Origin of the sequence: Mycobacterium uberis (assembly GCF_003408705.1) — a bacterium.
In the GTDB taxonomy this organism is placed as follows: Bacteria; Actinomycetota; Actinomycetes; order Mycobacteriales; family Mycobacteriaceae; genus Mycobacterium; species Mycobacterium uberis.
Genome location: NZ_QAYL01000025.1, coordinates 1 through 57,671 on the forward strand (window position 1 = coordinate 1; position 57,671 = coordinate 57,671).

Sequence of the window (57,671 nt, forward strand, 5' to 3'; positions counted from 1 at the left end):
GGCTTGACATCGTCATTGAGAATCCCTCCGTCCCCCAATGGTTGGAGAGTCAGAACACCTCCGATCACTCAAAAATGCAGCAACTCTAAATGTCGGTGTCTTCCGATAGTTTGGTGTTGTGAGTTGAGTTCATTGTGGTGTCGTGGATAGGAAGGTGATCACGGCTGCGTTGGATACGTTGGATACCACGGTACGGGGTAGCGTGGCGGCAGGTTCTTGCATGCGATTGCCGAGTGGACGCGGATCAGCCGTACCGAAGTCTCCCCAACGCATCCGTGATGCCACCGATCTTGGTGAACGGCACGTGATTCACCAGCAAACCATTACCGCCACAGTTAGCGGCCACCACAGCAGCCCAGCGTGCCGAACGACTCGGTGCCGACCAGATCTCGCGGTGATCCACCGGTTCTGCCACCAACTACCCGGCTGGATCGATGCGGCCATCCGTGAACGCGCCAAGGCTGATCCGGCCAAGCAAGACACCCAATACCGGTCCGAACACCTGGCCGGGTTAGCCGATCGTCTCGCCGACTGCCTCAACCCCGACAGGCATCTACACCGACCATGAATCGGGCCCGCCGACGCAGACTAGCCCTAAGCAAAAAGCCGACGGCATGTCGGCGCTACACACCTAGCTGACCCCTGAGGCCCGCACCATACTGAAGGACATGTTAGCCAAACTGGCCGCTCCCGGGATATGTAACCCCACCGATAACACCGCCAAACAAATACCCCCACCACAACCACACAAACACAGACAAAGGCACCCTAAAAACTTCTACACGACAAAAACCACGGTGCAATCCACTACTTTGATATTGTGCATGCTATATCAAGTTGAAAGATGGCCTCATAGTTGTCCTGACGTTAGCTACCAGGCGCGGGACATGTCTGCGTGCTGCCTGATCCAGGCATGCATTGCGATCCCAGCGGCAACACCAGCATTGATGCTGCGGGTCGAACCGAACTGAGCTATCGACACGGTCATCGCCGCGCCAGCCCGGGCGTCGTCGGTAATGCCGGGACCTTCCTGACCGAACACAAATAGACACTGCCGCGGCAACGTGGCCTGTTCCAGGCGCTCCGCCCCCGTAACGTTGTCTACCGCTACCACGGCCAAGCTGGCGTCCACCGCGAAGTCCAGCAACTCAGCTGTGCTGTCGTGATGACACAACCGCTGATAGCGGTCCGTCACCATGGCGCCTCGCCGGTTCCAGCGCCGACGCCCAACAATGTGCACGGTGTCAACGGCGAACGCGTTGGCAGTACGCACCACGGAGCCGATATTAGCATCATGACCGAAATTCTCGATCGCCACATGCAAAGGGTGACGGCGCCGATTGATATCGATAAGAATCGCTTCCCGGGTCCAGTAACGGTAAGCGTCGACAACATTGCGAGTATCACCGTCCCGCAACAAGGCCCGGTCATACCGCAGGTCATCCGGGAGGTCACCGATCCAAGGGCCAACGCCGCCGGTAGATGTCCCCCATTCAGTAGGCCCTAGCTCACTCACCGGACAATCCACACCCCGGCGTGCGTCCCAGCAAGCGCCACCGTCGCGTACAGCAACGCCTGGTTAATCTCGCCCTGAGTGCACAGTGACGCGTTGACGTGCACCGCATCCAACGAGGTGTCGGGCAAGATCAGAACCGATGAGCCGTACGTCGCGCAAGCCGGATGCAGTCCCCGGCCGGGTAGCGTCGGCGAAGCGAGCAGCATCATCGGGCCGCCACGGGAGACGGAATCGTCGCAATACCGGGCCGCAACAGCGTCGGCCGCAAGCCCCAGTAGCATATAGCCGTCGCCGGTGAATGCCCCTGGGTCGCCGAGTTGTGCCGTCGTAATCGGGGCGCCGTCAGCACGCCAGGCCGACAGGCTGGCAGTCTTGACGACCAGGCCGGTGTCGTTCGGGTTTGTCGGCAACAACCCCACCGGAAATGCCGCCGGATAAGCCGCCACAGTATTGGGAATCCGGTCACGCGGCGAGTAACTGTACACTCCGCGAACCGCATTGTGATCCTGCAGCGGGCCCAGACAGACCGTGCCGGTGAGCCGGTTGGCAGGCGCCGCCAACGGCGAGGCAACATCAGGCACGCCAGCCATCCTGCTCTCGCAGCTGCCCAATCCGGCGGACTCCATCGGGTGAGCAAGCGCACCATATAGGCCGAACCGGATGTCCTCGGGTCTGGCGTGCGGAGCATGTGGATCTGTCGAGGTCGCATCGACGTCGATCAGCATATAGTCGCCGCCCCACCGCAGATTCGACACCGCCACGTTCCAGCCCAACAATCCCAGCGATTCGCCGATACGCGCGACCTGAGCACCATACGGACAACCGACATGATTCGGGCTCGAGCAGCCTGCCAGACAGCCGATCATGACAATTATCGCAAGGAAAGCACGCACCGTTATCCCGCTAGGACTATTCCAACCCCAGATCAGCAAGGCCTAGTACGCTGCGGTATAGTAATCCTTGCGCTTTGATGGCCTCAGCGGCGCCGGCAGCGCGGTCTACCACGGCGGCCACGCCGACTACGTCGCCACCCGCGTCGCGCACTGCGCGAACCGCTGTCAGCGCCGAGGTACCGGTCGTACTCGTGTCCTCCACCACCAACACGCGCCGCCCAGATACCTCAGATCCCTCGATGAGACATTGGACGCCATGGGTTTTCGCGGATTTTCGAACCACGAACGCGTCGACCGAACGCCCGGGTGAGTGCATCACGGCGGTTGCGACCGGATCGGCCCCCAGGGTCAGGCCGCCAACCACCGTGTAGTCCCAATCTTCGGTAAGTTCACGCATCAACCGGCCGATCAGCGCAGAGGTCCGGTGGTGCAAAGTGGCGCGGCGCAAGTCAACGTAGTAGTCGGCCTGTTTGCCCGACGACAGCGTGACGCGCCCGTGCACGACCGACAGTCGACGGACCAGATCAGCCAACTCTTTTCGGTCAAGTTCGGCCACGGCCGCCTCCCACTCGTTCGCTTACGACACGCAGCAAACTCCGCGGAATCATTCGCTCCACGGTGACAAGCGCCTTGTATTGTACAGCCTGGAATGCTGATCACCTTGCCGCTCGCGATATCGGCCAGACTCTGGCTAACCACGTTGTCGACCTCGAGCCACATGAACGACGGCAGCTTGGCCATGTCGATCCCAGCCCGGGCGTGGAATTCAGTGTGTACAAACCCTGGGCAGACGGCACGTACACCCCACCGGTACCCTTCAACCCGCCGGCCAGGACTTCGTTGAAGGCGATCACCCAGGCCTTAGACGCCGAATAGGTCGACCCCCGTCCGGTCAACAGCCCGGCAACGCTGGCGATCTTGACAACGGTGCCGCTGCTAGCGTGGAGCATAGCTGGCAGAGCCGCACGAGTCAGCTGCATCACCGCGGTCACATTGACGTCGAGCTGGGCCTGCAGCAAGAACAGATCCGCCGTCCAAGAACAGATCCGCCGTCCAAAATTCGCCGGACGTGCCAAAGTCGGCGTTGTTCACCAAGACCCGAACACCTGCGCGGAGCCGGTCGGCGACTTTGTCGCAGTCGGCAAGATCGGAGAGATCCGCGGGCAAAATCTCGGTACAGCCCGCTTCGTTCTGTAGCTCGTCCGCCAATTGCGTCAACCGGTCGACATCGCGCGCAACCAGAATCACATCGTAACCATCCCGCGCGTAGCCGACACCAATCCCAGACGTTGATCCAGTGATTAAAGCGGCGGGACGGAGCATGAGCGACAGTGTACTAAGCGGGGCCTAATCTTTTTCGTGCCATACTCGTCTTTTTCGTGCCATACTCGGCGAGCTAATCGCTAATCAGCATTGGTAGTTCGTGGCCTGATGGCCGTTACGCCCCACTGGCGGTGGGCGTCGGACAGCTCCCCAGCTACCCTCATCGCGGCGCATAGGCTCCGTGGGGCGACCGGCCTGAACATCCGAGCCCAGGAACCCGGCAACATCCGTTTCGACGCCCCTATCCAAGGGCAACTCTGCCCGGCCAGCCGGCGCCAACGGACGACCCGGTTCTACGTTGCGGGACGACGTTCCCGCGTCCTGAGGGGTCTCTGCAGGCAGCGGCGGCAATACTCGCAGCAGGTCGTTGAATTGGCGCACGGTGCGCAGACCCTCGTCCCACTGGGCGCGAGTGCTGCCAATCGGCATACTGACCAGCGTCCAGTTTTGCTCGTTCCACATCACCTCGGCGCAGTCAGGTGCGGTGTGCGCGAAGGTGACCATGCGCCGGTCACAAGCCCGCCGAGCCGCATCCAGATTGGTGGAGTACACCATCCGCGGCCCGATCGCACCCAGCAACCAGATGTCGCTCTCTCGCGGCTCCTTGAGCCCCTTGAGCCGCAGGTCGACCACGACATTAGTGCCCACCTTGCGGTGCAGTGCGATCACCGTCGCGACTTCCTCGAGATCGAAGATATACACTGCCTCACCGCGGATCTGACCCAACACGACATTGTACGCAGGTACATCGCCCACTGTCGACATCACGCCGCGCTTCCACCGCTGCAGGATCTCGGTAGATTCGCGTTCGTAGTCGAATCCGTGCGATCGAGCCCACGATTTCCGGCGTCTGCTGCGTCCACGGCGTCGATCAATATCGACATAAAGCAACACAATCGCGCCAACGAAGCATAGCGCGGAGAGCGTGAACCAAAGCGGGACCATCCCAGATAGCGTATCTGCTATAAGCCCAGAACCAAGAATGCGACCAGATCACAACCCTATTACAGGGCTAGCCCAGGACAAGCGAGTCACCGCCCGGACTCACATTGACCGGAACCACATCTCCGTTATGCACCTCGCCGGCCAGAAGCATTTTGGCCAACTGATCGCCGATCGCCTGCTGCACCAATCGGCGCAATGGCCGAGCTCCGTATGATAGGTTGAATCCGCGTTGTGCCAACCAGCGCTTAGCCGGCAATGAAACTTCTAATTGTAGCCGTCGCTGCGCGAGCCGCTCGCCGAGCTGCTCAAGCTGAATGTTGACGATCCGAACCAGTTCTTCGGGGTTGAGCCCGTCGAAAATCAATACGTCGTCGAGGCGGTTGATGAACTCCGGCTTGAATGCCGAGCGCACCGCCGCCATCACCTGCTCCCTGGTGCCACCCGATCCGAGGTTGGAGGTCAGGATGAGGATGGTGTTGCGGAAATCGACCGTACGACCCTGTCCGTCAGTCAAACGACCCTCGTCAAGCACTTGCAGCAGCACGTCGAAGACATCCGGGTGCGCCTTTTCGACCTCGTCGAACAGTACCACCGTGTAGGGTCGCCGGCGCACCGCCTCGGTCAGCTGACCGCCCTGGTCGTAGCCGATATAGCCGGGAGGCGCACCCACCAGACGGGCCACCGAGTGCTTCTCACCGTACTCGCTCATGTCAATGCGGACCATCGCGCGCTCGTCGTCGAACAGGAAGTCAGCCAGCGCTTTGGCCAGCTCGGTCTTGCCGACGCCGGTGGGACCGAGGAACAAGAATGATCCAGTCGGCCGGTTAGGGTCGGCTACCCCGGCCCGAGAGCGCCGCACCGCATCGGACACAGCCTGCACAGGCTTTTTCTGTCCAACCACACGGCGGCTTAGCTCGTCCTCCATCCGCAGCAGCTTGGCGGTCTCGCCCTCTAACAGCCGGCCGGCCGGGATGCCGGTCCACGCTGACACCACGTCAGCGATATCGTCGGGACCGACTTCTTCCTTGAGCATCACGCCTTCACGGGTCTGGGCCGTCGGCACCGCCGCATCCAACTTCTTTTCCACTACGGGGATGCGCCCGTACCGCAGCTCAGCGGCCTTGGCCAAGTCACCGTCACGCTCGGCGCGCTCGGACTCCCCACGCAACGTCTCTAACTGTTCCTTGAGTTCGCGGACGATGTCGATCGCGTTCTTCTCGTTCTGCCACTTCGCGGTTAGCTCGGTGAGCCGTTCTTTCTGGTCGGCCAATTCCGCGCGCAACTTCTCCAAGCGTTCCTTGGATGCCTCGTCTTCTTCATTCGCAAGCGCCATCTCTTCGATCTCGAGGCGGCGCACCAACCGCTCGACCTCGTCGATCTCGACGGGCCGCGAGTCGATCTCCATGCGTAACCGGCTAGCCGCCTCGTCGACCAGGTCGATGGCCTTGTCCGGCAGGAACCTAGCGGTAATGTAGCGGTTGGAGAGCGTAGCCGCAGCCACCAGCGCAGAGTCGGTGATGCGCACACCGTGGTGTACCTCATAGCGGTCCTTGAGACCACGCAGGATGCCGACAGTGTCTTCCACCGACGGTTCACCAACGAAGACCTGCTGAAAGCGCCGCTCTAGTGCGGCATCCTTCTCGATGTATTTGCGGTATTCATCGAGCGTGGTGGCACCGACCAAGCGTAGTTCGCCGCGGGCCAGCATCGGCTTGATCATGTTGCCAGCATCCATCGCAGACTCACCGGTCGCACCGGCCCCGACGATGGTGTGCAATTCGTCGATAAACGTAATGATCTGGCCGGCGGAGTTTTTGATGTCATCAAGCACGGCCTTGAGTCGTTCCTCGAACTCGCCGCGATACTTGGCACCGGCCACCATCGATCCGAGATCGAGCGCCACCACAGTCTTGTCACGCAAGCTCTCTGGCACATCGCCGGCAACAATGCGTTGAGCCAGACCCTCCACGATCGCGGTCTTGCCGACACCGGGCTCACCGATGAGAACCGGATTGTTCTTGGTGCGACGGGACAGCACCTGCACGACACGACGAATTTCGTTGTCGCGACCGATAACTGGGTCAAGTTTGCCATCGCTGGCCCGGGCGGTCAGGTCGGTGGAGTACTTCTCCAGCGCTTGATAGAAATGCTCGGGATCGGGGCTAGTGACTCGGGCACTGCCACGTACCTTGACAAACGCCTCCCGCAGCGCCTGCGACGAAGCGCCGTGCCCAGTCAACAGCTTTGCTACGTCGGAGTCACCGGTGGCTAGCCCTACCATCAAGTGCTCAGTAGACACATACTCGTCATCCATCTCGGTAGCGAGCTGCTGAGCAGTGATAATAGCAGCTAACGACTCGCGCGACAACTGCGGCTGCGAACTGGAACCACTGGCCTGGGGTAACCAGTCCAACAGCCGCTGCACCTCATTGCGAATGGTGGCGGGCTCCACACCAACGGCCTCCAACAGAGGTGCGGCGATTCCGTCGCTCTGCGTGAGCAGCGTCAACAGCAAATGCGCGGGCCTGATCTCGGGATTACCTGCAGACGACGCTATCTGCAGTGCCGAAGTCAAAGCCTCCTGCGTCTTGGTGGTCGGGTTGAAAGAGTCCACGACGATCTCCATTCGGGGTACGTCTAAAAATAAAAATGCTTGTCGAGTTGTTTAACGCCGCTAACATTGAGTCTATTCCACTCAATTTTATCTTGACAGTGAGGCATCCAGACAATCGCAACCGGTCCAACTCCACACTGTGACACCAACAACCGACATCGCGACTAAATCCAGCCCAGTACCAAGCGCGCGTGCTTAGATCTCGTTAGCGCCCCTGATATCGAAGAGCCGCCCACTATTACCGCCGGGCGGGATACGGTTACCACCGTTACCAATCAACTCAGCGTTGCCGACCAGCATTCCAGTCTTGCCAACGGCACCTCCGATATCGTCGATCCCGCTGTCGCCACCACTGCCGAAAAGATGCGCATTGCCGCCTACCGCGCCCGGTGTTGCTGGTATCGCCATTGTCGATCAAAACTCCACCATCACCGCCGTTGGCGCCGGTCACGTCACCCCGTTGACACCGTCGCCGATCAGCGATTGCCCCAACAGCGTCTGGGTCGGCGGTTAATCAAACCTAACATGTCCCGCTCCAACGTCTGCAACGGCAATGCATTGGCCACCTCGGCGCAAGCATAGATATTTGCACGCGGAGGGGAATGCTTGCACGAACTGCTGATGAAACGCTGCCGCTTGCACACTCAACTCTTGATAACCCTGAGCATACGTGCCGAACAACGCCGCAATCGCTGACGACACCTCGTCAGCACCTACAGCCAGCATCCCTGTGGTCGGAACCACTGCGGCCAGGTTGGTTGCACTGATGGTTGGATCAAGTACTTGTTAAGTCCGCCGCAGCCACAGCGACCATTTCCGGCGTAACAATCACAAACGACATAGTCCTACCCCTCAAGTTGATGATTAATTTGGCGTCTTACAACACAGTAGGACCACCCGACAGTTGCGGATATGTATCGCGCAATACTCTTGTATGCCAAGGTTTTCACGACCTTAGTGCCGGATTACCCGCTTCACCGTCAACTACCGCCTTGGCGTGTCAATGCACTGACGTTCGGAAACGGTCTGATCTCCCTGACCGGTTGATTGCTGAGGCAAAAGCACGGTCACCTCGGCCTGCACAGCAGCGACGCCCACCGTGGTGAATTCCAAGGCGCTATCTCAAGATACAGCAAAACCCGCTGAATCGGATTTGCCACCGTGGACCAAATGTCGGAGTGAGCATATTGGGTCGCGACACGGTCACGGATACATACCCATCAGAACATCATTGATCACAATCGCCACACAGGACACTATCGTCACATGACGCCGATCATGGGCGTCAGTAGGGCGTCCCCCTAGGAAAGGTGCACTATAGTGGGGTTTTCTCGGGTCATTACAATAAGCTTTGTATTGACGGCTGCTGCCGGACTCATAACTGCGTTGAGTTTCCCGCCACCAGCTAACGCCATGCCTTGTAGCGCGCCAGAAGCCAACGTGCCGCCACCGGCGACACCCCCAGCGATGTCCACACCGGCGCTGGTCATCCAACCACCGACTGGACGCCGGCCATCTAACACCAACGACCATGCGCCGCTACCCAAATTGGGGCCACTTATTGCATCTTTGCTAAAGCCGGCTACGCCAAATACTCGTTACGGCGAACTGCAACACCCTCAAGCAGAGGTAATGCCCCCCGAACCCAACCCTGTTCTCCCTGGACAACCCCAGAACGCTAGTCAGCTTGTTCCTAACGCACCCTCAGTCCAGCCGTCGGCACCGCCGCCCAAGTCGGGACCACCACCTCCTGTTTCCATCTCGAAGGCATCGACGTCGCTCGTCGAATGGGTGACCGGACCCAACAGTCCAAACAAAACACTTCAACGCTTCGGTATCTCCGGAACCGACCTCGGGATCCCTTGGGAAAATGGTGATCCAGTCCGACCTCAGGTCCTCATGGCATTTGGCGACAGCTTTGGCTATTGCACCGTCAAAGGACAACAACGGCGGTACAACATTTTGTTCCGCAGTTCAGACCATGATCTATCGCACGGAATCCGTGTTGCCGACGGCGTGCCTAACGACAAGTACTCGGGCTCACCGGTGTGGACAACTGGCCTCGCTAAGCAGGTCGTAAACACCATCCACCGGGCGCCGCACGAGGCGGGAATCATCCCAACAGCCGCCATCTCCATCGGAAAAACTCAATACATGAACTATATGTCCATCAAGAACTGGGGACGCGACGGCGAATGGACGACTAATTACTCAGCTATCGCTCGGTCAATCGACAACGGACAAAACTGGGGGATCTACCCCGAAACCATCCGCTCGTCATCACCGGACGCCATCCCCGGGACTAACTTCGTTCCGGGTAACCAAAACTTCCAGATGGGGGCATTCATGCGGGGTAACGACGGTTACCTCTACTCGTTCGGCACCCCGTCCGGACGCGGCGGTGCAGCGTATCTATCCCGAGTCCAACCGAACTTTGTGCCGGACCTCGCCAAGTACGAGTACTGGAACGGCGACGGGGGCGGGCACTGGGTCCCCAACGACCCAGCGGCCGCTACGCCGGTGCTCCCCGGTCCGGTAGGCGAAATGTCAGCCCAATACAACAACTACCTCAAGCAATATCTCGTGCTTTACAGCAACGGTAGCAGCAATGACGTTGTGGCGCGAACAGCGCCAGCTCCGCAAGGACCATGGAGTCCAGAGCAGCCACTGGTGTCGTCGTTCCAGATACCTGGTGGCATCTATGCGCCGATGATCCATCCCTGGTCGTCGGGTCGAGACCTGTACTTCAATCTATCGCTGTGGTCAGCTTACGACGTCGTGTTGATGCACACCGTGCTACCCTAGCTAGTGCGCAAATCCGCTGTAGATCATCCTGTGGAGCTACCATCCTTGTGCTGATCAAACTAGTGTTGCTGGACAAAAGGATTCGTGCCCTGTAGCTCACCTTCCTGTGGCGGGCTTAGAATCGAGTTTCGTGAGCTTAGACAACCGGGATGCGTTGCGCGTGTTGCGCGATATCCTCGCGCGGGAGAACCAGGACCCGACAAACGAAGCTAACGTAATCGTGCGGCAGTTCTATGCTTACTGGTTCGCCCTCGACAACTCGGTACGCGACCTATTCCCACCGGAAATGGACTGCCAGCGAGCGTCTTTCACCCATGCACTGCACTGGGTGTACAGCGAGCTGGTCGCTCAGCACGCGGAAGAGCCCGTGGCCTTTCTTGCCCAGCTTGGTCGCGATCACCGCAAGTACGGTGTACTAACAAGCCATTATGAGACATTGCGTCGAGCTCTGCATACCACATTGCGCACTCATCTGGGTGAGGCATGGACTGATGCCGTCTGCGACGCGGTCAGTCAGTCACTCAACCTAATCACCGGGGTAATGAGCGGAGCGGCTGAAGCCGACGAAGGACCAGCCTGGTGGGATGCAACGGTCATTGAACACATTCGAGTGTCACGGGATCTCGCAGTCGTTCAGCTGCAATTAGACCAGCCAATGCACTATTACACCGGCCAGTATGTCAACGTCCAAATTCCGCAATGCCCACACCGTTGGCGATACCTCAGCCCCGCCATTCCTGCTACCTTAGACGGCGCGATCGAATTCCATGTCCGTGCGGTCCCCGGCGGCTTGGTCAGCACCGCCATCGTCAGCGAAACTACGCCTGGAGACCGGTGGCGGTTGTCCAGTCCGCACGGTGCAATGCAGATCAATCGCGACGACGGGGACGTGCTGATGGTGGCCGGTAGTACCGGTATAGCACCGCTACGGGCACTGATCGTGGATATCAGCCGCTTAGCGATGAACCCACGGGTCCACCTGTTCGTCGGCGCACGCTACCGCTGCGAGCTTTACGACCTGCGCACGCTATGGCAGATCGCAGCACACTGTCCTTGGCTAGCAGTCTCACCAGTATCGGAGTACAGCCAAGACCCATACTGGGCCGCAGACTACCCCGACGTCTCAACGCCGCGTGGCCTACATGTACACCAAACCGGCCGGCTTCCTGACGTGGTCACCCAGTACGGAAGCTGGAGCGACCGGCAGATCCTGATCTGCGGTGGACCGGCCATGGTGCGCGCAACCAAGGCTGCTCTTATCGCTAAAGGCACTCCGCCGGAACGTATTCAACACGATCCTTTGTCGCGCTAGCTGGATCGACCATCTAAGCCTTGCACCTACCAGATGCGGCCCGCGGCGAGTAAATCATCGAGACACGACTACTTCGACATCTGACCCTCGATCAGTCAGGCCTGCCCACCTAACCTAGCGCGACTTTCGCGGCTGCCAGAGGACCAGCGCCGTGCTCTTGGGCACCACCGCGAGATCGCCGCGCTGGTTGGCGCGCAATACCATCAACTCATCGGTCAATTCCTGCAGCTTCAACTGCAGTGCCTCAATCTGATTGGTCAGCTCGATAATGCGCTTGATGCCGGCGAGGTTAACTCCCTCGTCCTGCGAGAGTCGCTGCACCTGGCGCAGCAGGTCAACATCATGCTGTGAATAACGGCGCCCACCACCGGAAGTCCGGCTCGGGCTGACCAGCCCGAGTCGATCATAGGTGCGTAAAGTCTGTGCATGCATGCCGGCCAGCTCAGCGGCCACCGAGATCAAGAACGTCCGGGACTCTTGTTTCCTATGGGCTCTAGGGTTTCTAGCCATCACCGATTACCGGTCCATCCCGCCCGTGGGTTGAAACCACTTGACCGTTCGGCAGCCGCATAAGTCTCCAGCGCCTGTTGTGCGGTACCTTCCAAGTTCGGTGGAACTGCCACCTTGACGGTGACAAGCAAGTCTCCATAGCCGCCACTACGTTTGGGCACACCGCGCCCTCGCACTCGCAGGATGCGGCCATCCGCAGTGCCTTTTGGCACCCGGACGCTGACAGTCCCGTCCAGCGTAGGCACTGAGAGTGTTGAGCCCAAAGCTAATTCGGTGAAGCTAACCGGAATGGTCACGATGAGATCATCGCCGTCTCGATCAAAGGTCTTGTCTGGACGCACATGCACCGTCACATACAGATCACCTGACGGGGCACCGCGCAACCCAGCCTCACCCTGCCCTGCCAATCGAATCCGTTGTCCGTCTTCGACACCGGGCGGTATCCGCATATTAATGGTGCGAGTGCGGGTAGTGACACCGGTGCCTTTACACTCATCGCAAGGGTGCTCGATGATCGACCCGCTGCCCCGACATTCAGTGCAAGGCTCAGAGAAACCGAAGGCGCCCTGATTGCGGTTGATCACGCCGGAGCCGGTGCAACTAGAGCACACTTTCGGAGTGGTTCCCGGCCGCGCCCCGCTTCCATGGCAGTTAGTGCACGGCGCTGGACTGGTCAGCCGCAGCGGCATAGCTAAACCTTTGGCTGCCTCAACAAAATCCAAGTCCGTCTCGGTCTCCAGGTCGTTGCCGCGTCGCGGCCGACTAGGACGGGTGCTAGCGCCACGTCCGAATAATCCGCCGAACAGGTCACCGATGTTGGTGCCACCGGTTCGACTGGCAGCATCGAATAAATCGTTGAGATTGAACTCAGCTCCATCTCCACCCATTCCAAAGCTGCCGAAGCTACCGTCGAACCGACGGCCACCTAACCCACCGTTGGCAAACAATCGACGAGTTTCATCGTACTCTTTGCGCTTGCCCGGATCCGACAACACATTGTGCGCCTCAGACACCGCCTTAAACCGTTCACCAGCGGCGGGGTTGTCGGGATTCGCGTCCGGATGCAAGTCACGTGCCAACTTCCGATAGGCGCGTTTGATCTCTTCAGAACTGGCGTCAGAGGAGACGCCTAGTTCCTTATAGAAATCTTTTTCAACCCATTCACGCTGGGCCATATTGCGTCACCCCCCTCTCACCGTCCTCTGTGTGTTGTACAGATTCTTCTGCTAGTTGCCTTGATTCTGGGCCTTATTCACCTGTGGTATCGCGTTACCGTCCGGGTCGACTTGCCCGGCGTCATCCGTAACGACCGTCTCGGAACCGTCACTTGCGACTGTGTCAACCACCCCGACCAGGGCGTGCCGCAGCACTTGCTCGCCCAGTTTGTAGCCGTTCCGCAGGACGTCACCGATCACTGGCTTAGAACCTTCTCCACCATCGCCCTCGTGCTGCACGGCTTCGTGTAGCCCCGGATCGAAATCTTCGCCCTCGGCACCAAAAGCCACCAAACCGAGCCCGGTCAACGCGCTCATCAGCTTGTCGGCGACTGACTTCAGCGGACCCGAATCCAGGTCGCCGTGCTTGCGTGCCCAATCGAGATCGTCGAGCACTCCCAGCAATTGGCTAATAACAGTGGCTTTAGCCCTATCCGCAGCCGCCTGCTGGTCGCGCAACGCTCGTTTACGGTAGTTGGCAAAGTCGGCCTGCACCCGCTGTAGATCGCTCGTCAGCTCAGCAACTTTGTCGACAGTTGTGTCAGTAGTGTCGACGCTCTGGTCCGTCAGACCAGCTGGCTCACTTCCTCCCGGCATGTCGCCGAGAGGGATGTCCCGTACTTCGCCGGTCTCGGGGTCGATCCGCCGTTTATCGGTGACCGTCACCTGTTCGTGTGGATTGCTTTCGGTCATTTGGACTCCCGTTCGTCGTCGACCACCTCCGCGTCCACCACATCGTCAGCAGAGTTCGACCCACCGGGTGCGGAAGCCTTACCGCCAGTCGCCGACGCAGCCTGAGTAGCCTCATAGATCGCCTGCCCCAGCGCCTGGGACTCCTGTCCCAGTTTCTCCATCGCCGACTTGATCGCGGAGACATCGGTACTGCCGAGCGCGGTCTTGGCTTTTATCACAGCGGCATCCACTTTGTTGAGAGTGTCTTCAGGCACCTTCGAACCACCTTCGGCTTCTCGCTGTTCTTTGACGAATTTCTCCGTCTGGTACACCAACGTCTCGGCCTGGTTGCGGACGTCGGCTTCCTCACGACGCTTGCGGTCCTCCTCGGCGTGTGCCTCAGCATCCTTGACCATCCGGTCGATCTCCTCCTTGGACAGACCGGAGCCTTCCTGAATTTTGATCGTGTTCTCCTTGCCTGTGCCCTTATCCTTGGCTGTGACGTGCACGATGCCATTGGCGTCGATGTCGAAAGTAACCTCAATCTGTGGGATACCGCGCGGAGCTGGTGGAATACCAGTCAGCTCAAAGGAGCCGAGCAGCTTGTTGTGCGAGGCTATTTCGCGCTCACCCTGGTAAACCTGAATTTGCACCGACGGCTGGTTGTCGTCGGCGGTGGTGAAGGTCTCTGAGCGCTTGGTGGGGATCGTGGTGTTGCGCTCGATAAGCTTGGTCATCACACCGCCTTTAGTCTCTATACCCAAGCTCAACGGTGTAACATCAAGCAGAAGAACATCTTTCACTTCACCCTTGAGGACGCCGGCCTGCAATGCAGCGCCGACGGCGACGACCTCGTCGGGGTTGACGCCCTTATTGGGCTCCTTGCCACCGGTAAGTTCCTTGACCAGATCAGTTACTGCGGGCATCCGGGTCGAGCCGCCCACCAGCACGACGTGATCGATCTCGGAGACCGAAATACCGGCGTCCTTGATTACCGATTGAAACGGCTGCCGGGTACGGTCCAGCAGATCCTGTGTGATGCGCTGAAATTCGGCACGATTCAGCTGTTCATCGAGGAACAGCGGGTTCTTGTCCGCATCGACGGTGATGTAGGGCAGATTAACCAAGGTGCTCTGGCTCGAACTGAGCTCGATCTTGGCCTTCTCGGCAGCCTCACGCAGCCGCTGCATGGCCATCTTGTCCTTGGTCAGATCAATACCGCTGGTACCTTTGAACTTATCGACGAGCCAGTTGACGATGCGGTCGTCCCAGTCGTCGCCACCGAGGTGGTTGTCACCGCTAGTAGCACGCACTTCGACCACACCTTCGCCAATTTCGAGCAACGAGACGTCGAAGGTACCGCCCCCCAGGTCGAACACCAGGATAGTTTGTTCCTTCTCTCCCTTGTCCAACCCGTAGGCCAGCGCTGCGGCGGTCGGTTCGTTGACGATCCGCAGGACGTTTAAGCCGGCAATCTGGCCGGCTTCTTTGGTAGCCTGGCGCTGGGCGTCGTTGAAGTAGGCGGGTGTGGTGATGACCGCATCTGTGATGTCCTCACCGAGGTAAGCTTCGGCGTCACGTTTCAGCTTCATCAGAACACGGGCACTGATCTCCTGGGCGGTGTATTTCTTGCCGTCGATCTCGATGGACCAGTCACTGCCCATATACCGCTTGACCGAACGGATGGTGCGGTCGACGTTGGTAACCGCCTGGTTTTTGGCGGGCTGGCCGACGAGCACCTCACCGTTACGCGCGAACGCGACAATTGACGGAGTGGTCCGCGACCCCTCGGAGTTGGCAACGACGACGGGGTCGCCACCCTCCAGAACGGAGACAACGGAGTTAGTGGTCCCGAGGTCGATGCCGACTGCACGAGCCATGGTGATTCCTCCTGAGTAGTAGAGCTTTTATCATGCACTATGCTGAGTGAATCATGCTCAAGTTTGTTCCTGCAACCGCGATGCTGTCAACTCAGAGTTGAGTCTGGCTCACTTAGATTGTTACCCGAGAGTCAACGCCCCTGATTCGCGATCTTGCTCCTAGCCGGTTGAGATGAGATTCGCACAAGTACCTTCGAGCTGTCGAAAGCTTTCGTCCCCTAGCTACCCAGTGCCCGATGGTGGATTCGCAACATCATCCGTGTTCGACCTCATGGGCGAATTTTCGGTAAGACTTCGCCGGCAGTACGACCGTACTATGCACGGCCTCTTCATATGGCGAAGTCATACCGTCGTTCGATGACGTGCTTGGACATGTTCGGTCACACTCCGGCCACCTACCTTCAACCGTTGTGGCGAGGGCTCTGACTTCATCCCACTAGCAGGTCTCGCAGTTAGGCTCAGCCCTCCGTCGTGACGTTCTTCGCGACGTCAGCGATCGCATCTGGCAGTTATGTTGCCATATCGCGATCTCGGGCAACAGGTCGCCCGGGATCGACTCCATGTGTTCTTCATGAACTGTTCGACATGTTTCTAGAGTGACGTCGCCGAATCTGTTGTGATCAGCAATGGACATCGCGACACAATTAAAGACTGGATACGATTTCGCACGGGCACGGCAACATGTTTGCAACGTCCTAGATTAACGTGAAGTTACGTTCTCACCATCGAAGAGGACAAAGTAGTTCTTTGCGTGCCAGTCCGGGATGTCCAGAAGGTACTGGACCATTAATGCATTTCGTGAACCGGCTGATGTCGTGTCGGGAATCGATTCAAGACAACAGTCGGCTGACGTCGACAGCCGAAGGTCCTCCGCTGGAGGTGGACTTACTTCTGCGGCCACACTGACAACACTTAGCATATGTCTTCCTGATGAATTCGAACAAACGATCGATGTAACTCTGTTAGAAAAATTTAATTCTGTTCTCGTGGTGATGATTTCAACCTGCTCGAAGGAATAGAAGCAGAATTTCCCGTTGAGAGCCTAAGCCGAATATCGTCCAATGTCCGGCTTGACCTGGTCACTCTCGTCAAACGTCCTATCGGCAAACTTGGCAGAATCGACGCAACACACGATTTTGTGCGGCACGCCCACCTAAAATTATTTAACAGCGCTGCCAGTCATTCTCCGTGATGGCACCGTGATGTCCAAGCCGTCATGAGCTGGTGAGAAGTACTACGATGTCGTTTGTGGTCGCAAGTCCGGAGATGATGGCAACAACAGCTGTGAATCTAGCGAATATTAGTTATAGACAACCAACGCGACTAACGCCACCGCGGCACTGTTCAATGAGCACGCCTAAGTATAGCAGAAGCTCGGTGTCCAGGCGACAACAATTCATAACTAGTTTTGTGCAGGCGTTGAACGCTGGTGCGCACACGCATGTGAGCGCAAAAGCCGCCAACGTGTACCCTTTGCAGACCATCAAACAGGATCTGCTTGGCGTGATCAATACATCCACCAAGCTGCTGCTGAATCACTCACTGATTAGCTCTGGCGCCTGCGGCGGAACCGTCAACATCATTGGAACCCAATGGACATCACGCTGATTTGTTCTGCGTCCAGTCTATGTAGCGTCCGCTGGCAAGGTCGTCACAGTTGATCATCTCGACGTCAAGCCAGCCGCTCAGATGCGCTGCTGCACCCTGATCACCGGATGCCCGTGCCAGCACCTGGGGCCAGTGACGACACGCCATGACAACAGAATGTACCGGTCGATCACGAAAGTACGCTCGTAACATGCAACACCGCGTAGTCAGTCTGCACTCAATCGTCCTGTTGCAGAGCCATACACACCAAGAAGATCAGCCTCTCATGCCACTGGGGTAGACGAATGGCAGTGACACCCAGTGAGGCAAGAACATCGGCAGCCCCTAAAACGACACGACGTCGGCACAGCCACTACGGCATCCAACCGACTGTCGACTAGCACTTTGGGCTTACTATACCAAGGTTCTGCACTCAAGAAGAGTAGAATGCCAAAGCTGCGTAGCGGTAAAGCTATCGACGTTGACAACAGCACTCTGCCGGTAATGACCTTGGGCTTTTAACTGTGTGACAACGGGATAGAACGTGATGACTCACGCTGTATAGCGTATCCGATATACCGGCAACCGCATTCAGCGAGTGGAAGACACCAGGCTGCTGACCGGCCATAGTAGCTTCGTCAACGACGTCAAGCGGCCGGTTATGTTGCATGCCTGCTTTGTGCGTAATCCCTTCGCTCCTAATCCGAATCAACAGCATCGACGCGTCGGCGACGCTAGCACTACCCGGTGTACATACATTCTTCACTGCTACCGATTTTAGCCAATACGTCAAATGCTTTGGCGAGCAAGGATGTCTTCGACATCTAGCGGCAATTATTGACCAAGGTCGAAGTGAATTTCGTCGGTGAACCGGTTGCGCTGATTGTCACTAAAAGCTGTTATCTCGCCGAAGACGCGCTAGAACTGGTAGACGTTGACTACGAGACACTGCCGGCAGTAATCGACTTCACCCGCATACAGTTCTGCGGTGTGCTGGCTCATGACAACTATCCCAACAAATGTGACGAACGGGATGATTGGAGCACCACTAGACGAGTATATTTTTTCGACGTCGGCATACCTTGTCATTGCAAACATCTACTAGCAGATCTATGCGACTGTTCCGATCGAGACCCGCGGCCTGGTGGTCAAGTGGCCAGCAGCTAGCGAAAAAAATCACCCTCTGAGCGTACGCACAGACGACGCATGACTTTCTGACGTTCTTCGCACGGATTTTATACATTGCAGCACAAAAAGTTCAGGTCATCATTCGCGACACCGGAGGTAGCTTTAACCAAAAGATCATCTCCATACGCGAAGACATGTGCATTATGCTAGCCGCACGCAAGGTGCCGGTGGCGTTAAAGTGGATTGAGATCCGTCGCAAGAACCGCATATAGGCCAGGCAGACCCACCACGTCAATGACACGGCCAGGATGGAGTTCAATGATACCTACAACATTCGGGCGGATGATATTGACTTCGTTCAAGACATCGGGACGTATCCGACGTCTTACCCGGTGTTGACCTGCGAGACTATCGGCATATTGTTCTCGGTACCCTGTCGCGTCCCCAGGCCAGCTTCGGCTACCAGACGGTCCTTTCCAACACCAGCGGACTAGCCTCCTACCGCGGTCTACGGAGACACGAAAAGCTATTGTGCGAAATACTTATTCAGATCTCTACGTTCAAGATGAACATCAAACCGATCCAGTTACGACGGAGCAACTTGCTGCGCTGCGACGAAATACCTTACACTAATGACAATGTCATGTCTTATGATCATGTGGCTCCGATGTGGTTCCGATTGATAATTTCGAGCAAGCTGTGGAAACCCTTTACCAAGAAAAACTTCGCAAACAGCAACGCGATGCTTTCGAACATGACTGATACCTAAGACTAGGGTTCTCGACGTACACCGAGTCGACCGGGGCTGCGATCGGTTATCTGGCCACAGAAAACGCAACTATCCTGGTGAAGTTGACGGGGAAGATTAACATCTACGTCAACATCAGTTGAACATAAAAAATTGTAAATCAAGGTTGTTTAGCCAAAATCCAATGAGCTGGACACCAGTATCAGTGACACTACTACCCTTCAGAGCGACACCGTGGCCACACCTTATGGCATCGAGACACAGGACAGCCACAGCGGTCCGATGATTGTCGGAACCGTTAAGAACAGCAGATACCATCTGCGGGAAAAGATCCTGAGACTGGCCGTACACCACCTCAAGATAGTTGAATCCGAAGTAGAACTTTATTATTCGAGCACATCCGTGCGGAGTCACCTATCAAAGGCAGTAACCTTCAGCTTACTAGCCTATCAAGTGACCTAACCAGTACAGGCAGCTGACACTGGTAATATCCCCTGCACTGTCGGTAGCCACCCGTTACACCGCAAAAACTCTCACTCTTTGGGCCAATGCCACACACGTTTGCCACCTGAGAAATCGATTTAACAGCAGAAAAAGTTATACTGCTCAGCTGCACTATCAGTGAATACGTGGTTCCTATGACCAACCCTACTGTCGCGGAGTGCTAGATTGCCTGTAGGACAGTGCAAGACATCGGTGACACGTTTCTGGAAAACCTCGCCTACGACGATTGTAACTCGCTGGCAACCATGTTCGCCTACTATCTGCTGCAGAAGGCAACCTAGGCTCAGCCCGTAAAATTCAGCCATGTCGAGATACCCAGCGCTGACCCAGGCGGATACAAGGGCTGCAGAGAAGGTAAAACCATCGGCTCGGTGCCGACAATGGTCAACGCGATCAACTACGCACTGACGACGATGGGTGTGACAATATATCCGGTAGTCGGATAACCCGGTGGCCATCACCTCATTGCCGAGTGAGCAGTATCGGTGAAAACCGCGTCACCGGTCAGGCACCATCTAGCAGATAGTTGACCTGATACATGAACTTGCTTGGGATAATAACACTTTGGCTGACGGACAGAGCTTGGTGCCAATACGGTTAGCGTATTTCGACCATATCATCGACATTTCCCGACTCAGCTAGCTATAGGGTATTGAGCGCCACGGTGACCCATTATGGATCGACGCCGGAGCTATCGAGGCCAAAGTGAGCGCTTCTCCGTAAGTCCGCCAGGGATTTACGTTTCTTACCCAAACTAAGCTGTACACCCGGCACGTTCAGATCCTCAGCAGAGGCACCCTGAGCGGCTAGGTCGTACACACCGAAGTTGCCGACGAATGCCTGGCCGTCGTGTTAACACTGGACACGGTGATCGAAGTGCTGTCTCTATAAAGATGATGCGAGATCCCTGCCTCAGGCTTCTTCATCGGCGTGCGAGAAACAGCTATCACACTAAAAAAAATCGTAATCGGAGTACTTTTGTATATACACAACAATATATCAACATACATAATATATAAATTGTATTGCTGTATATATAAATTGTATTGCTGTCAAATTTATTTAACTATCACCGGGTCGATCATACTCGTTGAGCTCAATCGCAATGACCTCGTCTCCCACGGCGCGAATAGGGTCACTTGGGCTAGGCGCCACACCTCAGCGTGCGAAGACCGTCGAAGCGGCAATCATCAGAAAGCCAGTCCGCGAGCCAGAGCCCGAGGAGACCGGCCAGGAAGCAATGACGGAACTTGACGACGTTCCAGCCGATCTGCACACAGATAGTGCATGTTACCACACCCAGGTGGGAGCTCCAGGGTAGCCCGTGCCTAGGCCGACATGGCTGAAGATTCAAGCACGAGGCAACCACTGCATGAACAACCGGTCCGGCTATCAGTCAACGGAACCCCTGTCTCTGCCACCGTCGAACCGCTCCTGACGTTGGCGAACTTCCTGCGAGAGAAGGTTAGCCTAACCGCTACCCATCTAAACTGCAAGCACGAGGCATGCGGCGCCTGCACGGTGTTGCTGGACAGCAATCCTAAACAATCATACCTGCTGTTCACGGTGCAAGTAAGCGACATGGATATTACAGAATCTTGTCTCCCGACAGAATCTTGTCAGCGGTGCAGTCAGCGTTACGGGAATGTCACAGGCTGCAGTACGACTTCTGCACGCCAGGTTGCATAATTTCACTGACCGCACTGCTGCGTGACGATCCTGCCCTCACCGATGAGTAAATACGCGCTATGCTATCCTAGAGTTTCTGCCGCTTGCACCGGTTACCAAGGTATCGCCGCTACAGCTTACCGCGCCGCAAAGATGGTAGCTAGGTCCGTACTGCAGTTATAACGCTTTGTAATCGGCGCCATTCCAAAAAGGCTTCACTGCAGTAACTTGCATCACCTCATGCGTAGCCTGACTTGCGGTGTCTCAAAATTTTGGGGAGTGGTGCGTGCGGTTTTCGCAAAAGACATGGCGGAGTCTGGCCAGTGGCTCGCTGCTGCTCATCCCCTTGCTGACCAACCCTATGCTGATCGACGGCTGCAGCACCATCATCGAGGGCAAGCCGGTCGCCACAACGGGAGCGGGACCAACTGCACCATCCTTACCCGCCATGAGGTTGACGCCACCGGCCACCAAAAACCCTAACGCGACCCCACCCAGCGCACCGACAGACCCGACCACGCCGGCCAACGTGATCCCTCTCTCGCCCGACCAGAATGGTTACGTCTTTATCGAAACCAGGTCCGGAGTGACGCGCTGCCAGATAAGCACCACCAGTGTAGGGTGCGAAGCACCCTTCACCCATTCCCCTATGCAGGATGGCGAGCACGCCAACGGCGTCAACGTCACCGCGAACGGCTCCGTGCAGTGGGTGCTGGGCAACCTCGGGGCCATCCCAACTGTCACCATCGACTACAAGACCTACAACGCGCAGGGCTGGACGATCAACGGTACCGTGGATGGCACCCGGTTCACGAACAACCGCACTGGCCATGGCATGTTCGTCAGTATTGACAAGGTCGACATATTCTAGGCACTCAGGTCACTTCGCCGGTTGGGGCCACAGTAGGATCACAGCGGCGAACTTGACCTCTGCTTTTAGACTACGGAAACGTAGCGCAGATCGTCATCAAATACTTCCGTACACGCATCTCACGGATGCTCCTCTTTGCACTCCTGAGCATCCGCTTAAAAGCCGTCACATCCACCCCATCGGCACCGACGATTCAACGGTGAACATAGCAGGAAATGGCGCCGTGCAGCGCCATTTCCTACACGTACCAGGCAGTCCGCACACCAGTCAAGCACCAGTTTTCGACTTTTAGTTTTTTTCGTTTTAGCCTAAAGCATGTCTGTCATGCTTACCGTTGAAAAACGGACCGTTCTACAATCCCATGCGTCTCAAGACTTCGCGCCGCTATTTGAGGCATTCGCATCTCAACAGGTTCCCGTATGCGGCGTCAACAACTATTCCTATTATCCTGCTGGATCCGGTGCGTAAGGCACTGTTCATGTAGTGAATGCGATGGCACACGCCAAAGTACATCGCTCTCATGCTATGATAGCAGAAGCTGGCCACCCAAGAGGCGGTCAGCCTGTTTAACATCGCCTGGCCAACGCTGATCAAACTCCTTGAAGAGGGAAACAGTCTGTTTGATAAGCTGGATCGGCATAACTAAGGTCTACCTCGATGCCCCATTGCAGTGCCAAGAGGATAAAGACACGAACCAACCGACACGTGGGCCTGGACGCGTTAACCCGGGACTCGATAGATGAAATTACCGCAATCCTCAAAGGTATTAGGAGCTAGGCAGTACGGCGTTTCAGTGGTATTGAACGCTAGTGTGCTCGCTTCTTATTCGCTCCTCGCTGTGCTGCTGCGGTTGGCCGGTGGAAGTATCTATTGACACCTCTGTTCTCATGACATCATGATTGAGACACATCTTATTATACTTGAAAAGCCCAGCTTTACAGCGGAAATCGAGGATAAACGACTTAATACGATGCAGCAAAATGCCATTGATGCTGAGGTCACCGAGTACTAGGAGTTCATCGACGCAATACTAAAACAATGAAAAGAGCCGTCATACGCTCACTACAGCAGTCAAGGAATGTGCAGAAGTCATCGTCACCGCCGGCAGTACGGACTTTCCAGCAGAAGCCGTCGAGCCGTACAACATCGAGGTGACCTCACCCGGATAACTTTCTGTCCAACCAGATTGACCTCTATGCAGATGCCGCCCATGCAGTCCGGATTCCGGCTGGTGGCAGCTTGGACTAACCCACCCTCGGCTTCTTAGATGCGTTGGCCACTACGGTTCCGAAATTCGCAGCTGAAACGCTTCGGCTGTTCCGCCCAACTGGCTGTCCGCGCAGGCATACTCAGACACGGCTCTGGTGGACCTCTTGAGATCGCAACAGTTTTGGCCGCTATCCCGGCAAACGGTCGCACAACGGCAGTTGACAGGTAGTGTCAGTACTATCGATGCCATAGCACGCTACGACCCATCAAACGATTTGAACAATCAGCCGACGCAGTACGCAAACCTCGGCCGGGGCGAATACTCACCATCCGGATCACCGCCTCTGCCTCCAATGCTGTCGCTTTCGACACCCATTCCGCCTGACCAATTCGAACCTTCCGGGCTTTGGGACCAGGAAACCGAGCCCATCCCGCCATACCGCAAGCCGGCGGTGCTCGTCGACTGAACCCTGCTGGTGCTGACCCTGATCGCGCTGATTTTTATACGGCATCATCAAGCTGATCGACGCAAGTCAAGACACCAGCAACACTCCGTCGACCATCACAACCCCGAGGTCAATGCCGCCACCACAGCAACTATCTCGGCGACCGCATCTGGCCGCCACTACCATTGGTCATCACTATCCCCGAAATGCCGGCAGTGATTACCCTTCCGCCTGGCATCACCGACATGAGCTAGTCGCACGTGTCGCAGCCAGATCAAGGTTCAGCTTCCGACTTGCAGCTGACGCTGGCCGATACAATCAACAGCCATAATACACTCACGCCGACCACCAGTAGGACAACCAACACAGGGGTACCGGATGTGAGCGAGTCGCTCGGGTTGTCGATCGGAGCGGCAAACCTGATCACGACCCGACAAGCCACAGACCCATTGTGACACTGTTCGACTACCGACCCGCTGAAATCGCTCTGCTAGAGGAAAATCCTAACCTGACCGAGCCCGGCCTTACGTTGCAGGGATTTGTCGAACGAAGTCGAGGACCGGGTTCCGTTGGTGGCGGCCGACGGGACGAAGCACCTCGGCGAGACGGCAACGGTCGCCGCGCTCGACACGATAGCGTGCACAGCCGGCAGTGGGACACCGGTCACCTCGCCTATTGGTCTGACAGTCAGTTCGCGGCATTGTGTGAGGCGTGGGTCACCTAGCAGGCCCTGGTGTCCGACGGCGCGCCTACCCTGATGGTTTCTAACGATAAGGTTGCGCCCACAACACTGTAAACTAAACTAGAATTTCTGCCGGACGATGTTGTCGTTTTGTGCGACATTGGCGCTAGCGACGCTACCGTCACTTTGGTCAACGTAAGGTCGAATGTCGTGTCTCACTGGTCACAGATCAGCCATAAGGTTTCGCAACACCGAGTTCTCCGGTGAAGCAATCGATCAACTCATCCTGACTTGGTTACGGACGAGCGGCCCTTGCGCCTACACCACCAAGCTCGTCAACATCGCACATAGAGTCGCTGACTAGTCCGCTTATCGAATACCTGCGCGCCAAATGAAGAGTTTTCTGCGGCCGCAGCGACTACCATTCGTGCCAGGTCATTGGGACCCAACACCGATACACGGTTGTCCCGCACAGAGTTTGAGAAACTTGTCGCTGAGCCACTTGGTCGCTTAATCAGCACCGTCGAAGAGACGTTGCTGCGCAACGATATTCCGCGAGGCTACCTCACTATCACCGCGACCGCCGGCGGTGGCGCAAGCATCACGCTGCTCATCGCACGATTGTCGGAACGCTTGCAGGCTCCTATCTTGACCACGCCACAGCCCGCACTCACCGCCGCCGTTAGTGCGGCGGTACTCGGTCAGCAACAATCGCCATCGGACATGCCGACCACCATAAGCGTCAGCGTCAACGCTACCACCGACTTAGTAACCCCTCCAACCGAGATAAATCCATCGACATGGACCACTCAGACCGCTGACAACGACACATCAGCTACTTACCGAGCCTTGGCCTGGTCCCAGGAAGCTGCAGATATAGCCGAGCCGACACCCTATGCAGGCCTCGACGCAGTCAGCGAATACAGCCGGGAAATAACGGGATTCGACTATCCATACGACCAACGCTATGCGACCGAAATCGCACCGCTGCCGTGGTATATGCGGTGGTATAAATGTACGGCCCTGGTATTCAGTGTGGGAGCCGCGGGCGCAGTCGTGCTGGCAGCCGCATTGCTGACGGTGAACTTGGGCCACAGCAAAAACAAGCCGCCCGACACTATGACCGCTGAACCAGTACCACCGCCGACGTCGCAGACCGTGACCACGACCGGGCCGAACAACAGACCTACCGTAACGGTGACCCCGCCGCCGTCCACCACCACGAACGCACCAACTACCACAACCACCAGCCAGCCCGCTACACCTACGATAACCACACCGGCCACGGCCATAACCACGACCACCAGCCAGCTGGCAACGACCACCCCGACCACGTTGTCACCGATGACGACTGCTACGCCACCGCTGACGAGCTCACAACAAACAACGTCGGAAACGTCCATCAGGCCCACTCGGCGTGAATCACTCATTGAGCCCCCGTTTAGGCGCTAACGCACGCTGAGCGTTGGACCGGCCAAAATATCAATAAATGCATGATCTACCAGCACCGCCGCGAAGTCGCCTCCAGTCATAAACAACTTAGGGTTGCCTTTCTCGTGTTGAAACCTGCGCAGATGTCACTATGAGCAGGCCAAAAAGCAACAATGGCGCGTCGCCTGCTACTGATATCGACTGGTCCGACGCAGTAATGTCGAAGTCACTACGCATGGGAGAAGCCTTTTGTGACCACGCAGACGCTGATCAGAATGGTGCTGGGCCTGAGCATGACCGCAGGCGTGCTGCTGTTCGCAGCACAACGCACCTTGTGGCTGTACAAGCTAATCATGTCCGGCCAACCGACCGGCGGGCGTACCGACGAGCTAGGTACCCGCATCTGGACGCAAATCGCCGAGATCTTTGGACAACGACGGCTGTTGCGGTGGTCACTGCCAGGTATGGCGCACTTCTTCACCATGTGGGGATTCTTCATCTTACTCACGGTCTACCTCGAGGCCTACGGCACGCTGTTCCAGCCAAGTTTCCACATCCCGATCATCGGTCGCTGGGACGTGCTGGGCTTCCTGCAGGACTTCTTTGCGCTGGCCGTGCTGGTCGGCATCGTTACGTTCGCGATCATCCGCATGCGCAACAAGCCGAAAGAATACGGCCGCAAGTCCCGCTTTTATGGCTCACACACCGGCGGTGCGTGGCTGATCCTGTTCATGATCTTCAACGTCATCTGGACGTATGCCATTTTCCGCGGAGCATCGGTCAATGCGCTCGGCGACGAGTTCCCTTACGGCGACGGCGCTTTCTTTTCGCATGCCATGGCCACACTGCTGCATCCATTGGGTCAGAGCGCCAACGAGATCATCGAGACCATTACGCTGATAATGCACATAGGCGTCATGCTGGCTTTCCTGTTGATCGTACTGCACTCCAAGCACCTGCACATCTTCCTGGCGCCGATTAACGTCACATTTAAGCGACTATCCGACGGACTAGGCCCGCTGCTGCCAATGGAATCAGACGGCAAGCCGATTAACTTCGAAAATCCTAGCGAAGACGCGGTTTTTGGTCGCGGCAAGATCGAGGATTTCACCTGGAAGGCCATGCTCGACTTCGCCACCTGCACTGAGTGTGGACGCTGCCAGTCGCAGTGTCCGGCCTGGAATACCGGCAAACCCCTGTCGCCCAAGCTCGTAATCATGGACCTGCGCGACCACTGGATGGCCAAGGCGCCCTACATCCTGGGAGAGAAAACGGCAGAGAAGCTACAGGATCCCGATCTAAAGACCACCACGCAGGAAGGCCGCCATGTGCCGGAATCCGGGTTCGGCCGGGTGCCCGGAAACGGACCCGAGCAGGCGGTCCGCCCGTTGGTCGGCACCACCGAACAGAGCGGAGTCATCGATCCCGATGTGCTGTGGTCCTGTGTCACTTGTGGCGCCTGCGTGGAGCAGTGCCCGGTTGATATTGAGCACGTCGACCACATTGTCGATATGCGCCGCTACCAGGTGATGATGGAATCGAAGTTTCCCTCCGAACTGTCCACCTTGTTCAAGAACCTGGAAACCAAGGGCAACCCATGGGGGCAGAACGCCGGCAATCGAACCGACTGGATCGATGAGGTCGACTTCGACGTCCCGGTCTACGGGGAAGACATAAACAGCTTCGACGATTACGAATACCTGTTCTGGGTCGGCTGTGCTGGCGCCTACGACGACAGAGCCAAGAAAACCACCAAAGCCGTCGCCGAATTACTCGCCATCGCCGGAGTAAAGTACTTGGTGCTAGGCATGGGCGAAACGTGCAACGGCGACTCGGCGCGCCGCTCAGGTAACGAATTCCTGTTCCAACAGTTGGCCACCCAGGCTGTCGAAACCCTGAACGGACTTTTCGAGGGTGTGGAGACCGTCGACCGCAAGATCGTCGTCACCTGCCCGCACTGCTTCAACACCATTGGCAAGGAATACCGACAGCTAGGCGCCAACTACATCGTGCTGCACCACACCCAGCTGCTTAATCGGCTAGTGCGCGACAAAAAGCTGGTCCCGGTCACATCTGTGTCTAAAGATATCACCTATCACGACCCGTGCTATCTGGGCCGGCACAACAAGGTGTATGAAGCGCCGCGAGAGCTGATCGGGGCGGCGGGAGCCAACCTCACTGAGATGCCTCGGCACGCTGAGCGCAGCTTTTGCTGCGGCGCGGGAGGTGCCCGCATGTGGATGGAAGAACACATCGGCAAGCGAATCAACCACGAACGCGTCGACGAGGCGTTGGCAACCAACACGGCCACGATCGCCACCGGCTGCCCGTTCTGCCGGGTGATGGTCACCGACGGTGTCAACGACCGACAAGAAGAGGCCGGGTGTAGCGGCATCGAGGTACTTGATGTAGCCCAGGTGCTGCTCGGCTCACTCGATTACGACAAGATGAAACTGCCGCCGAAAGGCACGGCCGCAGCAGAGGCCGCCAAGACTGCTCCCAAGGCTGGCGCGCCTGCCCTGACCACACCCGCCAAAGAGCCCACTGAGGCACCCGCTGAGATGCCCGCGCCGGAGAAAGTCACCCAGGCCGCGGCACCAGTGGCACTTGCCAAGGGACTCGGTATCGTCGCCGGCGCCAAGCGACCCGGCACCAAAAAGACAGCGCCGACAATCAAAACAGCTAAGGAACCCACTCACCCCGCCGTGCAGCAACCTGAAGCCAAGGCGGAGCTGGAGTCGAAACCCGAACCGTCCACGCAGTCTGACGGCGACGCGACACCGCCGACAGCTCCTGTTAAAGGGCTAGGAATCGCGCGCGGGACCCGTCCACCGGGCAAGCACTGACAACCGATTTGATCGGTATCAGGACGACAGTCAGTCGGACATGTGGCGGGCGATCCTCAGGAGGCCAAGCCGAGGAACACCATGAACAACCGTTCGCTGTCTGCCATGCACGTGACGAACACGCGACCGACCCGCGCTCCGAGGTTTGAGTGGCGAACTGTCGTGACCTTGTCGACCACAGCGAAGCTGAGCTCGGTGATACCGGTTATCGTCGGGGCCTCGATTCGCGCTATTGCCACGCCAGCCACCGCTGTCGTTGTCAGTGGTATGACGACGACCAATTCCGTTGCGGGAGAATCGGTCTTCCTGAACAACAATCGCCGGACAAAGCTTAGCGCCGCATAGGCACTCCGAGATGGTCCACAACTCGCCACAGTTCACTCGTCGTAATCCAGTGGGGCCAGACCGTCAGAGATTGCCTCAACAAAGTCCATGTCATCGCTGTGCTGGTCGACTCAATGCTTCCCGGTGTTTTTCTGCGGCGAACCGTTACGACCGAACGTTAGGTACCCACATTTGGGCTGGGCAGTATCCGCACTCGGGCATGCATACCGCCCATATTGCATGCAAAGGCTCCAACTTGCGCCAGACACCTATCAGCAAATTTCGTTAGACAACGATGGCACCATAAGTGACATGACTACTCGCCAGCTGCCCGTACACACCCCTGACCGCCAACTGCAGCGGACCTTCACGCAGTCGTCCAAACTCCAAGACGTCCTCTACGAAATCCGCGGCCCGGTCCACCAGCATGCCGCGCGGTTAGAAGCCGAAGGCCACCGCATCCTCAAACTCAATATCGGCAACCCGGCGTCGTTCGGGTTCGAGGCGCCCGACGTAATTGTGCGCGACATGATCCAGGCATTGCCGTACGCACAGGGGTACTCCGACTCCAAAGGCATCCTGCCCGCACGTCGTGCGGTGGTTACCCGCTACGAGCTGATCGACGGATTCCCCCAATTCGATGTCGATGACGTCTATCTCGGCAACGGCGTCTCCGAGCTGATTACGATGACACTGCAAGCCCTGTTAGACAATGGCGATCAGGTGCTGATCCCCTCACCGGACTACCCACTATGGACGGCGTCGACTTCGCTGGCCGGTGGTACACCTGTGCATTACCTCTGTGACGAAACCCAAGGCTGGCAGCCAGATATAGCCGACGTGGAATCGAAGATTACCGAACACACCAAAGCGCTGGTTGTGATCAACCCTAACAACCCGACCGGTGCCGTCTACAGCAACGAAATCCTTACCCAAATAGTCGATTTAGCGCGTAAACATCGGCTGCTGCTGCTTGCCGACGAGATCTATGACAAGATCCTTTACGACGACGCCAAACACACCAGTGTGGCCTCAATTGCTTCTGATCTGCTGTGCCTGACCTTCAACGGTCTGTCGAAAGCCTACCGCGTAGCCGGGTACCGGGCTGGTTGGCTGGCGATCACCGGGACCAAGGACCACGCCAGCAGTTTCATCGAGGGGATAAACCTGCTGGCTAACATGCGGTTGTGTCCTAACGTTCCTGCACAGCATGCGATCCAGGTAGCCCTTGGCGGCAACCAGAGCATCGAAGATTTGGTGCTTCCGGGCGGTCGGCTGCTTGAGCAGCGCGACACCGCCTGGACCAGACTGAACGAGATCCCAGGGGTATCATGCGTAAAACCCGCCGGTGCACTATACGTCTTTCCTAGGCTAGACCCGAAAGTCTATGACGTCGTCGATGACGAAAAACTGGTCCTCGATCTGCTACTGCAGGAAAAGATCCTGGTTACCCAGGGCAGCGGATTCAATTGGCCGGCAACAGATCATCTGCGCTTGGTGACGCTGCCATGGTCTCGCGATCTCGCGGCTGCGATCGACCGTCTCGGCAACTTCCTAGTCAGCTATCGGCAGTAAGCGGCCCCTCCACTCGTCAACCGAGTGGCGTAACCCGAAAGTTCGCTGCTACTTCCGTTGACCACAGCGGCATTGGCTAGGCTGGCCGAAATCAATGTTTTTCCAACAGCTCTGACAGATAACGGCCATACCCTGACTTAGCCAGTCTGTGAATGCGTATCGCTAGCTGCTCGTCGTCGATCCAGCCCATCCGCCACGCCACTTCCTCAGGAATACCGATCCTCAAGCCCTGCCGACGTTCCAACGTACGGACGAAGTCGCTGGCGTCCAGCAGTGAGTCGAAAGTCCCCGTGTCAAGCCATGCCGTCCCACGAGCCAGCACCTCGACCACTAACCGACCCTGGTTGAGATAGGTCTGATTGACCTCAGTGATCTCATACTCACCCCGCTTCGATTTGGTTAATCCTCTGGCAATCTCGATCACGTCGTTGTCATAGAAATATAAGCCAGGCACTGCGTATTGAGATTTCGGGGTGGCAGGTTTCTCCTCTAACGAGAGCGCTACGCCGTTAGAGCCAAACTCAACGACACCATAAGAAGATGGATTTGCCACCCAGTAGGCGAAAATAGCTCCACCGCTGACGGATTGGAATCTTTTCAGACTGATACCCAGCCCTGGTCCGTAGAAAATGTTGTCCCCCAATATCAATGCCACTGTGTCGGCTCCGATGTGATTAGCACCAATGACGAATGCTTGTGCCAGACCTTCGGGGGGATCTTGTGTCACGTAGCTGACATTGATGCCAAATTGCATACCGTCACCTAAGAGGCGTTGAAACCCTGGCGCGTCGTGAGCGGTAGTGATCACCAAGATGTCACGGATGCCGGCCATCATCAGCGTGGACAACGGATAGTAGATCATCGGTTTGTCGTAAACCGGCAGCAACTGCTTGCTGATGCCCATCGTGATTGGGTACAGTCGGGTACCCGAGCCGCCGGCCAAGATAATCCCCCGCATGAGTGGCTCCTAACGCTTCTATCGACCGCTAATTGACGAAGTCAACTTCGGTGGGATCGGTGGCTGCTAGTGCTGATGCCAAGTCCTTGCACCGGAACACCGACGTCATATGATCGTGGACGACCCGAAAGGCCAATGCAGCGGTTGTGACAGCAGTTGAGTCTACCCGGACCGCTGATTTTCCGTTCGACGACGCCATGGCCTACGTTAGATCCGCACCAGCTCCGCTGTAGTCTTGACGGACTTAGCCCATCGGCGCAGCGCCGAATGGCTCTGGGCGGTTCCGTGTGAGTCACTGATGTTAATGTCCCCACTAAACAAAGCTACCAGGGTCTCAAAGTCCACGGATTTGAGAGCGTGGTGCCACGTCAAAACGACAGCGATCTCCGATGTGGTCATGGTCCGCAAATTTCCGCGTAAATGTAGCATCCGACATCGTCGGCCGTGGCTAAAGCGGCATACAGTTCACCCAGTTTTGTCACATGCCTTTGTCATTATACATTTCGACAACCGATAGCAGCAAAACGACATTCGACGCACCATGGCCAGCAGCAGCCCGGTAGCGCCACCACGTAACACCGCGATGCCCTTGCCGTACTGGTGTGATCGGACTAATCCTGACTTCAGCAACTTTGATCGTCCATTCGCCGGCTTCACCCAGCCCGGGATCGGTAGCATGTAAGTGCAAGACGTTGCCTACCTCGAGCAACAGTGTCGTCCATTGTTCCCAACCCGAATCACCATACACTCAAATCATTCGGTGATCCCGTCTGCCACTACATCAGGTGGGAGGGTAAAGCCGCCCCTGACCGTGAGAGCAGCGTCGGCCCGGTGCACTCCGACCTCAGGTAGCCCGGGCAGGCGCCGCCTAGGAATGTCCATACCGGTGTGTCTACACCAGATTGCTCGAAGGCTTTGACCAGTCATTGTGCGCCACCATGCAGCCAAGAGACGGCGTCAGCGAGATACGATGGCAGCTTGCCACCTTCTACGCTGCGGGGATCGAGTAAGTGGTCGAGTAGCTCCCTGACGATCTGTGCAGCCCAGCGGTCACCGTGGCCAATGTGGCGGGCCAGTTGCTTAAGGCTCCAACCCAGGCCGCGTCAGCACCAGGCTGGACTCGCCGATACCACGGATAAGGCCCGAAAAGGCGCGGTTCTGCTCGAGGAATGCGGCATCGTCGTCCATCTCACCAAACTATTCGGCAGTTACAATCGACTGGCAGCCGTGACTGACCACTGAAATTACCCGGTGTATCACCGGACAGCATGTTTTGTGAGTTTCGGTGTGGTCTACGGTGCGTGTGGTATCCAAAGTGAACCAGACCAGAGGATGAAGCTGAAATGTCTGTGTGATCGTTGATGAGCGGTGCGCACTGTCCCATTATCGTCGTCGCAGTGTTGAGCGTCATGCTGCTAAGCGCTAATCCGGCAAGCGCTGCTGATCCGATCCAGTTGAAGAAGAGCCAATTGGGCAATTGGTGCCTGAACAGCCCAAATTTAGAGCGCCGTAATAATGATCAAAACCTGCAATAGGACAAAGCCCCAGCTCTGGGTTTTCAACTCTGACAGTCAACTCGTCAGGTCGAGAGTGCGACTTTCCCCGTTAGTACATGAGCATCAAGGGCCTAGCGGATACCACAGCAGTGATTCTCTCAACCTGTCAAACCAATGCGCTGAACACACGTTGGAATGCCTAGGCCAGCGGCCAGGTCACGAGTCCCCTCAGTCCCTACCTCAACATCAATGGCAGCGTAACGAATCCTGGGCACTTCGGTGATTGCTTACCGCTGTGTTGCCAATGTAGCCGACGAGCAGCGGGACAGTGTTCCGTGACCCGCCTGGGCAAACGAACCCTCAATTCCGGAAGCGCGTCATAGAACGCAACTATAACCCCGCATTGCTAGAGCAAGCATGTGCCGCGCTTGAATGTCCGTCAACTTGCCTGCTGCCAACTGATGACGTCCAGGTAATCACGGCCGTCGACGATCACCCGCGCCTGCACGTGCTCAGCTAAGTCAGCGGGGTTGTGGTTGGTAGAATCCAACCACTTGGTAAGCCCCACAATGGGCATCCGCTCCGCGAATCGTATCCAAGCGCATACGCTAGTAGAGTGACGTCAACACCGACGAATTCGCACACCGCAAAGACCGCATTAACGAACAAATCTTCACTGCCAGAAACACATTAGCAGATACCTTAACCAACTCTCTGGTCTGCGGGTCAGTCACCAAAAATGACACACCCAAGCCCACCGGCCCAACTCAGCTGTGGTACCAACTGGGACCGTCGACTTACCAACGAATATCGATGAACTCGTCAGGCGAGGCACCAGCACATCAATGCTAGTGTGAACATAGCACAAACCGACACCGTATTCACCCTACGTTCTCTTTTGTGTCACGCAAACCTTAAAGAAATACACACTGGCGAACCAGGCCTCGCCATCGTAGTCGGTGATGCACCGGAGGCGTCTCACAGCAAGATATTGTCAGTCAGCAACTTGCACAGACTGGACCCGCAGAACGGGATGTCACCATCCAGCAGTGGGCTCATCAACTTTACCCGGCATCGATATTAACCTCCATCATACCGCACCCCAGGCCATCCCGACGGCGTAGGCAGCACCCCCATAGCCGGCCATCTGCACACTGTGCTACGCATACACCGTGTGTAGATGGCGGCCAATAAGCTAACTACATCGCGGCACTCATCGCCAGACATACAACAGACAAGCAGTTTACCAGATTGCAGAACAAGAATATCAAGAGCACCAAACCCACCGTAACCCCCGCCCACGACCACCAGTCAGGAACCCACCGTGACCCGGTACTATCAGGGAACCGAGGATCGGTAGTAATGCCAGTGTAGAAACTGGCCAAGGATAGGCTCCATCGATACCAGAGCCGAAACAGTCTGCTGGGGCGGGAGAGGCCGGTGCTGGTTACCGGGTAAGAATCGCTAGCTGCTGGCAAGGGTCGAGCCGCACGCCGACCGTCGGTCGAATGCTAATCGCAAGTGAAACGACCAGCGCCGTTACACCAACGATGAAGACCGTCACCAAAGCGCTACCAAACAACGTCAACGACCTCCACTCGCCGCGATTTACTCTGTGGATCGAAACGGCCAGTTCACTAGTGTAAGCATCGACCAACTCGTCGGAGATAGCACTGTCGGAGCGAGCACTTTCACTAGCATTCATGCCAACGGAGACGTCGAAATAGTCCGAGGACGAATACACCCGGTTTTATGCCGCCTAAAGCCTAGATCCTGCATGTAGGCCTGAGTCGCGGTGTACAATCCAAAAAACGATGCCTGCACCGATGCCCCGCACGAACACCGCATCAGGATACAACGACAAGCATCGTATCCAGACACGTCTCCAGCTCCTCCGCGCCAAAAACCATCGTAGCCAATTCGGCGACCGCCGAGTCATTGTACTCAGGTAGGACGCGCCGTTGAACGTAGACGATAGACCCGTCAGTGGTATCGACAACCGCCGTGGTCACTGCATTTGGCGTAATCAACAACAATGCGGTGTGTGCATAATTGGTTTGATTGCCAACCGCATGCGTAAGTACAGCCGCAGTGAGAAACGTCGGCACCAGCATGGCGTTCCAAGCTCTTAGGTGACCAGCACGTGGCACAGCACAGCCGCCGGCGACCTAATCGGTCCACGTCACCCCGATAGCAGACAGCTAAAGACCGACCTCGGCCATACCTCCACAGGTACCCAAATTGACAGAGATAACTTGATCGAGTGCGCTGGCAGTGTCGGAGCCATCAGTGACCTCGAACTCATCCTTTTCAACTGTGGTACCGTCCGCATTTCACCCTCGACTAGGGCCATCTAGACCGAAACCAATGCCATCGACACCCCGAGCGCGCAATATCCAAGACCCTTCCAAAGATTTTGCCAGCCAGCCGTAGTCTGGGACCAGGAGGAGAAACCACACGCCAACACTAACGAGTGCCATGAAGGCTGTGCGGGGTCCGGCGCAAGCTAGATAGTTCTTATGAAATTCTCATAGCTTCGGGAGGGCGTCGGCCCTCGTTGACCCTGGTATTTCGACCCCACCCTTATACTGCCGTAGGGATGTTCCGCCGGACTGGTCAAGCGCAAAATGCACAGTTGACCGATCTTCATGCCCGGCCAAAGGGTGATCGGCAGGTTAGCAACATTGGACAGTTCAAGCGTGATGTGCCCAGAGAAGCCGGGATCAATGAAGCCCGCGGTCGAGTGCGTCAACAGGCCCAGCCGGCCTAACGATGATTTGCCTTCCAACCGTCCCGCCAGAGCGTTGGGCAGAGTGAAGAACTCCAACGTGGAGCCAAGCACAAATTCACCTGGATGCAGCACAAACGGTTCCCCATCAACCGGTTCGACCAGACTTGTCAGCTCATCCTGTTGCCGCGCGGGGTCAATGTGGGTGTAGCGGGTGTTGTTGAACACGCGGAACATGCAGTCAAGGCGAACATCGATGCTGGACGGCTGCACCAGGACGTCATTGAATGGGTCAATGCCCAACCGGCCGGCGGTGATTTCAGCCCTGAGGTCACGATCAGAGAGCAACACTCGATGAGCGTATCTGCCGCTGAGCGCGTCTGACTCGGGTCACCAGCTTCACGCCTTAACGGAGGTAGTTTTCCCGACCCGTAGGGTATCCGCCCCCGGTCGTGGTGACGTGGACGTGGTCATAGTGGCCAAACCCCGTCGCTTTTGCACCACTGGGTGTGTAGTACACACCACGCCAAATCACATCTTGCATCCCGAATCGGGTTGCGTTGTCAAACACGAAGGCAACGATCGCATTTCCAAGCGCAATGCCCTCAGCAGTGCCGGCGTTAGGAACCATCACGTCAATCGCAAAGCCCTGCGGATGCCATCTCAACGAATCCGGTCGCACACCACCAATTTCACGTATCATGGAAAAAGCTGCACTGATAGCGCGCGCCGCCAGGATGGTCCTCACTTGTAAGCCCTGCTCTGATGCGACCCCGACAGGCAGAAAACGAGAGCGATTGTCGACCCGCCACCTCGATACTCGGGCATGCTGACCAGCGTGGGAGCGTACCGCCACCGCACTCTCGGGCATGTTCGCGGTCGAGACTGCTGGCACGATTTGCAGGCAACACGCCGGAACATCGGCGACAACCGGCTTAGCGTCGTTACGGGAAGCCCGTGAATGGGCATCTCCAGCCACTGTGAAGAGCGCAGCGGCTGGGACGAGGACCGCAGCTAGCATCAGTGACGACTTTCGTCGGTTCCTGGGCATTTTATGGCAAACCACGAAGAGCACTCTACGAGATCACGAAAGAATAAACATCTCCCAGTCAAGATCTTAAGTACAATCAGTCTACCAGGACGAACGAGTTAATTGGGTTGTACCAGAAAAATTTTCCACGCTTTTACGTCGCGTAGCGACATTTCGACGTCAACACTAGAAACGACGCCTGATATCACGCTCAGCGAACGGCAGGAAGCCTAGCATCCGGCGCGACGCCGGATGCTAGGCTTTCGGAGCAACCACGCCGATGCCGATGTAGTTCAATGGCAGAACGTCAGCTTCCCAAGCTGAATACGCGGGTTCGATTCCCGTCATCGGCTCCAAAAGTTACAGATCAGCTACCATTATTGTAGATCTCATGCCCGTAATTTGCTATTTTTAGCAGTTGTTTAACCGTACACCCACCGCCAACTCAGTTTGCAGCCCAGCTCCGTAGAATCGATCAGGACTTACCGTCACGCTTCGACGCACGGTTGCGACCTCCTCCACGTGTAGTCTGCGTCCGCCACGCACCCGCCAGACCCGTGCCCGAACCCCGACTCCCTTCGCAAAGATCTCGACGAGTGTCGCCGTCAGTTACTCCCGTGTTGCCCCACCAAGGAACTAGAGACATATGGATCTTCGCCGCCTGATCGACCGCCAACTCGTCGGGTCGCTGAAGAATCTACGTATCCCGACCCCGATCACAATCTACCTTCGTTGACCGACGTCGCGCAGCCACATCTCATCCGCGATGCCTTCGGATTTGGCTTTTATGCCATAGAACGTAGGAGGCGTGCGCACTGCGTAGCTCAAGTCGTGAAGGAACCGTTGGAGCGTTCAGCCGGGCTGAATATTCTCGCCGAGGTACAACTCAGGCGACACAACCCAGAGGGATACGCGCGGTGGTTCGGATATCAGCCTCGGAGATTCCGAACTAATCCGCGACTACCTCGGACTTCTCTCCGCCCTTGAATGTGGCGACCACATCAATCGTTCGAGAATCATTTGTAGACGAACGCCCCACGTACGACAATCCCTCAAGAATCCACGCCTCAACAAGAGAAATGAACGTTACAGGTAGGCCGCCTGCGGACGTGTTCAGCACATGAACGAGCGGTCTCCCCCGCTACATAGCCCTTTATCCACCGGTGAAACGTTTGACGAGGCACTACGAGACAGAGACCCATATTCTTGCTGCCGTTCACATAACGACCCTCGACAGCCACGGCTCCTTATCCTCTCTGCTTCAGTCACAGCTACTCGATCGTATGTATCGTGAAGGACAAACATCTGCGCCAAAGAGTGGTGGCGCAAGCGACCGGCGGAGCATCTCCACTCCCTACGGTTCTCGAACCGACCCGTAAACTATGGTGCATGGTATACCCTATAACCGCACCATGAATAGATAATGGTTAAGTCATTGGATCCGGCTTAACGTCCCAGTAAACCACTACAACACGACCCGTGAAAAGCCTGGGTCAGGGCGGGGAGCCACTGCACGTTTCACGAATTCCTAAGTCGAGTATGACCTTCAGCCGCAGGCAATTAATTTTTACATAGAATCATATATTCTTTGTCAGGCTAAATTCCCGCGTTTTTGATGCTGCGGACGGAAAAGTGTAGCCGAGCTTGACGACGACTTAGCAGCTGATGTCCTACGAGGTCGTAAGTGACCGACAACACCGCTACACGCGCTTTCAGTAACTGCGATCCACTGCCCCATCATCCTATCCCTTACTTACTTTGTGGTAGGCGCTGACCTAGTAGCCATAGTTGCAATCAAGCTGATCATCACAAAAATGATATCGAGTTGACCGGGTGACAACTTGACTCCGCGACAAGGTAGTGAATCCGTCCACTGTCGAGATTTGTCCACAATGTCTGTTTGTCTGCCGAGAGGACCCATACAAGCCAAAAGGTAAAATCCAGAATCAGTATTCTGTACACGTTCCCGAGTTCGACGAAGCTATCGACGCAATGCCCGCAGGCTTGATGGACCTAAATCACTAACCGAAATCGGGTACCTAAACGACGGCGAGTTCTTTCTTCAGCTCTCAAAAGCCTTACCCGAAGACGTCTTGATCGGGATAGATAATTCCGCGTTCACCCAAGTCGATTGATGCATGTTACACCCGAATACTGCCACAGCTACCAGCCGACAGCGCGGTCACTGTAGTAGCAACACACCACCACCCACATTGGATTCCATTGCATGGCAGACCCAACATCAGGTTAAGGCGAGTCGCCGCCTTCGCCCGTCGAAATCACCACAACCGCAAAGGTGATCGCGATAATCTGCATGTTAGGCATAAACACACTTTCGACGCGTCAACCCAAGAAGAATCTCAACAAAACCTCCAAAGTCCAGCTCAGATGATCTGTGGTCATCCGTGCCGCTCTAGATCAGTGTCACCGCAGCCGATTACAGCAACCAAGTCGCCATGACCTCAGTTAGCTTAGTATATCAACACCGGCTCGACCCGCAGTACCTTAGCGGCCGGCAACATTGACCTATTGTGGAATGATTCGACCAAGCAGAATCACAAAGGTCACGGTGTGCAAAACGGCTCGGCGAGTCGGGCATGAAAATCGACATAGGGTCAATCCCCCTACCAATGTCGTCGCCAACCCAACATTACCTGTCGCAGTCGTGGAAGAAGAGACTATTGAAGAATAAGATAAACGACGCCGAGCTGACCACCACCGACTTCACCACGGCCTGATAGTTAGTTATCGCCACCCGCACCGTCTCGGTGCTCCCCGCTGCCGAAGCGCACCGGTTCCACGGCCAACCTCTCCCAAGCAGCAACCGAAGCATACAACAGCGAGAACCCCACACCCTAATACATTCGCCCCGAATTAATCTCCGGCGCTAACAACACAAAATCCAGAACCCAAATCAATTTTTCACCAACACAACCAATGCCAGCAGGGTCAACGCCAAAAGGTCACCCAATAGCTGGTACAAGTCGAGCTCGAAGTTCGTCAAGCAGCCGACATCGGACCCGATTATTCGATACCACCTAAGACTACACCACAGGGCAAAACACTAATTATCGGACGAAACACCGAATTTTGCGATCCACAGATATAGTAGACGGCCCCTGTACCACAGCACTCCCTAGTAAGATCGCGGTGTCACTTAAGTAGTGTAGTTCTTGCAAAGATTAAAGCCTATGGAAATTCGATGCCATAGGTGATATCCGGATTCGTTCAGCTTATCCTCGAGCCCGAAAAACTTTCGGGGAAACCATCTACGGTGCCACACTAACGGGATTTTCGAATATAGCTACTGAATAACCAATAACTCAACACCTTCGCCGTTCTGGGCTGATACAGAAATTGCCCACTGTGTCAATCTCCTGCTAGCGTGTAGGCACAATCCTCCAGGCACGGACACTAATCAGCTATCCTCTATAGTGGGCCAGCCGCCGTCTCAATACTTGCCGGGACTGGTATCCGCATCACTACTGCTCAAATCAGCAGCCAATTGTGCTCAATCAACTGTTCGACAGCTCAGTTCATTAACTGCGGGGCGCGGGTAGCACATATCCGGACCACCGACTTCCCATGGACACAGAGCAGAGGTGTCCGTTGCCCAGATGACTATTCCTATCATGCTCATTGGCGGAGAAAAGCTCAATCGATCAATTGCGCAAGCTTACCATCTACCTTCGCGCACACTGGTGAAGAAACAGCCTAGCTAGGCATTGCCAAGGATAATAGATGCCCCGCCGTTCAGGATTAGTTCGACAGCCGTTAAAGACTGTCCATGGGCACTTCCACCTCTAACGAGGTGATTCCAAAATATAACACCACCAACATCGTCTCACCGATAAAAACATTAGTCCACTTTGGCAGAAGACTCAACCGAGAATAGTCAATATCCCTAATAGATCAACGGTTTTCAACACGGCACAAAACAACGCAGCGTTATTTTTCAGTACGAGTAATTCGTTGACCAATGCACCAAACTATGTCCATAAATAAGGCTACCGATGGACCTAAGAAAATCTCGCTGTTCATTAATCAAACGTGCAGAAAACCAACTGAATTCTATTAGGTTTCCGATCACGATCGAAAAGTTCTGCACTAGCTCTTCTGTGATAGTTTCAACGGCACTAAAAATCGCCTTGATGTTGCCAGCTTCCGGTGCGACCACAATGGCACCCCAGTAGCCGATCTGGTTAACAACTATTTGATGAAAGAAGGGCGATCACAGGCCAGTATGCGGTCCTGACATTAGAGGCGCCATCGCGTTGATACCAGTATTCTACAAGCTTGCAAAAGGTTTCGTAGATGTTGTCCTCGGGACAAATGCGGCAGACCCAACACGCAAACCGCCCCAGCGTTCTGTCACTGCGGCACGACACGACTGAGCAGTACGGGCCTCGACTGTTCCTGAGCTTTCTGCACCTCTCTAAGCGCACTGCGCAGCGGTGTCTGCAACCGTGGTGTGGTGTTAGCCTGCTTCGGTGTCGATGTAGGACGCCCTAACAACGGAAAATGCCCGTACAAAATCCTGATGGAAAACTACCGCTTGCAGGCTAACCGACTGATAAGTTGCAGCGTGATCGGAAAACATCCTGACAACTTGTGCTGATACCGCATCTCCGACTGGAGGGGCTAGTGCGGTGATGGAAACAGCCGTGGCCACATTGGCCACCTCGATCGTCGACTTTAATACTTGATAAGTCTTGGACTGCCGTGTCTACGTACTCAGGTACAGCAATCACAAACGACACGATCTGCAACTCCTTTGATATTGGAAACTATCACAATGCTTGCTGTATTACGATTTTCGACACAGCGGTGAAGCTAGAAGGCTCACGCGAGGCGCACCATCAGTCGAAATACCTATGTTCTTGTCGCGCTGATATCGTAGCTATCTCGGGCTACTCATGACGGACAGCCCTGTATGCTAGCCAAAGCTTCACTGCCGCACTTCGAACACTGCCCATCAACGCCTGCAACCGCGTGCTCTTTCTCTGCTATCGTGGCTCACACCTAAAAATGACATTTAGTCTCCGGGTCGAGCGGCGAATTGGTATACGGCCTCAATGATTACGCTGTTGCTGCGAAAACCTTAGTCGAACTGGCGACATGGAAGACCATCGAAAGACGTCGAACTAGCCACCCTGACCTGGGTCCACGGGCACAACACCAGCCGCCTGCACGACTATCTCGGGGACGTCTCGCCCACGGAGTTCGAGGCCGATACTTTAACGTACCGACCAATCTTGATCGAAATCCAATACTCCAACCTCTTGCCTGCCGCGGAACTAAGAGTCCCGCGGCAAGAGTGTCTGTCAAACAGACAGGAACCACTTGCCTAACGGTGGAAAAATCGTAACGCCACCGGACACTAAGGTCGAGATGAATACTCCTCCAGTCTAGCTATAATCGAATCCAAGAAAACCCGCACGTTGTCTAACGGAGTCTGCAACCACGGGGCAACACCGAAACCAGAATTTGAATAAGAACACCTGTCAATATAGCGTAAAATGCATTGCCTCAATATAGCCACAGAGTAACATTCTATAAAAATCTATATTCCGTAACCAAGCAGTGTAAAGATGTCACGGATTATGGATACAAGTTGTCACTAGGTTGCCCGATATCGCCTTAAGTATATAGGGAGAGTTTCAGATAGTCTTGTCCGAAAAGGAAGAAAAGAAAAACATGTGCATCATGTTCACCGGTATTGCCAGTAAATTGGTGGCCGCGTGGAGCAGGTTCCCGACAACGAGAGTATCAGATGTCGATTGGATACCGTCCGCTAATGACTCTCATTATTAGGATCGGTACGCCTAAAACACCAAAAACATCGCCAACAATAGCTGGCTCAACCTAGCCGACACACTGTAGACACATACCACACGTACATATGCCGGTTATGGCTGAGCTGATCGACAAAGAATTATATAGCTTTTCTCTCCTATCCATATTCGAACGACTTCAGTTTGTCGACGATATTTTGTATATCACGTGCTACGATCTGCGTAGTCTGACTTAAAATCTGCCAAAGCTCCTGTAAACCAGTTACCGTCATCAGTAACTTATACCTGAGAGTAATCAGTCAATATCAGACCGTTAATAATGAATTCCAGAAAGTCTTTGTTGATATCGTTCATGTTACCTTTAATGTTGTCGCGTAGGAGGTCTTTATGGCTTGCTCGAATACCACAAGCAATCCGAAGATCACCTGGAGTTAGCGTTAACGAAGTTCTCCAGATAAGTGACGATCTTTTGTAGGTAGTTGAGTCGCTGGAAGAAATCTCGAACATCCGCCAACGACACCACCGGCCGGACCTGCCCCGCGCTTCGGAGTCGCACACTTCAGCCAACTCCCCGACCACAACCTGACGCCCGTCCAACAGCCGGGCCGCGACCGGTGCTTGCAAGCTAAGCCAGCATGGGGTCGACCGCATAACGCGGCACCACTGCCTGGGTAGCACCGACCGAGTCGGGAAGCAGCTGCCCCTGGCTGAAGAAGAAAATCAATCCGTCATTGGTGGTAGCGAAATTCTGATAATTGGCGGGATTTAAGCCCACATCTGGCGCTATCGTCACCGGCTGGCCTGTCTGCTTCTGCAGCTCAGCCTGCACAATAGGAAAGATCGCCGGCAGCGGATCAGTGTCGGGCTTCCACAATGTGTTGTAGGTGATCGGCTTACGATAGCCCTGGTCCCAATTGAACGCTTTGTAGCTGGTTTGAGGCGGCCCTTCGCCGACCGTTTGGTAGATCTTGAGCACCAGGGATTGTGTACCGCGCGGCGGCACCGCTGACCCGTAGGGAGCCGAGGTAATATTCAGCTCGTTAGTCACGTCACGGAAAACGGTGGACTTAGCCGCATTGACAAATCCGTCACGCGTGCGAGCAACATAGTCATGCAGCGATTTCTGGTCCGGGTAGAAGCTTGGCAAGCTGATGTCAATCTGGTAGGCCGGATCTATGATCTGAATCTGACACACCTGCCCAGCAACGACGCCTTTAAGTTCATCACAGAAGGTCTTGGCCGCGGTCATGGCGACACTGGGGCCGCCGAACAGAATGCTTGCCGCGACAAGTACAGCTACCTTGATACGCATGTAGAAATCCTCTTCGGTGCGGGTATCCGAGTCGACGATGTACGTTAGGCCATCACACTTCCCATTCCGATCAGAGGCGAGCAATATCTTCACCAAGGTCGGACAGATTGCGGCGCTGCCACACGCACTATCATGGCCGACGGATTCAGCGAACACGTGGCACGAGGCAAGGCCCAAAGTCGACGGTCAAGTAGGCGCAGCGAGCACTCTAAGTGCACAGTGCATGAAGTTCGTTTCAAGATTATGTCGGAAACTCTGCTAATTGGCCAGGTTGGCTCGCACTATCACCTGGAACAGCCCCAACGAGCAAAATCAACAGCTTGCCAAGGCCCGCACCAAGGTCTTAGCAGCCTTGACCAACGCCAAGAAGACACTGCACCGCAGTTTACGCGAAAGTTAACCAAACACTAACGACTTGGTGTCGATTCACCAAACTTAACTAATTATCTTGCCCGATGTTAGCCTCGGTAAAAAGCCCGCTGAGGGCATCGAAGCAGGACTTGATGCCAGCGAAGTACACTCTGCCGATGCACTAGCCAGCCTTCTTGCTCCCACTGACGGAGTGTGGCACGCGCCTCGTCGAAACGAGCCCATTGGTCAAGCGTGTAGAATCCTTGCATCAACACGCTCTTTGCCAACTAGATTCACGTAGTTGGCCGGACTTGGGTACCAACCGGTGAGATAGCTGGAGATAACGCCTCTCAGCGATAGCAATCCAGACAGCTCAGCACCGCGTCTAGGATTGTCCCACCGACGTTATCGAAGTAAACGTTTACCCTCCGGGCAATGGTGCGTAAGCACCATTGCCAGATCGTCGCTTTTATAGTCGATACACGCGTCAAACCTGAAGCTATTGACAGTGGCGCGGCATTTCTTTGACCCGCCGACGATATCCCTACCCGGGCGCTGACACTTTTAGCGATCTGTCCCGCAACTAACTTTGCAGCATTGTAGCGTCCACCGCAGCCGAGAACACCACCGTTTCTCCGGGCTGAGGTTGACCAATATCGGTCATCCCGATGTAGGCGGTGGCATCGGTCGGGCCGTACACCAATATCATCACCAGTTGATCAATCAAGGCACCCACCGAGAACAGTTGCACTCAAACCGACGGCGCAAACGGCGCATCGCGACGCCACAACTTCGCTAATCCAGACCGTCCGGATGACATCGCCCAACTGCACCGGTGGAAGGTAACCGTGCTGGTCGTTTAACTAGATCCGCACAGCAGCATTGATACCAACATAGATGGTTCGGACTAGAGCCTCACCCTAGACCAGTTCAGATGCCGCCACACCGACCAACTCGGTGTCACCCTGCTTGAACTAGCCAGGTGGGGTGGCAGCGCAACACGATCTGGTGGTTGAGCAAGTCCAGTACGCCCCTGAAACTACCGAACAGCCGAAACATCCCAAAAGAGCCGAAACCTCCTCAAAATAGCCTATTTGGCGCAATTAGGCGTGGCTGCATCGATGCATAGGATCCCAGGATGGCTCCGACGTCAGGATCCGAGAGCTGAAGCGCACACTAACCAACGCAGTGCATTTATCCGATCTGAGAGGCACGCAGAGGACCACACGGTTACAACTACCCACCTTGCCCCGCCGGTTTCCGCTGTCCTCGTACGGCTATGGTGACCCGATCCGGGGCCCTTCACGCCGAAATCGCGCTTGGGCATCCTCCTATGATTGATTTTAGGGGTGTCCTTCGTCGTGTTCATGCTGACTGCGATAAACGGTATCGCTGCGTTAAGCGCATACCGACTTTCCCGCGGCAGCATCGTCAACCTTGTCCCCTACTTCCGATAATCTCCTAGAGTCCCAGTGCGCCTAGGATGAGCCTCAACAGCCCGGACCCATCCGCAAGTCGGACTCAAACGCCTAGCGATGGGCCATCGACACCGCCGCTGACCGGTAACATCAGCATCTCCGGTGTTAATCAGAGCAAGACGACTGTCTGCAATGACAGCATCGTCATCGTCAGCCAAGTCTCCGATACCATCGTGATCCCGGACATTGCGTCAACCTCACCATGTCCGGCGTGAAGAACTCAGTCATAGTCGACACTATCGACATGTCCGACTTCAACAACCAAGTCACTCACCACTCGGGCTCATCGAGTATCGACTCCGACAACTCGAACGTCGTTCAACAGGGCTGACCGCCACTACGATTGCTAAATTGACTCTTCGAGATCATCTAGCACCCTGACCGCGATGCCATACGGAAAAAGCGCGCTTTACATTTAAGATTAACGTTGTTCCTGTTCACCAGCGAGTGGGTAAAGTTCAATTGCACAAGTCTTGTTAGATACAGGTTACACCGCCGGCGTCCTCGGTGTCAGATGGCCAATACACCGCTACCATCCTCGCCGGCAGTTTCCAACGCAAGACACGGGCGCCACGATAAGCCCTCGAAGATCGCCGACCATGCTGTCCGAGAGTCTGGGCCACTGACAAACCTGCTGATCCGCTCGAAGACATCGCGTAGTCCCTCGCTGCCCTCCTAATTAAGTCTATCAAAGTGGTCGGGATCAAATCCGAATGCACCGTACTCGCCCACCCGACCTCCTTGTCGTTGCTAGCAGATGCTGCCCAGCGTGCGCCTTGCCGAAACCATCCACCACGTGTCGTAGCTTACGGAGCCGGCGGCGGTGGGTAGATCGGAATCAGTTCCGTGACGAACGGGACGTGTAGAGTTACATCGCCGTAATCGGGATGGGCGGCTGCTGATGCTGCGACAGGCAGTAGTGGTAACGCCGTCACCACGGGCCGGTGGAGAATGATAACCGGATCGACCGGTAGCGGAGTCGATGGCGTGTACTCCGGGGCCCCGAGACGGCACCTGGCGCGGTGTCGCAGGCATCATGTCCACCATGGTTGGGAGCGTCCAATGCACCCCCAGCAACGACGCTGGTACAGCTACCTCTGGTAGTGGCGAAGCCAGGACAAAGCCGGGAGCAGGCACTTGATATCGCAGAGGTTACGACGCTGGTGCGGGGACTTGGCCGCTGAACGGTCACCGAGCGGGTATCAGACGACAACGAAACCACCGTCAGCCCAGCTACGATGGCCACCATGACAAACACTGTCGCAGGTCCGGTGCCCATTTTCTAGAGGTTTCCGGTGCAGATCGACGATCGAATACCGTCAACGAAATCGACGACGGCCAGCACCGTCTTATCTGGCTCGACGAACAGCATGACGTTCTGACATTGCGGGCAGCGAGTTCGTCACGCGGCGCGGCTACCTCACCCGGGTTTATCCACGTCGCGCCTGTCGATATCAGCTTATGGCCACTCTTGCTCGCGTCTTGTCGTGTTCCGACAATCGCGACCAGCACACGATCAGCCACACTCGCCCTTGATCAAAACCCAGCGGACCGCCGTGGGTGCCATTGAGACCCCAAGTAAGATGTCCACGGGCCCTCCAAATGCTTCACAGAGCCTGCAAAACTGACCTCACTACAAGTTCGGGACCGTTATCAAATTTTGGCTAGCACGAAGGGGTCATCACAACGGCAATTCGATACCAGCCTAGACGATTCAACGCTACTCGCATACATCCGGACACTGACCCGATTGTTTAATCAAGCTGAGCTGGTGAACTACCCGTCGGGACTTAGGAACGGGTTCTGTAGATTGCCACCGCCCAGATTTTGTGGAACAGGAACCGGTATCGGCACCGGTAGGAACGGTACGTGCAACCATTGAGTCGTAATCGCCACAGTGGAGGTCGTCGGCGCCGTTGACTCCGGTGGCACCGCGATTGTCGAGGTCGTCGGGGTAGTCGTGGTGGTAGTCGTCGAGGTAGTCGTGGTGGTAGTCGTCGAGGTAGTCGTGGTGGTAGTCGTGGTCGCCGGCTTAGTCGTTGGCACAACGGTTGTCTTGGTCACCACCGGTGGCAATGTCGTCACCACTATCCGCGGCGGTGTCGGCACAGCGCTGCTCGGCACCGCCGTACTACTTGGGATCGGCCTGGAAATCGGCGGTGGGGGAACCGGACTCGATGCCACCGAGCTGGGCGACAGAGCCGGTTGGGGTGCTATAATGGGCATTACCGGTGTCCCGGGCTTCTGCACATCTGTCAATGTGTAAGCCACACCACCGATTGCGGCCATGGCCACCAGGGCGCACAGCCCGATGACCAGTTGTGAAACTCGGATGCGCCGCCAGAGCCGTCCTATGGGTGACTCGATCACATTTAACGGCACCGACCAGCCTGCAGGACCGTCTTCGTAGAATGAATCTCTACCAAACCGCGCTGATGCGTCCTCAGGGTATTCGGCCTGCGACCAAGCCAGCTCGCGCTCGGTCAAAGCACCCCCGTCGATCGCCAACACCCCGGCATCCAAACCGGCCGTTAGTTCGATCGCGTCGTCGCCGGAAGCCGCCGCGGACAGGCTGGCAGATGTCCGCGTCCGTATATCCAGCTCTTTCCCGCGCGATATCAGCAACAACGCGCCGCGGGCAGCAGCTAACGAAGGCTGGGACACGGTCACGACCGGTCTGTGGCTGTGTTCTGAAAGACGTTCATTAACAAGAGGAATACTGGCGCAGCCACCAACGGTTACTACTGCCGCTAGGTCCGTCCAGCTCTTCCGATGACGCGCCAGCATATCGTCGAATGCGTAAATGAAGCCGGTCAGCCGGTCCTGGATCAGGTCCTCCAGCTCGTCGCGAGTCAGCGTCATGCTGCAACGTCGCCCATCAATTTCAACGGCCAATTCGGTTATAGTTTGGGTAGATAACCGCTCTTTAGCGACACTACACCGTTCGATGAGTTGACCAAGCTTCCCGACTTCGATAGTGCTGGACGAGTCGATACCACTGTGGTTTCCTTGATCCTCAAAGATCCGAAAAAGCAACGATTGGTCGATTTCTTTTCCAGAGAAATCTGTGTAACGCATTGTTGTGCTTATAATTTCAAAATCTTCAGCAAGGTTCAGCAAAGTTGCAGACGTTCCAGTGCCGCCAAAATCAAGCAGAGCGACCACACCAATTTCCGCCAAAAACAATTCATCGTTCGCAGCCGTCAACGCCGCTATTGCATCCGATACCAGAAGGGGTTCCATACCGCTTCGAACTAAGCCCCCATGTGTTCGCAACCCATTGCGCAGCGCCTGCAAAGTTTCGGTTTTCCAATGCGCAGGAACGGCAATGGAGATCTCCGACGAAGCCACGTTGACGCCGGCAGCCAGCACCATCGCATTCAGGGCTTCGACCATCAGCAGATCTGGGTCGTGATCCGACCCATCACTCGACACCAATGCCACTGCGTCACTAATCCGCTCTACAAAACCACTCATGCGCACGCTAGGCTCAGTCATATCCGTATTATGATCTGATGCAATGACTTTCGAAGAAAATTGTGGATAAAGGGTCAACACGGCACGGCGACTCGTCGGGAGACTTCCGTTAGACGCCACGGCGAGATTGGTGGTACCGATCGACAACCCCAGCGAGTCGTACATATAGCAGATACTTTCGTCGGTGGATAGGGTCGATGGCCAGCGTCAACCATAGCCGTGATTAGGTTGTAACTACTGCGGTGTCAACATCATTGGTATCCTGTCGATGCGGTTGTGTCACCGAAGTGGTATCGTCACCACCTTGACAAACTTGCGTCGATCCCCATACACGGCAGAAAACCGCTTTCACGGCACGGCGAGCGGTAACAAATGCCTCGGCTCGAACTGGAAGATAGATCGACGACTGACCTGAATGACCGTTACATCGGGAAGTTCGGTTGCTGCTTTCTTGGTTTGCGTCAATTCTGCGGTCCAATCAGTATTCATCTCGCTGACCCAAACTCAGATGTGTGAGTCCACCGCGGTAGCAATAAACTTATAGTGGTCAAAAGGAATCCATTGAACACAACGACATATACACTCCGTCATCGCAGGACGGCGACCTGTGAACAGATTAACCGATTCCCTGCCGTTTCGTCAGCCACGTAGCTGGCCGAGTTCAGCAGTGGATGCAATCCTAACATCCGCACTACGCCCTGGATGCCGCCAGACAGCACCAGCACACGGTAACAGCGAACCCGGACAGGCCGATCAGTTAGCAAGTGTCCACCGAGACCGCCAATCCGGTGTCGATCTCCATTCAGGCACGCACGGCGACCGCAAAAGACAGATACAGCAGGTGCACCTGCAGGCACACTTCGTCCGTCGGCCAGCCGCTACCAGGGCGGAATGCGAGAATGCACTGAAGTCGAGGTCTGGCAGCAACTGACACAAATAATCGACCAGCCCTTCGTCGGACAAATAGACGGCAGCGAATTCCCAACTGGATGTCTTGGTTTTGCGGATCAGTTGCAGCGCCGGAATACCCTTGACCACCGGTTGCGACTCGTTGATGATGACGGTCCATGTTCAGTATGGATGCCACTCCGACGGAGTCTGGAGTAGCCGATGGATGGGACACATCTGCGTAAGCGGATTGTTCACCACTGCGATGGCATCGAACGTCGAATCCTCTAGATTAATGTGGCACATGTCGCAGACGAGCCGATCTATCCATCGGCTCCACGTCGAGCAGTGCGCCGCAGTGATCAAGGTGGAATTCATCAGGCTAGCAATCGTGCAGTGTGTAGCAGAAGGCCATGAACTGCGGTGGAGCGCCAATGTCGAACTGCAGACTCTCGAGGATGGTCAGCACATCGTCGACTTCAAAGTTCAGCGCCCGCTGCACACGCTTGGTATAGAACAGGCTAGTGCCAGCTTATTCCTCAATGACGATTTGCAAAATAAACTCCTGAACACACCAGGCCATGCCGGAGCGGTCGATCATATGCCCTGTCAACAACAATTCAGGAACGCAAGAGTGCCAACTCAATGCGGGACAACGCTATCGACCGAGTTGTAGCTTGGCTCATGACCTAAAGATAACTACAATGCCATCCTTCAGCTAGACCCGAATGTGCTGCAATGGTGTAATAAACGTTAACAATGCGACTACCGACGTCGAAGGGATCAAGCAGGTCAAGGATCGGTACCTACACGCGCTGGTTACCAACCGCTAGTAAGACTTCGCCGACATCCTCATCGATGACATCGCTGGCGACTATGGTTCCTCCTCGGCAAGGAGCTGCGTCTCACCAACCGCACCGACTCGGTCGGCCTATCTCCACTCAGCACCTAGCCTAATCGTAATAACCGAACATCGTGTGACACATCATAAGATCAACGTTACCGACGGTACTGTATTGGCAACGTGGTATCGACGACACTGGCTTATCTTCGCCAAGTTCAATTTCATGCTGATTGGCGTTGCTTTCTACCGCTATTAGTACCAGCGCACCGACGGTGGTTGGAAGATCAGCGTTACCGGCTACGACCGCACCAACAAGGCGAAGATGCCATTGGCGTACTTGAACTTTCAGGTGAAACCTGATTCGTGCATTAACGTGACCGAACCGTGCCAAGGATGAACCGTGCGATGTAACATCCCGAGTCAAATCTCCATCGTACAGTTCACAGTCGATACTTAGGTTTACTTCGTTATCGCAATCACCGCACCGGGCCTTAACCAGCGAATGATCTGCACCAGTGTTGCATCGTCGATCGCCACACAGCCTTCCGTCGGACCACCGTCGGTGGTGTGCAAGAAGAACGCGGCACCGCCGCCGGGAATCCTAGCCTTGTTGACGCCCATGACCACCGCATGTTTGTACTGCGGGATCTGCAGGTTCTCGCTTTCGGTTGTATTAAACCGACACTGCGACTTCTGGCACACCTGCATAGTGTTGAAAGTTGGGCTACGCTCATCGCCGTTCCACCAGTGATTGGGCCCAACTTGGGTATAGGGCAACCCGCTACCGGGATTAGGCGCGGTGCCGAAAGCGGAATCGAGACTGTAGATACCCATCGGGGTAGCTGGATAGCTACTCTTGGCCTGCGCCGCCATACCCGCCGACCCGACGTGGGCGGGAATGCCGGTTTTGAGCGGTTGCCAACCCGTGGCGGCACGCTGATAAATATACATTTTTGCATTCGACCCGCCGGTACTAACCACCGAAACCACCTGCGTGGCATTGCCGACCGCGTTGGCAAACCAAGCAGCGCCGGCCGCCACACCGATCGGTGCTAGCACTAGGGCAGCCCAACCCTCGCAGGCCACAACGCCCAACAGAGCTATAAGTCGGCGCATGGGTTTCATGGTCAGACCCATCCGGACTTAAGGTCAAGTAAAGGTTTAGATCCAGTTAGGTCACCGTGTTGTGATGTGGCCGCAGCAGAGGTTTTAACGGGCCGCACCCAGCTCCGGTTCGTCCAGCGCGGGCTGCCCCGGTGACAACGACCGCGAGTCAGACACGCCTGTACAGCAGTTTTTGGCCGTCGGCTGCCTCGCGCTTTGCACCGACGGACGAAGTACCCGGGAGACCACCAGAACATACAAATATCCCAGTGCGCAGCCGGCCAACACATCTGATGGATGATGCACGTTCAACGCAACTCTGGCGATCCCCACCATCAGCACGCTCAGCACAGCCATCACAACTGCGACGCGACGCATTAAGCGACCCATCAGCGACATCACGACGATAAGCAACGCGAGCACGCTGGCCGTTGTTTCAAAGACGTGACCAGACGGAAATGAGGTCGACGGTACGTGCACCAGCGCTGTCACCGGTCGCGGTCGACCAACCAGACTCTTGGCCGCCATCGTCACAAAACCGTCGAGCGGCAAGCAAACTAATAACAACAGTGCCACCCGCACCTTACGCATAACCAGTGCGACCACCGCTGCCGCTATGCCTAGCACCCGCCAGGTAATCGGACCCAAAACAAAAGAGACGTCATCCCAAAACCACACCCATACCGGATGTTTGACGCCGATATCGTGCGCGGCGTTCAACAACGACCAATCGACGCTGTGCAGCCAACCCCAGTCCTGCTGGTAGCCTATCCACATGCCAACGTAAACCACGATGGCGACCAGAGCAGCAGTAGTGGCCAGGATATTTTGCATACGGGTCATAACGTAATCGATACCAGTAGCAGGATACTCCGATCCCACTTGGGTCATGCTGGCCGGATGGCAGTCTATGGTCGCAAGTGGTTCGGCATCGGCAAGCTGCCAACCGACCTGCGCGTTGAGGTTGACGCGGAGAGCCTCATCATATAATTTGCCTATAATTTGCCGCGTACATCGCAGTCACCCGAGGATTTAACAGCGTAATCCCTGGGCTGCGGACGTCACACCGTGTCAGCAGCTACGTGGGCTCGCTGGCCTTTACCACCAGGCGGGTTCTGGCGACGCTGCCGGTGGTGTCGGCCGGACCATCGACGTGCACTGGAACCAGGCGCAGGCTGGTGCCACGAAAACTGAGATCTCTTCGACTGTCCTGCAATTCGATCTCGACGTTGCCGAGTTCGATCCGAAGTTCAGTGGCCAACTGTCTCTGCATTGCCACGACGCCATCGGTGAGGATGTGCTGGTGCGCTTGTTACAAGTTACACGCGCCACACCCAAAGTATCGGTCTAATGCAGCCGTAGCGCTTTCATCCAGATCACCGATGAACCCCTGCATAGACGTATTCACGCACCCTTCAACGAAAAAGTGGGCTTATCGCACATGCCTTGGGGTCACGGTCCCAGGAGTTTCAGCAGTTGCAAGGTCGAAGATAGTCTCGAAATATGCTAAGCACTTTAGTGGTAATGCTGTGCGACGACCTGGAAAGACATGTCTTCGACCACCACATACTCCTGCAGATGGACCTGAAATCAGCACCATGCAAAACCTGTGACTAGTAGCTCACCCTGAAAATCCTAGCATGGGCTGAATGTCGCTGTTCAATACCGGACGGTTGGCAGCACTGTTTGGCAATACCAGCAGATGCCGAACCTGGCTATCCTGTGTCTGAGCCCAGTGCCCGAGTTTCCGGATCTGCCGGCGCTGTAACTGGACAGCTGGGTGTTCATACGACCGCTGTTGGAATTCGTGTCCAAGAGCCGAGGAGGTCAACCGCGATGGGAGCAGCCCAAGTCAGATCGTCAGACGGTCAGTCGTCGGCGACCAACCAGGAGGATCCGTTCCAGTGACCACGGCCACCAATCTGTGCGGGATCGCCAACTAGCAGCCACCACGGTGAAATCGACATTAACGCCAAACTCTGGTTGAGTGGCACTGTGGCAGGCACAACACATTGGTAACCAATAACATCCGAGCATATTCGGAACTTTGGCTTGACCCCGCTTGGAGCGTCTGGCAACACCGGCGCAGTATCGTCGCCGGTCGAGATGATGAAAATGACAGGTGGCAATGCGACAAGAGACCGGCAACACGACAAGAAAAATACCGCGACAACAAAAAGACAACATGCTGCTTGTGCACTGAAACAACATGGAATTGTAAACTGAGAATATATGAATATCCTAGTGTATCCAGCTTATAGCTGGATACACTAGCTGCTGAACAGTATTTTGTTCAACAAGGCCCATGCCACCGCGCTCTTGTACTCACCATCTCGAGGGGTAGCCGTTCACGAGTCGATCCCATCAGAACTGGAAATACCGCATCAGGGTCTACGCCTTATTTCTAGATGTTACCTGAATAAGTCTGAAATTAGGTTCTTTTCGTTATGCAACATGATACATCCTAACTGAATATAGCTGCTTCTCAACGAGTTTGACGTGTCGAACTCGTGCTATGAGTACGTCATCAACAAGGCCCAGGACTGGCTGTGCAACAGCGCACCCTACCCTTTCCGAACAACCATTTCTGTTGACGGCCGGACTCTTTGAAATCTACCGGTTCTATCCGCATGAACGCTATCAACTCGTCGACAGTTCAACCGCCGATCTACGTGACTATATACCTGATCTCCCAGAGACACACCAAAATCTCGCCGATTTTCACAGTTCCATAGCCACCGCCGACGCCACGGTCGACCAGAAATTTAGACACGTTAACTCAGACTGGCCTCGATGCCAACATATGGGTGGTGTTCTTCACCGACCACGACCTGGCGTTCCCGTGGATTAAATACATGCTGTATGACAGCCAAAACCAGTTTCGCACTAGTCATCCTCCTGCCCATAAGCCGGGCATTATCTCCGTGTTTACGACAAATCGATAATGTGTAATACGCCGGCCTACTACTCACGCCGGATAACTACACCGATCCAGTTCGCGATCATGTATACACCACTAGGACCTACCATGACTCCTACGATCCGATTCAGACAATCCGCACAAAGGAATGCAGCTACATCGAAAACTGTATGCTCCGGCCACTGCTGAATCTGTCGTGGAATATCCAGGACAGCCCGCCAGGACAGGTTGTTGCCCCGTTGACCACCGCATCACGTCCGGAACATGGACTCTATGACTTGCGCATAGATCCCACCGAACCCAACAACCTGCTAACCGCCAACCATCTCGAGACACAAACGCGATCGCGACCGATCTAACTTTACGATTGCACAATTGTTACCAACAAATTGGTTATAGAATACCCTCGAATTTCGCCAACGCCCGCATTGTGTCGTGCTATACTGCAAAGCACCTGTGGATTCATAACGCGACGCCAACCAGCCGGTCAACAATCACCGATGATTGCGGCATCGAGAAGTGAAGTTACCTGCAACTGGAGTGCGATTAAGATTATTCGGTATTCAGAATAGCTTAATCTGATGCTTATCACCACACAACGCAACGACAGTATCTTCACTGGCGGAGTCGTTACGCGCGACCGGACACGCCGGGAAAGCACAAGAGTTCTTATACTACCCGCCAGCCACTGATCTGGTTCCCCAGCCGCGGTAGTGGTTCGCCAATTTCAAGGGCGAGTCGATCCTGCCATTACTTGATCTACTGGCCCCTGATACGCCGGACACGGCGACGCCAAGTTGCCTGGCAGGAAAATATCCACAATTTAGAGGGTTACCTCACAATAGTGTCTGGGGTGGCAAGATGCTGTGTAACCAGACACCACTGTTGCAACAAACACGCCACACAACTACTCGACCACTCCAGCAACACGCTGCACACGGCAATCCGCGATGTGATTTGCTTACGTCCATCGACCGGATGTGTTGTCGCAAGCGATTTCATTCCAGCGTACCGTGCAGGTTCAGGTGTAGCGGTGCCGCCCCAACCCCAATCGCGAGTCGCAGGCAGCGTACTATGCTGGCACCATTGTCCATATCGTCGATATCTTGAGAAATCAGGAAAACAGTTGGCGCACTTGGTTAGCCGAGAAAACAAGCACACCGATCGACATCGCGCACCCAGTGTTGTGGCAACAATATAACTACGATTGTCGACAGCGTTCCTGAGGCGATCCGGAAGGACCAGCATCAGGCACCACCACCGATGCTGAAACCTCAGGCCAATCAGCGTTATGCCAAGTGGGTCGACCGTTACCGAGAAGAGGCGCCGTTGCTGGGATTACCCAGCTGAGTGGCGTTAGCCATCAACCGTGGCTACGACAAACACCCGCCAGAACAGCAAAATCACAGTACGATTCTACCGGACCAGATAAGTGTCGGCCAGCAGTGGGATGAGCTCCTGACGAAACCGTTGCCCGGCCCCTTAAGTGCGCTACTTACGTACCGCGACTAACGTAGTTCCAGTTATCCACTCCAACACCGGGCTCTCACCAGTGAACTGGTGCAGGCACGTCGCCTTCCAGACATAGAATTTTCGCCAGGAATCCAGCAACATCTCGGTCTAGTGCACTAGCGAATGTACTACAGCTCCTACTCGAAAGAGTATGTTGTGTAACATCTCTACATACTTTTCCCGCCGAGTGACAGCCTGCACTGCGTCATGTGACGCCGTCTCAAAATTGTCCGGAACTTAGACGGCTAGCTATGATCCGGCCACCAGCTCGCCCACCCACCAAACCATCAGCCCGAGGTGCTCCAGCACCCATTGTAAAGCTGCGTTGCTGACCACCACGTCAGTGTCGGACCGGGGTTGCCAGATTCACAAAGTCGCCAACGGTGGCATTGATCCCTTCGTTTCCGGTTAGCTTCGAACATCTCTAGCGTGCTGTCCACTGTCTCGATCACAGTGGTGGGCGCTTTGCCAGATAACGCGTCAGGCTCCCGAGGCCATAACTACGATGCACCACCCGGCACAGCTGGCCGACACCCACTCTGGACAACAAATCATAAAACGAGCGGTTGCGATAATCCGTAAAAGTCAGATAAAAATTAGTATCTCACATGTCAATCCTCCTGATCAACACTGTCATTCGCGGCTAACAAAGCCAAAATGTATTACCGTTTTCGGTTACCGGACACTGCCCGAGTGGTCACGAACCCTGCACAGAACCAAAAGCAATCCATTTAAACGCACAAGTATCGCCAGATCGACCGGATGTCATAGACGTTCGTGACCTCTGAGCAGGATTCGATCAATCCATCCATTTCCAGTACCTCACGTTTCCGATGCCGACGTACCAGCAGGTGTCGACAGATTACCCCTGCTCGGCGTTTATCGGCCCAGGGACGCATGGCCGTCGGCACATCCACGATCGACGATCTCGCGTTGCACACCTAGGTCGCATTGGTGCTGGCTACGACGATGACGCCGAACGTGGTTGCCGCCTCGATATATCACACCAGATCCAGCACCGAACGTAGTATTCTAAACTTCCACGCTGAACTGGTTGCCGAACAGGATCTGGAGA

At 55.7% G+C, this 57,671-nt stretch carries 38 protein-coding genes, 1 tRNA gene and 15 pseudogenes (1 of these 54 running past the window's edge); 19 read left to right on the forward strand and 35 right to left on the reverse strand.

All coding sequences use genetic code 11. The features are described 5' to 3' along the window. Positions 1–244 precede the first annotated feature (244 nt). On the reverse strand, positions 245–415 hold the full coding sequence (locus MUBE_RS16400) for a hypothetical protein (protein WP_165849657.1): 171 nt from the start codon (positions 413–415) through the stop codon (positions 245–247). Between MUBE_RS16400 and MUBE_RS20490 the strand changes: the two genes are divergently transcribed. Further along, positions 395–568: a DUF222 domain-containing protein gene (locus tag MUBE_RS20490; protein ID WP_165849658.1), complete on the forward strand. Its 174-nt coding sequence runs from the start codon at positions 395–397 to the stop codon at positions 566–568. The genes MUBE_RS16400 and MUBE_RS20490 overlap by 21 nt on opposite strands. Before the next feature lie 303 nt (positions 569–871). Here the strand turns inward: MUBE_RS20490 and MUBE_RS12275 are convergent, their stop codons facing one another. The 8 genes and pseudogenes from MUBE_RS12275 to MUBE_RS12310 form a co-directional block, all read right to left on the reverse strand. Next, the gene (locus tag MUBE_RS12275) at positions 872–1,516 is read right to left on the reverse strand and encodes a TrmH family RNA methyltransferase (RefSeq protein WP_116540750.1); all 645 of its coding nucleotides are present in this window, start codon (positions 1,514–1,516) and stop codon (positions 872–874) included. Further along, positions 1,513–2,382 (reverse strand): hypothetical protein, encoded by an 870-nt coding sequence (locus MUBE_RS12280; RefSeq protein WP_116540811.1) that lies wholly within the window; start codon positions 2,380–2,382, stop codon positions 1,513–1,515. The genes MUBE_RS12275 and MUBE_RS12280 overlap by 4 nt, the downstream gene beginning before the upstream one ends. 43 nt (positions 2,383–2,425) lie before the next feature. Beyond that, entirely contained in the window at positions 2,426–2,965 is a 540-nt protein-coding gene (pyrE, locus tag MUBE_RS12285; protein WP_116540751.1) for an orotate phosphoribosyltransferase, read from the reverse strand. Then, a pseudogene (locus tag MUBE_RS12290) lies at positions 2,952–3,732 on the reverse strand (SDR family NAD(P)-dependent oxidoreductase). Before MUBE_RS12290 ends, pyrE begins: the two are co-directional and overlap by 14 nt. 84 nt (positions 3,733–3,816) lie before the next feature. After that, on the reverse strand, positions 3,817–4,677 hold the full coding sequence (gene ttfA / locus MUBE_RS12295; RefSeq protein ID WP_116540752.1) for a trehalose monomycolate transport factor TtfA: 861 nt from the start codon (positions 4,675–4,677) through the stop codon (positions 3,817–3,819). A 67-nt stretch (positions 4,678–4,744) separates the two neighbouring features. Then, positions 4,745–7,291, reverse strand: a complete 2,547-nt coding sequence (clpB, locus tag MUBE_RS12300) for an ATP-dependent chaperone ClpB (protein ID WP_116540812.1) — start codon at positions 7,289–7,291, stop codon at positions 4,745–4,747. 195 nt (positions 7,292–7,486) lie between these two features. Continuing rightward, complete coding sequence (locus MUBE_RS12305) at positions 7,487–7,699, reverse strand: hypothetical protein (RefSeq protein WP_116540753.1); 213 nt, start codon at positions 7,697–7,699, stop codon at positions 7,487–7,489. A gap of 102 nt (positions 7,700–7,801) precedes the next feature. Beyond that, complete coding sequence (locus MUBE_RS12310; protein ID WP_243633038.1) at positions 7,802–8,035, reverse strand: PE family protein; 234 nt, start codon at positions 8,033–8,035, stop codon at positions 7,802–7,804. Between the two features lie 594 nt (positions 8,036–8,629). Here MUBE_RS12310 and MUBE_RS12320 point away from each other — a divergent pair. Beyond that, positions 8,630–10,096, forward strand: a complete 1,467-nt coding sequence (locus MUBE_RS12320; protein WP_243633048.1) for a DUF4185 domain-containing protein — start codon at positions 8,630–8,632, stop codon at positions 10,094–10,096. Positions 10,097–10,226: 130 nt separating this feature from the next. Next, a complete protein-coding gene (locus MUBE_RS12325) occupies positions 10,227–11,408 on the forward strand; it encodes an FAD-binding oxidoreductase (RefSeq protein WP_116540756.1) in 1,182 nt (393 codons plus the stop codon). Between the two features lie 114 nt (positions 11,409–11,522). On the opposite strand, the gene MUBE_RS12330 is transcribed toward MUBE_RS12325, so the two are convergent. The 4 genes from MUBE_RS12330 to dnaK are packed head-to-tail and all read right to left on the reverse strand — an operon-like array spanning position 11,523 to position 15,684. Further along, the gene (locus MUBE_RS12330; protein ID WP_116540757.1) at positions 11,523–11,918 is read right to left on the reverse strand and encodes a heat shock protein transcriptional repressor HspR; all 396 of its coding nucleotides are present in this window, start codon (positions 11,916–11,918) and stop codon (positions 11,523–11,525) included. Then, positions 11,918–13,093 (reverse strand): molecular chaperone DnaJ, encoded by a 1,176-nt coding sequence (gene dnaJ, locus MUBE_RS12335; protein WP_116540758.1) that lies wholly within the window; start codon positions 13,091–13,093, stop codon positions 11,918–11,920. Before dnaJ ends, MUBE_RS12330 begins: the two co-directional genes overlap by 1 nt. A gap of 51 nt (positions 13,094–13,144) precedes the next feature. Next, complete coding sequence (gene grpE / locus MUBE_RS12340) at positions 13,145–13,825, reverse strand: nucleotide exchange factor GrpE (protein WP_116540759.1); 681 nt, start codon at positions 13,823–13,825, stop codon at positions 13,145–13,147. After that, on the reverse strand, positions 13,822–15,684 hold the full coding sequence (gene dnaK / locus MUBE_RS12345) for a molecular chaperone DnaK (RefSeq protein WP_116540760.1): 1,863 nt from the start codon (positions 15,682–15,684) through the stop codon (positions 13,822–13,824). Before dnaK ends, grpE begins: the two co-directional genes overlap by 4 nt. A 1,410-nt stretch (positions 15,685–17,094) precedes the next feature. On the opposite strand from dnaK, the gene MUBE_RS12350 reads away from it, so the two are divergent. After that, the gene (locus tag MUBE_RS12350; RefSeq protein ID WP_116540761.1) at positions 17,095–17,292 is read left to right on the forward strand and encodes a hypothetical protein; all 198 of its coding nucleotides are present in this window, start codon (positions 17,095–17,097) and stop codon (positions 17,290–17,292) included. Here MUBE_RS12350 and MUBE_RS16020 read toward each other — a convergent pair. After that, the gene (locus MUBE_RS16020) at positions 17,284–17,439 is read right to left on the reverse strand and encodes a hypothetical protein (RefSeq protein ID WP_165849848.1); all 156 of its coding nucleotides are present in this window, start codon (positions 17,437–17,439) and stop codon (positions 17,284–17,286) included. The genes MUBE_RS12350 and MUBE_RS16020 overlap by 9 nt on opposite strands. Before the next feature lie 669 nt (positions 17,440–18,108). Here MUBE_RS16020 and MUBE_RS18345 point away from each other — a divergent pair. The 6 genes and pseudogenes from MUBE_RS18345 (at position 18,109) to MUBE_RS12375 (ending at position 24,569) form a co-directional block, all read left to right on the forward strand. Further along, positions 18,109–18,438: a hypothetical protein gene (locus tag MUBE_RS18345; RefSeq protein WP_243633039.1), complete on the forward strand. Its 330-nt coding sequence runs from the start codon at positions 18,109–18,111 to the stop codon at positions 18,436–18,438. 74 nt (positions 18,439–18,512) lie between these two features. Further along, positions 18,513–18,671 carry a molybdopterin cofactor-binding domain-containing protein gene (locus MUBE_RS18350; RefSeq protein ID WP_243633049.1) on the forward strand — a complete coding sequence of 53 codons (159 nt, stop codon included), beginning with the start codon at positions 18,513–18,515 and terminating at the stop codon, positions 18,669–18,671. A 2,085-nt stretch (positions 18,672–20,756) separates the two neighbouring features. Next, on the forward strand, positions 20,757–20,972 hold the full coding sequence (locus MUBE_RS15225; RefSeq protein WP_133297112.1) for a hypothetical protein: 216 nt from the start codon (positions 20,757–20,759) through the stop codon (positions 20,970–20,972). A gap of 47 nt (positions 20,973–21,019) precedes the next feature. Further along, positions 21,020–21,502: pseudogene (locus MUBE_RS12360) on the forward strand ((2Fe-2S)-binding protein). A 103-nt stretch (positions 21,503–21,605) separates the two neighbouring features. Then, positions 21,606–22,190 carry a hypothetical protein gene (locus MUBE_RS12365; RefSeq protein ID WP_165849849.1) on the forward strand — a complete coding sequence of 195 codons (585 nt, stop codon included), beginning with the start codon at positions 21,606–21,608 and terminating at the stop codon, positions 22,188–22,190. A gap of 2,106 nt (positions 22,191–24,296) precedes the next feature. Further along, complete coding sequence (locus MUBE_RS12375) at positions 24,297–24,569, forward strand: hypothetical protein (RefSeq protein WP_116540762.1); 273 nt, start codon at positions 24,297–24,299, stop codon at positions 24,567–24,569. Positions 24,570–25,492: 923 nt separating this feature from the next. Here MUBE_RS12375 and MUBE_RS12385 read toward each other — a convergent pair. Beyond that, complete coding sequence (locus MUBE_RS12385) at positions 25,493–25,957, reverse strand: hypothetical protein (protein ID WP_133297113.1); 465 nt, start codon at positions 25,955–25,957, stop codon at positions 25,493–25,495. A 252-nt stretch (positions 25,958–26,209) separates the two neighbouring features. Here MUBE_RS12385 and MUBE_RS12390 point away from each other — a divergent pair, with 252 nt between their 5' ends. Beyond that, positions 26,210–28,804 carry a (Fe-S)-binding protein gene (locus MUBE_RS12390; protein WP_116540765.1) on the forward strand — a complete coding sequence of 865 codons (2,595 nt, stop codon included), beginning with the start codon at positions 26,210–26,212 and terminating at the stop codon, positions 28,802–28,804. Positions 28,805–28,860: 56 nt separating this feature from the next. Here the strand turns inward: MUBE_RS12390 and MUBE_RS12395 are convergent, their stop codons facing one another. Next, entirely contained in the window at positions 28,861–29,043 is a 183-nt protein-coding gene (locus MUBE_RS12395) for a hypothetical protein (protein ID WP_133297114.1), read from the reverse strand. A gap of 325 nt (positions 29,044–29,368) precedes the next feature. On the opposite strand from MUBE_RS12395, the gene MUBE_RS12400 reads away from it, so the two are divergent. Continuing rightward, the gene (locus MUBE_RS12400; RefSeq protein ID WP_116540767.1) at positions 29,369–30,703 is read left to right on the forward strand and encodes a pyridoxal phosphate-dependent aminotransferase; all 1,335 of its coding nucleotides are present in this window, start codon (positions 29,369–29,371) and stop codon (positions 30,701–30,703) included. Between the two features lie 91 nt (positions 30,704–30,794). On the opposite strand, the gene rfbA is transcribed toward MUBE_RS12400, so the two are convergent. The 9 genes and pseudogenes from rfbA to MUBE_RS12440 form a co-directional block, all read right to left on the reverse strand. Next, positions 30,795–31,661 (reverse strand): glucose-1-phosphate thymidylyltransferase RfbA, encoded by an 867-nt coding sequence (gene rfbA, locus MUBE_RS12405; RefSeq protein WP_116540768.1) that lies wholly within the window; start codon positions 31,659–31,661, stop codon positions 30,795–30,797. Positions 31,662–31,689: 28 nt separating this feature from the next. After that, positions 31,690–32,060: pseudogene (locus tag MUBE_RS19535) on the reverse strand (nuclear transport factor 2 family protein). Between the two features lie 79 nt (positions 32,061–32,139). Then, positions 32,140–32,409 carry a hypothetical protein gene (locus MUBE_RS20495; RefSeq protein WP_424399097.1) on the reverse strand — a complete coding sequence of 90 codons (270 nt, stop codon included), beginning with the start codon at positions 32,407–32,409 and terminating at the stop codon, positions 32,140–32,142. A gap of 1,187 nt (positions 32,410–33,596) precedes the next feature. Next, entirely contained in the window at positions 33,597–33,734 is a 138-nt protein-coding gene (locus MUBE_RS16025; protein WP_165849845.1) for a hypothetical protein, read from the reverse strand. Beyond that, positions 33,734–34,304 (reverse strand): annotated as a pseudogene (locus MUBE_RS12420) (UDP-glucose 6-dehydrogenase); the annotation flags it as partial. The gene MUBE_RS16025 and the pseudogene MUBE_RS12420, both read right to left, overlap by 1 nt. A gap of 300 nt (positions 34,305–34,604) precedes the next feature. Then, positions 34,605–34,901: a hypothetical protein gene (locus tag MUBE_RS12425; RefSeq protein WP_116540769.1), complete on the reverse strand. Its 297-nt coding sequence runs from the start codon at positions 34,899–34,901 to the stop codon at positions 34,605–34,607. A gap of 103 nt (positions 34,902–35,004) precedes the next feature. Then, the gene (locus MUBE_RS12430) at positions 35,005–35,307 is read right to left on the reverse strand and encodes a DUF7159 family protein (RefSeq protein ID WP_165849850.1); all 303 of its coding nucleotides are present in this window, start codon (positions 35,305–35,307) and stop codon (positions 35,005–35,007) included. Positions 35,308–35,663: 356 nt separating this feature from the next. Beyond that, positions 35,664–36,236 (reverse strand): dCTP deaminase, encoded by a 573-nt coding sequence (gene dcd, locus MUBE_RS12435; protein WP_116540771.1) that lies wholly within the window; start codon positions 36,234–36,236, stop codon positions 35,664–35,666. Positions 36,237–36,291: 55 nt separating this feature from the next. Further along, entirely contained in the window at positions 36,292–36,906 is a 615-nt protein-coding gene (locus MUBE_RS12440) for a VldE C-terminal domain-containing protein (RefSeq protein WP_116540772.1), read from the reverse strand. A 291-nt stretch (positions 36,907–37,197) separates the two neighbouring features. Here MUBE_RS12440 and MUBE_RS12445 point away from each other — a divergent pair. Next, positions 37,198–37,271 (forward strand) — tRNA-Gly (locus MUBE_RS12445). Between the two features lie 4,121 nt (positions 37,272–41,392). Here the strand turns inward: MUBE_RS12445 and MUBE_RS12450 are convergent. The 3 genes and pseudogenes from MUBE_RS12450 to MUBE_RS12465 all read right to left on the reverse strand — a co-directional run. Continuing rightward, positions 41,393–41,617, reverse strand: a pseudogene (locus tag MUBE_RS12450) (PE family protein); the annotation flags it as partial. Between the two features lie 1,718 nt (positions 41,618–43,335). After that, positions 43,336–44,022: an esterase gene (locus tag MUBE_RS12460; RefSeq protein WP_116540814.1), complete on the reverse strand. Its 687-nt coding sequence runs from the start codon at positions 44,020–44,022 to the stop codon at positions 43,336–43,338. 439 nt (positions 44,023–44,461) lie between these two features. Next, positions 44,462–45,432: pseudogene (locus MUBE_RS12465) on the reverse strand (NADP-dependent oxidoreductase). A gap of 612 nt (positions 45,433–46,044) precedes the next feature. Between MUBE_RS12465 and MUBE_RS18370 the strand changes: the two are divergent. Then, positions 46,045–46,182 (forward strand): annotated as a pseudogene (locus MUBE_RS18370) (DUF3060 domain-containing protein); the annotation flags it as partial. A gap of 15 nt (positions 46,183–46,197) precedes the next feature. On the opposite strand, the pseudogene MUBE_RS18375 reads toward MUBE_RS18370, so the two are convergent. The 4 genes and pseudogenes from MUBE_RS18375 to MUBE_RS18380 form a co-directional block, all read right to left on the reverse strand. Beyond that, positions 46,198–46,583, reverse strand: a pseudogene (locus tag MUBE_RS18375) (hypothetical protein). 657 nt (positions 46,584–47,240) lie between these two features. Next, positions 47,241–47,442, reverse strand: a pseudogene (locus MUBE_RS20740) (DUF7159 family protein); the annotation flags it as partial. A gap of 185 nt (positions 47,443–47,627) precedes the next feature. Further along, positions 47,628–49,493: an Hsp70 family protein gene (locus MUBE_RS12480; RefSeq protein WP_116540775.1), complete on the reverse strand. Its 1,866-nt coding sequence runs from the start codon at positions 49,491–49,493 to the stop codon at positions 47,628–47,630. A gap of 183 nt (positions 49,494–49,676) precedes the next feature. Further along, a pseudogene (locus tag MUBE_RS18380) lies at positions 49,677–50,902 on the reverse strand (hypothetical protein). Positions 50,903–50,944: 42 nt separating this feature from the next. Between MUBE_RS18380 and MUBE_RS20500 the strand changes: the two are divergent. Continuing rightward, positions 50,945–51,457: pseudogene (locus tag MUBE_RS20500) on the forward strand (nuclear transport factor 2 family protein). 62 nt (positions 51,458–51,519) lie between these two features. Here the strand turns inward: MUBE_RS20500 and MUBE_RS12495 are convergent. Further along, complete coding sequence (locus MUBE_RS12495) at positions 51,520–52,176, reverse strand: L,D-transpeptidase family protein (protein WP_116540815.1); 657 nt, start codon at positions 52,174–52,176, stop codon at positions 51,520–51,522. Between the two features lie 93 nt (positions 52,177–52,269). Further along, positions 52,270–53,007, reverse strand: coding sequence for a phosphatase PAP2 family protein (locus tag MUBE_RS12500; protein WP_116540816.1), 738 nt, complete (start codon positions 53,005–53,007; stop codon positions 52,270–52,272). A gap of 57 nt (positions 53,008–53,064) precedes the next feature. Between MUBE_RS12500 and MUBE_RS20505 the strand changes: the two are divergent. The 3 genes and pseudogenes from MUBE_RS20505 to MUBE_RS12520 all read left to right on the forward strand — a co-directional run bounded on the left by MUBE_RS20505 (position 53,065) and on the right by MUBE_RS12520 (position 56,434). Beyond that, positions 53,065–53,515: pseudogene (locus tag MUBE_RS20505) on the forward strand (hypothetical protein). A gap of 1,739 nt (positions 53,516–55,254) precedes the next feature. Then, on the forward strand, positions 55,255–55,443 hold the full coding sequence (locus MUBE_RS16410) for a hypothetical protein (protein WP_207801711.1): 189 nt from the start codon (positions 55,255–55,257) through the stop codon (positions 55,441–55,443). 259 nt (positions 55,444–55,702) lie between these two features. After that, a pseudogene (locus tag MUBE_RS12520) lies at positions 55,703–56,434 on the forward strand (Stf0 family sulfotransferase). A gap of 66 nt (positions 56,435–56,500) precedes the next feature. On the opposite strand, the pseudogene MUBE_RS19540 reads toward MUBE_RS12520, so the two are convergent. Beyond that, a pseudogene (locus MUBE_RS19540) lies at positions 56,501–57,185 on the reverse strand (class I SAM-dependent methyltransferase). Between the two features lie 188 nt (positions 57,186–57,373). Between MUBE_RS19540 and MUBE_RS18385 the strand changes: the two are divergent. Then, positions 57,374–57,671 (forward strand): annotated as a pseudogene (locus MUBE_RS18385) (alpha/beta hydrolase) (its annotated part continues 740 nt past the right edge of the window); the annotation flags it as partial.

Excerpts from the sequence above, each read along its gene's own strand:
- dnaK (WP_116540760.1), bottom strand. The coding sequence starts at position 15,684 with ATGGCTCGTGCAGTCGGCATCGACCTCGGGACCACTAACTCCGTTGTC.
- MUBE_RS12305 (WP_116540753.1), bottom strand. The coding sequence starts at position 7,699 with ATGGCGATACCAGCAACACCGGGCGCGGTAGGCGGCAATGCGCATCTT.
- MUBE_RS16020 (WP_165849848.1), bottom strand. The coding sequence starts at position 17,439 with ATGGCGTGTCGTCACTGGCCCCAGGTGCTGGCACGGGCATCCGGTGAT.
- MUBE_RS12460 (WP_116540814.1), bottom strand. The coding sequence starts at position 44,022 with ATGCGTATCAAGGTAGCTGTACTTGTCGCGGCAAGCATTCTGTTCGGC.
- dnaJ (WP_116540758.1), bottom strand. The coding sequence starts at position 13,093 with ATGGCCCAGCGTGAATGGGTTGAAAAAGATTTCTATAAGGAACTAGGC.
- grpE (WP_116540759.1), bottom strand. The coding sequence starts at position 13,825 with ATGACCGAAAGCAATCCACACGAACAGGTGACGGTCACCGATAAACGG.
- MUBE_RS12480 (WP_116540775.1), bottom strand. The coding sequence starts at position 49,493 with ATGTACGACTCGCTGGGGTTGTCGATCGGTACCACCAATCTCGCCGTG.
- MUBE_RS12400 (WP_116540767.1), top strand. The coding sequence starts at position 29,369 with ATGCAAAGGCTCCAACTTGCGCCAGACACCTATCAGCAAATTTCGTTA.
- MUBE_RS12385 (WP_133297113.1), bottom strand. The coding sequence starts at position 25,957 with ATGAGTGATTCACGCCGAGTGGGCCTGATGGACGTTTCCGACGTTGTT.
- MUBE_RS12330 (WP_116540757.1), bottom strand. The coding sequence starts at position 11,918 with ATGGCTAGAAACCCTAGAGCCCATAGGAAACAAGAGTCCCGGACGTTC.
- MUBE_RS15225 (WP_133297112.1), top strand. The coding sequence starts at position 20,757 with ATGACCTCGTCTCCCACGGCGCGAATAGGGTCACTTGGGCTAGGCGCC.
- MUBE_RS12440 (WP_116540772.1), bottom strand. The coding sequence starts at position 36,906 with ATGCTAGCTGCGGTCCTCGTCCCAGCCGCTGCGCTCTTCACAGTGGCT.
- MUBE_RS16025 (WP_165849845.1), bottom strand. The coding sequence starts at position 33,734 with ATGCCCATTGTGGGGCTTACCAAGTGGTTGGATTCTACCAACCACAAC.
- ttfA (WP_116540752.1), bottom strand. The coding sequence starts at position 4,677 with ATGGTCCCGCTTTGGTTCACGCTCTCCGCGCTATGCTTCGTTGGCGCG.
- MUBE_RS16410 (WP_207801711.1), top strand. The coding sequence starts at position 55,255 with ATGCTCCGGCCACTGCTGAATCTGTCGTGGAATATCCAGGACAGCCCG.
- rfbA (WP_116540768.1), bottom strand. The coding sequence starts at position 31,661 with ATGCGGGGGATTATCTTGGCCGGCGGCTCGGGTACCCGACTGTACCCA.
- MUBE_RS12500 (WP_116540816.1), bottom strand. The coding sequence starts at position 53,007 with ATGACCCGTATGCAAAATATCCTGGCCACTACTGCTGCTCTGGTCGCC.
- MUBE_RS12495 (WP_116540815.1), bottom strand. The coding sequence starts at position 52,176 with ATGCGCCGACTTATAGCTCTGTTGGGCGTTGTGGCCTGCGAGGGTTGG.
- MUBE_RS12280 (WP_116540811.1), bottom strand. The coding sequence starts at position 2,382 with ATGATCGGCTGTCTGGCAGGCTGCTCGAGCCCGAATCATGTCGGTTGT.